Origin of the sequence: Hahella sp. CCB-MM4 (genome assembly GCF_002260525.1) — a bacterium.
Classification (GTDB): domain Bacteria; phylum Pseudomonadota; class Gammaproteobacteria; order Pseudomonadales; family Oleiphilaceae; genus Hahella.
In genome coordinates, this window is sequence record NZ_MRYI01000022.1 from 1 (window position 1) to 57,671 (window position 57,671).

At 48.6% G+C, this 57,671-nt stretch carries 45 protein-coding genes (1 of these 45 running past the window's edge); 21 read left to right on the forward strand and 24 right to left on the reverse strand.

The window, feature by feature from the left end:
• The first annotated feature begins 946 nt into the window (after nt 1–946).
• From BTA51_RS25875 to BTA51_RS25885, 3 genes are all read left to right on the forward strand, one after another.
• Nucleotides 947–1,429, forward strand: coding sequence for a hypothetical protein (locus tag BTA51_RS25875; RefSeq protein ID WP_094711986.1), 483 nt, complete (start codon nt 947–949; stop codon nt 1,427–1,429).
• 352 nt (nt 1,430–1,781) lie between these two features.
• Complete coding sequence (locus BTA51_RS25880) at nt 1,782–2,018, forward strand: type II toxin-antitoxin system ParD family antitoxin (RefSeq protein WP_094711987.1); 237 nt, start codon at nt 1,782–1,784, stop codon at nt 2,016–2,018.
• Between the two features lie 313 nt (nt 2,019–2,331).
• Nucleotides 2,332–3,624: a site-specific integrase gene (locus BTA51_RS25885; protein ID WP_094711988.1), complete on the forward strand. Its 1,293-nt coding sequence runs from the start codon at nt 2,332–2,334 to the stop codon at nt 3,622–3,624.
• 767 nt (nt 3,625–4,391) lie between these two features.
• On the opposite strand, the gene BTA51_RS25895 is transcribed toward BTA51_RS25885, so the two are convergent.
• A complete protein-coding gene (locus BTA51_RS25895; RefSeq protein ID WP_094711990.1) occupies nt 4,392–5,201 on the reverse strand; it encodes a site-specific integrase in 810 nt (269 codons plus the stop codon).
• A 1,721-nt stretch (nt 5,202–6,922) separates the two neighbouring features.
• Nucleotides 6,923–7,279, reverse strand: coding sequence for a helix-turn-helix domain-containing protein (locus tag BTA51_RS25900; RefSeq protein WP_094711991.1), 357 nt, complete (start codon nt 7,277–7,279; stop codon nt 6,923–6,925).
• A 234-nt stretch (nt 7,280–7,513) separates the two neighbouring features.
• Between BTA51_RS25900 and BTA51_RS25905 the strand changes: the two genes are divergently transcribed.
• From BTA51_RS25905 to BTA51_RS25940, 8 genes are all read left to right on the forward strand, one after another.
• Complete coding sequence (locus tag BTA51_RS25905) at nt 7,514–8,641, forward strand: replication initiation factor domain-containing protein (RefSeq protein WP_094711992.1); 1,128 nt, start codon at nt 7,514–7,516, stop codon at nt 8,639–8,641.
• A 6-nt stretch (nt 8,642–8,647) separates the two neighbouring features.
• Nucleotides 8,648–8,989, forward strand: a complete 342-nt coding sequence (locus BTA51_RS25910; RefSeq protein WP_094711993.1) for a DNA-binding protein — start codon at nt 8,648–8,650, stop codon at nt 8,987–8,989.
• Nucleotide 8,990: 1 nt separating this feature from the next.
• Nucleotides 8,991–9,221: a hypothetical protein gene (locus BTA51_RS25915; protein ID WP_094711994.1), complete on the forward strand. Its 231-nt coding sequence runs from the start codon at nt 8,991–8,993 to the stop codon at nt 9,219–9,221.
• Between the two features lie 2 nt (nt 9,222–9,223).
• Complete coding sequence (locus BTA51_RS25920; protein WP_094711995.1) at nt 9,224–9,460, forward strand: major capsid protein; 237 nt, start codon at nt 9,224–9,226, stop codon at nt 9,458–9,460.
• Nucleotides 9,461–9,564: 104 nt separating this feature from the next.
• Nucleotides 9,565–10,707, forward strand: coding sequence for a hypothetical protein (locus BTA51_RS30555; RefSeq protein WP_210404925.1), 1,143 nt, complete (start codon nt 9,565–9,567; stop codon nt 10,705–10,707).
• A gap of 4 nt (nt 10,708–10,711) precedes the next feature.
• Nucleotides 10,712–11,041: a DUF2523 family protein gene (locus BTA51_RS25930; protein WP_094711996.1), complete on the forward strand. Its 330-nt coding sequence runs from the start codon at nt 10,712–10,714 to the stop codon at nt 11,039–11,041.
• Nucleotides 11,038–11,988: a zonular occludens toxin domain-containing protein gene (locus BTA51_RS25935; RefSeq protein WP_094711997.1), complete on the forward strand. Its 951-nt coding sequence runs from the start codon at nt 11,038–11,040 to the stop codon at nt 11,986–11,988. Before BTA51_RS25930 ends, BTA51_RS25935 begins: the two co-directional genes overlap by 4 nt.
• Nucleotides 11,989–11,997: 9 nt before the next feature.
• Complete coding sequence (locus BTA51_RS25940; protein ID WP_094711998.1) at nt 11,998–12,246, forward strand: hypothetical protein; 249 nt, start codon at nt 11,998–12,000, stop codon at nt 12,244–12,246.
• A 509-nt stretch (nt 12,247–12,755) separates the two neighbouring features.
• Here BTA51_RS25940 and BTA51_RS25945 read toward each other — a convergent pair.
• A complete protein-coding gene (locus BTA51_RS25945) occupies nt 12,756–13,007 on the reverse strand; it encodes a hypothetical protein (protein WP_094711999.1) in 252 nt (83 codons plus the stop codon).
• A gap of 352 nt (nt 13,008–13,359) precedes the next feature.
• Between BTA51_RS25945 and BTA51_RS25950 the strand changes: the two genes are divergently transcribed.
• Together BTA51_RS25950 and BTA51_RS25955 are read left to right on the forward strand one after the other, a co-directional pair.
• Nucleotides 13,360–13,716, forward strand: a complete 357-nt coding sequence (locus BTA51_RS25950; RefSeq protein WP_094712000.1) for a hypothetical protein — start codon at nt 13,360–13,362, stop codon at nt 13,714–13,716.
• 211 nt (nt 13,717–13,927) lie between these two features.
• Entirely contained in the window at nt 13,928–14,134 is a 207-nt protein-coding gene (locus BTA51_RS25955) for a hypothetical protein (RefSeq protein ID WP_094712001.1), read from the forward strand.
• A 621-nt stretch (nt 14,135–14,755) separates the two neighbouring features.
• On the opposite strand, the gene BTA51_RS25960 is transcribed toward BTA51_RS25955, so the two are convergent.
• Nucleotides 14,756–15,112: a helix-turn-helix domain-containing protein gene (locus BTA51_RS25960; protein ID WP_094711991.1), complete on the reverse strand. Its 357-nt coding sequence runs from the start codon at nt 15,110–15,112 to the stop codon at nt 14,756–14,758.
• Nucleotides 15,113–15,346: 234 nt separating this feature from the next.
• Between BTA51_RS25960 and BTA51_RS25965 the strand changes: the two genes are divergently transcribed.
• From BTA51_RS25965 to BTA51_RS25995, 7 genes are all read left to right on the forward strand, one after another.
• Complete coding sequence (locus BTA51_RS25965; RefSeq protein WP_094711992.1) at nt 15,347–16,474, forward strand: replication initiation factor domain-containing protein; 1,128 nt, start codon at nt 15,347–15,349, stop codon at nt 16,472–16,474.
• Nucleotides 16,475–16,480: 6 nt separating this feature from the next.
• Nucleotides 16,481–16,822 carry a DNA-binding protein gene (locus tag BTA51_RS25970; RefSeq protein ID WP_094711993.1) on the forward strand — a complete coding sequence of 114 codons (342 nt, stop codon included), beginning with the start codon at nt 16,481–16,483 and terminating at the stop codon, nt 16,820–16,822.
• Between the two features lies 1 nt (nt 16,823).
• Nucleotides 16,824–17,054, forward strand: a complete 231-nt coding sequence (locus BTA51_RS25975) for a hypothetical protein (protein WP_094711994.1) — start codon at nt 16,824–16,826, stop codon at nt 17,052–17,054.
• A 2-nt stretch (nt 17,055–17,056) separates the two neighbouring features.
• Nucleotides 17,057–17,293 (forward strand): major capsid protein, encoded by a 237-nt coding sequence (locus BTA51_RS25980; protein WP_094711995.1) that lies wholly within the window; start codon nt 17,057–17,059, stop codon nt 17,291–17,293.
• A gap of 104 nt (nt 17,294–17,397) precedes the next feature.
• A complete protein-coding gene (locus BTA51_RS30560) occupies nt 17,398–18,540 on the forward strand; it encodes a hypothetical protein (RefSeq protein WP_210404925.1) in 1,143 nt (380 codons plus the stop codon).
• A 4-nt stretch (nt 18,541–18,544) separates the two neighbouring features.
• Nucleotides 18,545–18,874: a DUF2523 family protein gene (locus tag BTA51_RS25990; RefSeq protein ID WP_094711996.1), complete on the forward strand. Its 330-nt coding sequence runs from the start codon at nt 18,545–18,547 to the stop codon at nt 18,872–18,874.
• Nucleotides 18,871–20,079 (forward strand): zonular occludens toxin domain-containing protein, encoded by a 1,209-nt coding sequence (locus BTA51_RS25995; RefSeq protein ID WP_094712002.1) that lies wholly within the window; start codon nt 18,871–18,873, stop codon nt 20,077–20,079. The genes BTA51_RS25990 and BTA51_RS25995 overlap by 4 nt, the downstream gene beginning before the upstream one ends.
• A gap of 456 nt (nt 20,080–20,535) precedes the next feature.
• On the opposite strand, the gene nadE is transcribed toward BTA51_RS25995, so the two are convergent.
• From nadE to BTA51_RS26060, 13 genes are all read right to left on the reverse strand, one after another.
• Nucleotides 20,536–21,387 (reverse strand): ammonia-dependent NAD(+) synthetase, encoded by an 852-nt coding sequence (gene nadE / locus BTA51_RS26000; RefSeq protein ID WP_094712003.1) that lies wholly within the window; start codon nt 21,385–21,387, stop codon nt 20,536–20,538.
• A 193-nt stretch (nt 21,388–21,580) separates the two neighbouring features.
• Nucleotides 21,581–23,890, reverse strand: coding sequence for a penicillin acylase family protein (locus BTA51_RS26005; RefSeq protein WP_094712034.1), 2,310 nt, complete (start codon nt 23,888–23,890; stop codon nt 21,581–21,583).
• 20 nt (nt 23,891–23,910) lie between these two features.
• The gene (locus BTA51_RS26010) at nt 23,911–24,651 is read right to left on the reverse strand and encodes a thioesterase II family protein (protein ID WP_094712004.1); all 741 of its coding nucleotides are present in this window, start codon (nt 24,649–24,651) and stop codon (nt 23,911–23,913) included.
• The gene (locus BTA51_RS26015; protein WP_094712005.1) at nt 24,648–26,255 is read right to left on the reverse strand and encodes an AMP-binding protein; all 1,608 of its coding nucleotides are present in this window, start codon (nt 26,253–26,255) and stop codon (nt 24,648–24,650) included. Before BTA51_RS26015 ends, BTA51_RS26010 begins: the two co-directional genes overlap by 4 nt.
• A complete protein-coding gene (locus tag BTA51_RS26020; protein ID WP_141215680.1) occupies nt 26,255–26,770 on the reverse strand; it encodes a hypothetical protein in 516 nt (171 codons plus the stop codon). The genes BTA51_RS26015 and BTA51_RS26020 overlap by 1 nt, the downstream gene beginning before the upstream one ends.
• A 16-nt stretch (nt 26,771–26,786) precedes the next feature.
• Entirely contained in the window at nt 26,787–28,037 is a 1,251-nt protein-coding gene (locus BTA51_RS26025) for an MFS transporter (protein WP_094712007.1), read from the reverse strand.
• Nucleotides 28,034–28,888: a nucleotidyltransferase domain-containing protein gene (locus BTA51_RS26030; RefSeq protein ID WP_094712008.1), complete on the reverse strand. Its 855-nt coding sequence runs from the start codon at nt 28,886–28,888 to the stop codon at nt 28,034–28,036. Before BTA51_RS26030 ends, BTA51_RS26025 begins: the two co-directional genes overlap by 4 nt.
• On the reverse strand, nt 28,881–29,297 hold the full coding sequence (locus BTA51_RS26035; protein ID WP_094712009.1) for a carboxymuconolactone decarboxylase family protein: 417 nt from the start codon (nt 29,295–29,297) through the stop codon (nt 28,881–28,883). The genes BTA51_RS26030 and BTA51_RS26035 overlap by 8 nt, the downstream gene beginning before the upstream one ends.
• Nucleotides 29,290–35,751, reverse strand: a complete 6,462-nt coding sequence (locus BTA51_RS26040; protein ID WP_094712010.1) for a non-ribosomal peptide synthetase — start codon at nt 35,749–35,751, stop codon at nt 29,290–29,292. Before BTA51_RS26040 ends, BTA51_RS26035 begins: the two co-directional genes overlap by 8 nt.
• On the reverse strand, nt 35,748–40,727 hold the full coding sequence (locus BTA51_RS26045) for a non-ribosomal peptide synthetase (RefSeq protein WP_094712011.1): 4,980 nt from the start codon (nt 40,725–40,727) through the stop codon (nt 35,748–35,750). Before BTA51_RS26045 ends, BTA51_RS26040 begins: the two co-directional genes overlap by 4 nt.
• The gene (locus BTA51_RS26050; protein WP_094712012.1) at nt 40,717–42,018 is read right to left on the reverse strand and encodes a hypothetical protein; all 1,302 of its coding nucleotides are present in this window, start codon (nt 42,016–42,018) and stop codon (nt 40,717–40,719) included. The genes BTA51_RS26045 and BTA51_RS26050 overlap by 11 nt, the downstream gene beginning before the upstream one ends.
• A gap of 19 nt (nt 42,019–42,037) precedes the next feature.
• Nucleotides 42,038–43,192: a MupA/Atu3671 family FMN-dependent luciferase-like monooxygenase gene (locus tag BTA51_RS26055; protein WP_168188291.1), complete on the reverse strand. Its 1,155-nt coding sequence runs from the start codon at nt 43,190–43,192 to the stop codon at nt 42,038–42,040.
• Nucleotides 43,185–46,448, reverse strand: a complete 3,264-nt coding sequence (locus BTA51_RS26060) for a type I polyketide synthase (RefSeq protein WP_141215681.1) — start codon at nt 46,446–46,448, stop codon at nt 43,185–43,187. The genes BTA51_RS26055 and BTA51_RS26060 overlap by 8 nt, the downstream gene beginning before the upstream one ends.
• A gap of 532 nt (nt 46,449–46,980) precedes the next feature.
• Between BTA51_RS26060 and BTA51_RS26065 the strand changes: the two genes are divergently transcribed.
• A complete protein-coding gene (locus BTA51_RS26065) occupies nt 46,981–47,724 on the forward strand; it encodes a 4'-phosphopantetheinyl transferase (RefSeq protein WP_168188292.1) in 744 nt (247 codons plus the stop codon).
• Between the two features lie 33 nt (nt 47,725–47,757).
• Here the strand turns inward: BTA51_RS26065 and BTA51_RS26070 are convergent, their stop codons facing one another.
• The 7 genes from BTA51_RS26070 to BTA51_RS26100 all read right to left on the reverse strand — a co-directional run.
• Nucleotides 47,758–48,528, reverse strand: a complete 771-nt coding sequence (locus BTA51_RS26070) for an enoyl-CoA hydratase/isomerase (RefSeq protein WP_094712016.1) — start codon at nt 48,526–48,528, stop codon at nt 47,758–47,760.
• On the reverse strand, nt 48,521–49,657 hold the full coding sequence (gene fabD, locus BTA51_RS26075) for an ACP S-malonyltransferase (RefSeq protein WP_094712017.1): 1,137 nt from the start codon (nt 49,655–49,657) through the stop codon (nt 48,521–48,523). The genes BTA51_RS26070 and fabD overlap by 8 nt, the downstream gene beginning before the upstream one ends.
• 35 nt (nt 49,658–49,692) lie before the next feature.
• Nucleotides 49,693–50,976, reverse strand: a complete 1,284-nt coding sequence (locus BTA51_RS26080; protein WP_094712018.1) for a beta-ketoacyl synthase N-terminal-like domain-containing protein — start codon at nt 50,974–50,976, stop codon at nt 49,693–49,695.
• Nucleotides 50,977–50,984: 8 nt separating this feature from the next.
• A complete protein-coding gene (locus BTA51_RS26085; RefSeq protein ID WP_094712019.1) occupies nt 50,985–51,236 on the reverse strand; it encodes an acyl carrier protein in 252 nt (83 codons plus the stop codon).
• Nucleotides 51,237–51,281: 45 nt separating this feature from the next.
• Nucleotides 51,282–51,680 carry a thioesterase family protein gene (locus tag BTA51_RS26090; RefSeq protein ID WP_094712020.1) on the reverse strand — a complete coding sequence of 133 codons (399 nt, stop codon included), beginning with the start codon at nt 51,678–51,680 and terminating at the stop codon, nt 51,282–51,284.
• A gap of 24 nt (nt 51,681–51,704) precedes the next feature.
• Nucleotides 51,705–52,934 (reverse strand): hydroxymethylglutaryl-CoA synthase family protein, encoded by a 1,230-nt coding sequence (locus tag BTA51_RS26095; protein ID WP_094712021.1) that lies wholly within the window; start codon nt 52,932–52,934, stop codon nt 51,705–51,707.
• Between the two features lie 68 nt (nt 52,935–53,002).
• Nucleotides 53,003–57,671 carry the 3' portion of an alpha/beta fold hydrolase gene (locus BTA51_RS26100; protein ID WP_094712022.1) on the reverse strand. Its footprint extends 2,984 nt past the window's final position, so the window shows 4,669 of its 7,653 coding nt (coding positions 2,985–7,653); its start codon lies beyond the right edge, outside the window; it ends in the stop codon at nt 53,003–53,005.

Here is a 57,671-nt window from a genome sequence, read left to right on the forward strand (position 1 = left end):
GGTTGTCTGGTCAAAGCAATTGCTTCACGCTTGAACTCTGGACTATATTTTTTGCGTTTGCTCATAAACACTCCTTTGGCACATTGTGCCTCTTTTTAGAAGTGTCCGCAGTCACGGGGTAGAACCCGACTGAGAGAAGTACCATCCAGGATTGATGTTAGCTCCAGCAAAACGAAATTGGGTAGTCACTAGAAATGGTGCATCTAGAAAAGCGAGGTGGATCTGCGAAAGGTCACTTGGCAAGAATCTTCTGAGATGGAAGCGGTAAATTTCACCGTCGATCCAGTCACGAGAGTAAAACGTACTCATTGATCAGCTCCTACAGTAGGCACTGAGTTGCCGGGACTCGAAGAATAGAAGGAGAGCTATCTCCTCTATTTTACTATCAGATTCTGTGCTTCTATAAAATAGATGAAATTGCAGCTAAATCAAATAATTTGATGTTTCCCTTTGGTTCGTACAAGGATACTAATAATTGATTACTCCCGTTGCTTTGAAAGCTAATGCGTCAAGACTGATTAAATAATTGATCGATTGCCTGTAGTGGCACTTCAAAAATATCGCCGTTTTTGCTGCTTAGAAGTCTCCAGGCCAAGAAGTATTTCCGGATACCGGCTGATGTGTGCGGTGACAGTCTCGGGCATGAGTTAATCAAGGCCGGACCGGTGGAGTCCTATGATTGGGGTAAAAAAGGATAGGCGGTCAGCTACCTTGGATAAAATTAAACTGAAATGCTCTGCATTAATAACTACTCTATATATGGATACCCAGACTACAGTAATTTGTAGCACTTTAATTAAGTGGGTATTAAGAGGTCGCCTAATTTGGTGTCCGGAACCATTAGACCACCACGCGAAACATGCAGCCAAGGCTGATAGATTTGATGTTGCGATAAATTCAATACCGGGCGCGTGCGAGATCACAAAAGGAAAAAGGAGTTTACATTATGTTGACCATCATTGAGCAAACTGCTGATAATCTCCTGCAAGAGATTGACATGAACAACGATATTAGAAATTTAGGTGGGACAGAGAGAATTGTTGGAGATGCCTTTCACGTAATTGTCACTTCGCTCCAAGAAATTAGGAGTACGACTCGTGTTCCAAATTTTGGAAGGGACGATGCTCATGACCTAATCATCTCAATGCAAACACTTTCCGCAACCTGTGAACTCCTCAGTTACAATCTAGATTTTATTGCCGCTCGTAATGTTGCTTCACATAACCCTCAGCAAGCGGCAACTCAAACCATCACTTCTGTGAAGAATTGGATCTCAGCCAAGCTTATCCCTTTAATTAACGGTATTTGGCAGTCTGTTTGGGCCGTATTAGCAAAATATGTCACCCCCAAAGAGTGGACGGTTTCTGGCGAGCTTGGCACTCCTGTTCTTGGCCTTGCCAAGGCAACTGTTGGGATTACCTTCGGGTAGGGGCTACTTTAAGTCTTGGCTTTTCCCAGATGGCTTGACCACCTCATCGTGGATCATCTTGATCTGCAGAGCTATACCCTTACTGCGAAGTAATTCGTGGAAAGATAAGGAAGAATGGGGGGGAGCTAGAGATTAAGACTTAATAAGCTGCAGCCTGGTCAATAAATAATCCTTCCGTTCCTTTTAAGCCCGTTTTGTACGGATTCAATGGGAACCTCAAGACGACTCTTATGAGTTGCTACTGTTCTTATTCGTGACCTAAATGCAAATGGGATATCTCAACTTCGTCTTATGATCAACTAATCGCCTTCGGGTTGAAGATCTAAGCACTTATGCTTTCCTGGGAGTTCATATGACCATCAAAATAGTTTTCCATCCCACAGACGACCAAGACGAAACGATTAGAAACCTAATCGAAAGTGGGCTATATCGCGATGAAAGCGACGTTCTCAGTGAAGCATTGCAGCTTTTGAAAGACAAACATGCAACGCTACGTAATCTGATTATGGAAGGTGAAAATAGCGGAGAGCCTATAGATTGGTCTGCTGAGGTTTTTCTTCAGAAAGTTGGTTCTGGCAAAGACTCCTGATTGCAATACCTTTTAGCTAAGGGGGGGAGATAAAAAAGGAGGGGAGTCCTTGAACAGGATAGCAGTTGGCGCAGACAATTTCGGCAAAGCTAGCTTAAACCAGCAGAAATGATTTATTGAGCAATTGATACGTGGCAATAGTGTCAGCCGATGGTCATGACGGCCACTGCTGGCTTAAGGTTCGCCGGGCTAACCGCCATTTTTCCGACCATTGTGTAAATCCCCCGTGTACAATGGTCCTGTGTCGTTGCCGATTTTCAGAATCTGCAGCGACAAACAGATTTTTGACCTATCCCTAATTGGTAGGGCCACTATGGAAACGCTCCGACCTCTGATCGATATTTCGGGCGGTACTGCCCGCTACCTGGTGGAATTACCATGCTTTAAACCCGGGCATAACCTTTCTCCTCAGAACGGCTTGCATGCAAGCAACGATTGGGATGCTTTGCTTAAATTTCTGAACCTAGATGGGCATTCTGCGAGCACGCTCCGTTCTTATTCGACCGCATTGGAGCAGTTATCCCTGTGGATTATTCTGGTACGACAGGTGCCGTTATCCGGCTTAACAAGGGCCGACTTAGCGGCATACTACGAGTTCATCAGTTCACCCCCAGAGCATTGGGCGGGTCCCCCTAGAAAGAAATTCAATAAGGATGGATCTATTAATGCAGCATGGCGACCTTTCCAATTGCCTGCCACAGGTAAGATTGGCATGGCCTCTGGGACCATTAAACGTGTACAGAGAATTCTTAAGGCTTTCTATGCCTATATGGTTGATGAAGGTTATCTTCTGGGTAGTCCGTACGTAGCTCCCTCCATTAGGGGGATTCGTTCTCCGCCCCCCAAAAAGAAATCGAACGTTCGATTTCTGGGAGAGCGTGATACGCTCTTTATTGAAAAGACACTGCGTGATTCATTGTATGACGCTAAACGATTAAGAAACAAACGATCCTATTTTAAGGCCCTCAGGTGCTACTTTGTTTTTGAACTTTTTCTGCACACAGGGCTGCGTATATCCGAGGCTGTAACTTGCAGAATGGGTGATATTAATGTCAATAGGGTTGGCAAAAACCGGGTATTTTCCATGGAAGTATTCGAGAGAGGCCTTGTCTACGGGAACACACGTAAAGTATCGCTAAGTGAAAGTTTCATCCAAATTCTGAAAGAGTTCCGAGTTGGCCTGAACGAGGTTGTCTCGTCCTCTGATTGGCAACTGATGGCACCCATGCCCACCTATGGTGATCCGATGCCCCTAATACCCACCATCTCGGGGAGGAAGCCCGTTACTGCTCGCCAAATTAGTACGATATTCAACGAAATCCGGCAGACTTGTGTGGAAACTATTGATCGTCTTAACGAAGAGAGGCTCAGCGAAGATCAGCAGCACGAACTCAGGCAAATGCGTTCAACGCTTAGCCGTTTTACCTGCCACTGGGTGCGGCACACTTATGCCACAAGACTGTTGCTGCACACTGGAAACGTCCCATTCATTCAGGAGCAACTCGGCTATGCTATCCCCACGACAGTTCAAGTTATCTTCAATACGATGAAAAAACTAGGGGATGGGGATCAGGCTGACATGCGAACGACTCCCCGGGAAAAGTGAGCCAATGAAGTGGCCACTAAGTATGCGCAGAAAGATTTTGCATAGGGCTAAAAAAGCGCAATTGAATAAATTGTGACAAGCGTGAATGTAACTCCAGGAACTTTTCAAAATTCCAACTCGCGGGACATATCGACATAAGCCATGCCGAAATAATTCGAGGTAAAACAAATCTTGATCCAGATAGGAAGTTTAAGCAAAGGCTAGGAGAGAATGTTTACATTGGTGTGTTACGAGCTGCGAAATGTAAAAGCGAACGTGATAGCGCTTGGAGCAATCTTAGAACTATGATCTGTGGCGGTGGGTCTCGTTCGGCCTTTTACTATGAATTTATTCAAGGCATATCTGAACAGTCCTGCTTCAAGCTGCAGATTGAAGTACTTGAGAAGCCCAATAATCTTGATGCACCTGGTCTACCATCGGCCGAATATAATCGTCATTTTGTAGCCTATGGGCTTGCCCAGGGAACCCAATGGGACTGTAAGTGGCCGGAGAACTTGGACGAGATTTAAAATACCAAAAAAGATAATAATGTAGAAGGCTTTGTTTCGAAGGATATGGTGTAAACAGCATTGAGAGAATTTATCTATATCCAGTATTTTTTAGTTGTGGTCATTGAGTCTGGGACCAAATTTCCGACCTCATAAAATTAATATTCCTTGCCAAATCAGAGCTTGATCAGACGCTCAATTGCTTTTATGAAAATGGCTTTATTGGAATCGCAGATAAATATTATAAAAATTCTTTGTCGGACAGTTATGCTGCAATAGCTATTCAGGACTGTTTATCTTGTGGCGGGAGAGGTTTTTCAATGCTTCAGAAATAACCTCTTCCGGCGGCTCATCATAAATGACTGTCGTGGATGGGTTCTTATGACCGGCAATCTTCTGAGCGACCTTCAGAGACTTGCCCTGACTATGAATCACATCAGTAATGAGTGAGCGCCTTCCTGAATGGCTCGAGGCCTTCTCGATCCCGGTCCAACCACGCAGCATTAGGGCCATATGCTCCTGGAGAGTATTCGGCGAATAGGGGCCACCTTTCTGCGTGATGAAAAGGGGATCCGAAGGTTTCAGCGACGGATTCTTATCTAGACGGAGCTGCAGATAGACATTCAAGGCGCTCCTCAGGTCGGGATCCACCATGGGCAAGTCGCGTGAATGACCTGATCGCTTTTCAACGGGTGGATAGAAGTCCTCCGGATGGATCTCGGCACCGGCCTTTACCAAGGCTTCAATCTGACGCACTGTCTGGGCAAACTGGTCGACCGAGAAGCGGACACTACGGCGCTTGTATATAGATCTGGAGCGCCCAGTGGCATTTGCACCTTTGGTAATGGCAGCCGGCAGTGCCATGATGTCATACAACTGGAAAGTCTGATTGGCTTGACCAGGCGGGCCGGAAAGCTTGGCCACTTCCTTAATTTGCAACAGAGCAATCTCTTGAGCTCGCAAGCCCAACTTGAAACTGATCTGCATGATGGCGATGTTTTTTTCCGGGTGGCGGTGACTGCGGATGGCATCGAAAAGTTGTTGCATCTGGTCTGGGGACAGCACCCGAGCTTGTCCGACTTTGGCCATAGGGGAGCACTCTAAATAATCCGTAATAATGCCATTTTAACGGATTATTGAGGATTATCTAGCTTAGCATGTAACAACTCCCAACCAGTAAGCTCATATTGTAAATAATGTAGCTCCCAATCATGAATTCTCTGAGGCACCAGGTAGATAAGCAACGTTGAGAAATTCGAGAAACCATCTCCGCACTAAAATTTCTCCGACAGGATGAGCAAGTACTAGGTGCATCCTTAATCAGAAAGTAGTTCGAACTTTGTCACTATCACTACCGAGCATGCTGGGTAGGTTTAAGACGTCCGCCAAAAATATCAAATGAAGGAGGCAGAGCGAAGCAAATTTCATCCATATAGACGGTATTAATCGCGTGAGGCCGTCATAAAATGCCTAACCATGCGAGGTTATCGATTACACGAGTCCTTTGAAAACAGACTGGTCGGGGAATTAAGTACTTTAGTTGGAAATTAAGCACTTTAGTTGGCGAAAATTAAGTACTTTAGTTGGGCGTCCAGTAACGGTACCGGATTTCACGCACACTCACATAAGACTTCGCATAATGGACACGTTGATGTTCACCCAATGAAAGGCGGCAAAATTTTCAAGTGCCGCCTGAAATGTCGCGGCGACTGAAAGGAGATCCCGAGCCGGGATAATATCCCAGCCCGGCGAGGAATTTGCACATAACGTATATTATGCGGGCTTGACAGCGGAGCTGTCGAAGCCAGGAAGTTAGCCCTCCTTCAGGGGTGCGTTACCTCGTAACCCTTCGCTCCATTCCGGACGGGTTACGCCATAACCTTTTTTGATTCGACGATATTTCGTGACACTTCGCATAAAGATATTGCGATAGTTTTGCTTTGTGATAGGGTTATGTTGCTCAGTACGATTTATGAGCAAAAAAAACCCCACGCAAATGCGCAGGGTCTTCGCGGTCACTGACTGTTGAATCTTGGCGGATCTCAGTCAGTTGGCTATTCAAAAACCCAGGAGGGCTTTTGTGTATAGTTGCAACTAACTTAGTACAGCGAGATTTAAAAGTAAACAAAAGGTTGATAACCATAGGTTAACAACAAATAGTTGAAATTGATTGATAGCAGCTAATTGAAATTGATTGGTGGCAGTTAATTAAAATTTCCGTACAAGTCGGTAGCGATTTCTCAGACGCCCCCCCTGTCTTCTATAGGAGTTTATCTTATGAAGGCAGAAAATATTGAATTTGAATTAGTTTTTGTTCGTTCATATGCTCGCATTCGGTTTGGCAAGGAAGAGCATGTCCGAGAGCATTATCGGTCTTTTCCTGGAGACTAAAAGGGTGATTAAGTAATTTATTGGCGGCCCTTGGCCGCCTTTTTTGCGCGTAAATATAGCGACATGGCCGTTTAATCGGCCATCATAGGCGGCCTCGGGTTCCTGGGGCCGCTGTTGTTCGGTCCGCCGAAAGCAGAGCCCGCCAGGGCGACTCCCAACTGATGAGACCACCGAGGTGCGGACGCCCGTCCGCCTTATAGGCTTCCGCGTAGCGGGTCACCGCGGCGAAGCGCGGATCTTGGTTGGTCGCCCCGTTAGTAATACGGGGGGAAACTCTCGTTCCACTCCAAACCCAGCATACTCCACGAAACAAGATCGACTGACTCTCACGAAGTGCGGGGCAGTTGGTCTTTGCTGGGTCAAAAAAATCCGACCGAAGGGAGGTGAAACGACGTTTAGTGTCGCTCCAAAATGTATGATTAGATCTCTCTGAGGTACTTGGTCTGGCAGTACATTAGCCCAGATCTGAGCATCTCTTTTAGGAACTCTTTGTCATCGCTTGGAAGCTTCTTTATCTCAGATAACATGACTTTAAATTGGTCGTCTGCATCAATCTCGTTCTCGGCAAACAACAACTCATCAGCAGTACACCCCAGTGCAATAACCAGTCTCTTGATGGACACAGCTTTAGGATCGCTACCATGCTCAATCTTGGTGATAGCTCCCTCGGTTAGCCCGGCCTCATCGGCCAGCTTTTTACGTGACCAGCCTTTGGCTGCTCTTATCCGTTGTAAATTCTCTGCAAGCGTCATGTTCTGATCATCATCTTTAGTCATGGGAATTACTCACCTCAGTAAATGATAAGGGGTGTTTTTTTATACTGCAGTGTTGACATATACTGTAGTAGTAAACAAAAATATACCGCAGTAGTGTTGACAGGATTCTGGATAACGCTGCTAAAGGCAATAAAAAAGCCCCTCAGTTCGCACCTGAGAGGCTTTTAGGATGGGTAACAGAGTTCGCACCTCTGGCACCCGGTTGTCCGTCGCTAGGAATTGAAGGACCAATACATGGTAGTCGAAAACCATCCGGCTTGTCAGCCCGCTTGTGGCGAGACATTCATTGATACTCTGTCGATCACGTTCCCGTTGTCGTACGTGATGGAGTATGCAGAGTTCGGGCGTAACATCACGTTCGAAAACTATCAGGACCGTGATCTGTGGTTCCTTCGGGCCATGTCGATCATGCTCAAAACCATCTTTGGCAACCTGTTCCACCTGGAAAAGGGCGTTGCCCTGGGCCATCGCCGTAACAACTTCGCCAACTCCATCCCCTTTACCAAATCTGCCGGATTCATTGCCTTCGGTGGCAACAATATTGTCCGTGGCCGGGATGGCGAGGAAACCGGGCGCAGGGCAGAGCGGGCGCAGATCTATCTGACCGGGGAGGGCTGTGCCCTGGTGAACAAGTTCCCTGAAATCTGGGCCAAACTCCGCGAGTTCTGCGAGCAAAGGGAAGGGCGCATCACTCGCCTGGACGTGGCCCATGATGACCACAACGGGCGTTACTCCGTGCATGACGTGCGAAAGTGGTATGACGAAAAGTTGTTTAAATCCACTGCCGGCGGACGCCAGCCAGAAGGCCACTTTATCGATGACTGCGGCACCGACAAGGGTTGCACCCAGTACGTGGGCAATCGCAAATGGGGCGGCAAGTACTTCCGTTGCTATGAAAAAGGGAAGCAGCTGGGCGAGAAGGCCTCTCAATGGGTGCGTTATGAAGTGGAGTTCAGAAACCGGGATCGCGAACTCCCGTTCGAGATGCTGACCAACCCGAAACCCTTCTTAGCCGGGGCCTATCAGTGCCTTGCTTTTATCAGCGATGTGCGGGAGGTGGTGAAGACCATCTCAAAAAAGCAACGGATTATCTATCGACAGGCGGTAGATCACGCGAAAACCGCTGTCGGCAAGCTGCTTAGATACATGACGGAAAAAATGGGGTTAGCCCCTGAGCAGATTTATAGCGACCTGGTCCGGATGGAAGGCGAGGGCGATAAGCGTTACCCGTCCCGGCTTCAGCACTTCGCTGATCATGAGGAAGCGTCGGAGCCGTTCATTAAACCGATCGAGCAATCCCACCCGTGGTTGTTCGATCCGAACTACCAACCCAATCCCGCACAGCGGGCAATACCGAGGTAAACAACCATGAGTCAATTAGGACTGATGTTAAGAGGCCGTGTCGCTGGGACGCGGGAACAAAGAGGAACCAGTGGCGGCGGCAAGCCATACCACCGGATCGAGCTGGGCATTATTGAAGATGTAACCGATGGCTATGGCCGCATCAAAGAGGTCGTCCATGATCTGCGATTGCCTAAGGCTCTGGCCAACGATCCTGCCTTTATGCGGTCGGTCAGCGATCACCAGGATCAGATCGTGGAAGTGAAAGTCTGGGCGGAAGCCTGGGCCGGAAATAACGGGGCGCGGATCACCTATCACGTGCATCCGGAGGCCAAGTTGAATCCGATTGGCAAGCTGAAGGCGGCCTGAAATGAATCAATACGCTCTGGTGTGTACTGAGCTGGATACAGGCGGCGCCTGTATCTCGCAGCAGTGGCAGCAGGTGTACCTGATACCAGCCGAGTCTGGCACAGCGGCAGAGCTGTTCCTGACGGGCGGATTCTCAGCGGAAGCCATGGGAATCGGGTTCGGCGGCGCAATGACGTTGTTCGTCGCGGGCCTTGGTATTGGCTTCGCATTGAAAGCACTTAGGAGAATATAAGTATGTTGAAAGTAAAGGAAAAGTTGAATAACACCTACCTGAAAACAGGTATTGCTGTAGCAGGCTTCGCGGCGAATGCGCCAGTGTTCGCGGCAGATGGCCAGCTGGATACCACCTCAGTGCAGGCGGGTATCGATGCAGCCAAGGCAACCGGGCTCTCGGTCGGCGCCATGGTCGTGGCGGCGGTGGCTTCCATGGTGGTCGTTGGCATCGTGATTGGATTGGTTAAGAAAATTTGATCTGGTCAATGCTCTACGGCGGACTCCTGGCTTATTGCTTCCTGGTGGGCATTAAGCTTGGCAACACCTAGGGGTCTTCGGACCCCTTTTTTATGGAGAGAATCATGCAAAGGCTGATGATTGGCGTGTTCTTGTTGCTGATATCGGCGGGGACATTGGCTGATTGGGAAAGTGCTGGCGGATCGAATGGGCAAGCGAGGTGTCAGAAGGCTTATTCCACTTATACCGGTGCGGGCTGGAAGGTAAAGATGAATTATAACGATGCAAATCAGAATTGTTTATTTTATCTCTGGAAACCGATGGAAAGTGATCCGTGTGAGTCGCCAGAAACCTGGGATAACACGACTCAGCAATGTAAAGGACCCGATCCGGACCCTGACCCCGATCCGGATCCGGATCCGGATCCAGATGATGACGATGACGATGATTGCCAAGATAAGGCGGGTCAGCATGCGGGCTATATCTATGAAGAAAAAAGCAGCATTAGTAAGGGCGGTTGTCAGGCTTCCTGTGCTTCAACCGGTCAAGTGATCGAATATCAGGACGGCACCACGAAGCCCATCTATCAGTGTATTTATACCGGAGAGGAAGCCGGAAATGATGACGGCACCGACAATGATAATCCTGACGGGGGTGATGGAGGTGACGGCGGTAGCGGTGGTGGCGATGGAGGCGGAGATGGGGGAGGTGATGGAGGTGGCGATGATACTGGATCTGGTGGCGGTGATGGAGGTGGAGATGGTGACGACTCTGGTTCAGGGGATGGTGATGATACTGGTTCTGGCGGTGATGATACCGGCTCGGGGGGTGGTTCTGGTGGCACTGGCGCGGACCTCTGTCAGGGCAATGATCTGTGTGATGATATCGCCCACATTAAGGCAACTAACGAGTTGATCGCCGATAACACAGCCAGGATTCATGATGATCTAGGAGAAATCGGTGAACTCCTGGAGCTGAAAAACGATCATCAGGACAAAGAGCCGGGCAGCTTCAATAGTGATGGAGAGCAACGTATTGCGGAGGCGGAAGCCAAATTGCAGGGCGTGATTAATGGCATTAAATCAGAGTTCAGCAGCCTGTTTAATCTGTCGTTAAGCTCCGGGTCGATGGCGTGCAGCTTCACCATGGACTTTTACGGCGAGACGCTGAGCTTCTGCCCAAATCAATACCAGGAACAACTGGCGATCATCGGGCCGGTCGTGATGCTGATTGGCGGGTTGGTCTCATTAAATATACTGTTTAGGTGATGCAATGGACGCGATCTTCGAGTTTTTTAACACCATTACGGATTGGCTGACCACGGATCAATACAGCTTCTGGGAAGAGCTGGTGGCTTACGTGTTGGTCCAGGTCACGATCTGGAAAATTGAATTTATGATCTGGTCCATGCAGTTCTCCTGGGGTGTGGCTCATGCGATCCTGGATCAGCTTAATATCTCCGCCCAGATTAATCAGTTATGGGGTAACGCTGACGCCACGGTGGCCGGTTGGCTGACGTTCCTCCGGGTGCCGGACGCCATGAACATGGTTCTGAGCGCAGGCGTGACCAAGTTCGTGATGCGTATGGTGGGCTTTGCATGAGTATCGTGATTCGTCACGGCTCTAATGGAGCCTTTAAAACGGCTAACTCGGTAGGCGAATACCTGATCCCGGCGATCCAGCAAGGCCGCATTGTGGTCACCAATATCCGGGGCGTCTCCCGGCAACGCTGCTATGAAAAGTTCCCCGATCTGCCGGAATCCATGGACATCATCTATGTAGATACGCAGACCACGGAAGGCCGCCTCCATATGGCTAAGTGGTTCCACTGGGCGCCGCCCGGCGCGCTGTTGATCTTCGATGAGGCCAGCTCGGTGTTCCCGAAATCCTGGCGGCAGTCTGACCTGGACAAGCTTAATTATCCTGGCGGCACCGATAAAGCCAAGGAAGATGATCGGCCGGAAAACTGGCTGCAGGCGTTCGAAATGCACCGTCACTGGAACTGGGACATCGTACTAACCACGCCCAACATTAAGAACATCCGCGACGACATCCGCAACACCACAGAAATGGCGTACCGCCAGCGGAACCTGGGCAGCCTGTCGGAAAAGCTGGGCCGCTTCAAGGAAGTTCAGCACGATGCCGCGAAAAACGGCTTCAGTGCTTCTGATGCTATCTCAATGACTGTTAAAAAGGTGAATAAGGATGCCTTCGATCTCTACGACTCAACCACCACGGGCATCGTCAAAGGCAGCCAAGCCGGCCAGAGCCTACTTAAAAATCCTAAGGTTCTCCTGTTACTCGGCGTGCTTATGGCTTGCCTCGGCACTGTCGTATATCTGGGTGCCCCTGGCTTTACTGGTGAGCCAGATACGACAACGAACACCTCAAAATCGGCTGAAACCACTGGTCAGGTGGTTACTGCGACACATGTTCCAGGGCCTGAAATGGTTCCTCGGGTTCATCCTGGTAAGGTTGTTGGCGTTCCTCATGATCGTTTACCTAATGGCCTCCCTGTGGCGGGCGTTCCTGTAGTGGATTCGTTCTAGGATTATCAGTTGAGGATCACGGGAACGATCAACGATCTGGTTCAAATCGAGGCGACCAAGGGTGATGACACTATCTTCCTGGATCGTCGGCTGTTGTTCGAAATGGGTTATGTTTATTATGCCGTGAATGATTGCATCGGTCGGCTGGTCTGGGAGAACCAGGCGCGCTTGGTGATGTGCTCATCACGCGATGAGTTCCGCCAGGAACAGGACGGGAAATCTGAGGCCGATTGGAAATCGGTCCAGAGTTCCACTTAAGAGACGGAGCGCTGACAAGGAGCGCGGCGAGTAATCGCAGCAAGCGACGTTCGGCGAGCCGGAACGGATACTGAAGTTGAAAAAGGAAAGCAGATGGATCGGGAAGATTGGTTGATCGGGTTGTTCGTTATGGTCGTGTTCAATGGTGGGACGTGGTTGTTAACGCAAGATCCGTATATGACAGGGTTGACGTTGTTGAGTAGCTTCCTGGGCGCAATCCTGATCTGGGGATTGTTTAGCAGCAATCCAAGTCAGTAGTGAACCGGTCAGAATCCACGTAGGCACATCCATAACTTCGCATAATGGACACGTTGATGTTCACCCAATGGAAGGCGGCAAAATTTCAGATGCCGCCTGAAATGTCGCGGCGACCGAAGGGAGATTTCGAGCCGGGATAATATCCCAGCCCGGCGAGGAATTTACACATAACGTATATTATGCGGGCTTGACAGCAAAGCTGTCGAAGCCAGGAAGTTATCTCCTCTGGGTTTTTGGCAGCCCTTTCGGCATCAAAGAATCAGGTCCAGTAGTCCGTCTGTCACTTCAAGGATGTATTCAACAGCTATAGGAGGGGGGTCGGTGCCGTCATTTTTTGGCAAGTTTGTTGAGGAGTTGCAGGAGGTCAGCAGAGTTAAGATTATCAGCCAGACAAGTTTTTTGACTGTCAGCTTGATCAGCGCGCCCCTCATGAGCTTTAGTAGACTATCTTCTACAACTTTATGTTTTTTAAGGTTTTTGAAAAGTTCGTTCAGTTTTTTCATTGCCATCTCTCCGGTTGGGCTGCTCTTTTTTGCCTACATATTAACCATATCACCATCGAATTACATGGGCAATATATGTGTTATAAAAATGTACTGCAATAAACAGAAATCGAAATTAAATTTGATTAATGAGATTTTATTTTACTGAAATCTATGTGGCTAAGTGTTGGGTAGCGTTATTTGCAATATTCTATTAATTGCTATTGACACAAATTGATTTTGTGGTGCATATTTAAATTGGAAGATGGAAAAACAGAATGCGTACTCTGTTTTTTGTATGAATAAATTTACTACTGAGGTATGGGATCTTCTACTTCGAAGGTGATCATTAAAAATGTGTGAGGAGCAAAATATGAGCTCTGCTGTCGCGAATGGCGATATTTCTGTTAAACGAAAAAAAACATCGCAGAAGTCTAGCCAATCTGTTGAACAGGCCCTTGGCGAAGGGGCTGACGTTATAGGCTTTAACGATGAGAAGAAAGAAAAAGCTGTAACGGTAAACGTACGTTTGAGTGGAAAGAGTTTGAAAGTTTGGAATCGTTTAGCCGATTTGGAAAGCGAAAGAAAAGGCAAATTCTCTCCGAGCCAGACAATTAAAGAAGCAATCGCATTGAGGTATCTATATGAAACAGAAAGAAAGAATGGTAGGGAGGTGTATCTGCTGATCAATAATCAGTACATTTCGGCCAATGACCTCATGGGGTTTTAAAAGAGAGCCAAGCTAATTAGCTTGGCTTTTTTTTTACGGCTGATTTTATTCTTTGCAGACCGATAATCAACCGACTCCAATCAATCAAGTGATTGGATAGGCTGACAAGTTCAGGAAGAGGGTGATCTTATGAATAGCAAGCTTGGCATTCGGAGGGTGTGGGTGTGGTTATCCACGCAGTGTTCAACTCGAAATAGGTTGGGAGAAAGTAATGGGCAGTCAGTCCTTCTATGGTGGAGTTTTAGATGTAGTCATTAAGGGAATGAAAGGGCTCAAGGAATATGATGGCGAGAGCGTGGAGTGTAAAGAAGAGAGCAAGGATGTCTGTGATGTTTATGAGGTGATGGAAGAGTTGCGCGAAATGTTAGTGGAGGAAGGTGGAGTAGAGGTGGAAATAGTCGTGGAAATAGAAGATTAGGGTCGCAATGTCTTTCTATGGTGGTGGAAATGATGTTGTGTTTAAGTAGCCAGCGAGTGTGTGAGTAAAAATCTTCATGAACCAGGCATGAAGATTTTTACTATATAGTTCAGGGATTGATGCTGCGAGAGTTCTAAAAATAAAGCGAAAAAGCAAATATCAAAAGCGATCCTTGGGGGTCGTTTTTTTTGCTTCGCCGAAAATCGATTACGACGTAACTTGGATTGACGAACTAAAAAACGGTACGTTGTAACCTTTTGATGTTGTAGTCGCGATATTCGTCATTAAAGGCGGCCTCGGGTTCCTGGGGTCGCTGAAGTCCGATCCGCCGAAAGCAGAGCCCGAAGGGCGACTCCCAACTGATGAGACCACCGATGTGCGGACGCCCGTCCGCCTTATAGGCTTCCGCGTAGCGGGTCACCGCGGCGAAGCGCGGATGCAGGCTTGGTCGCCCCGTTAGTAATACGGGGGGAAACTCTCGTTCCACTCCAAACCCAGCATACTCCACGAAACAAGATCGACTGACTCTCACGAAGTGCGGGGCAGTTGGTCTTTGCTGGGTCAAAAAAATCCGACCGAAGGGAGGTGAAACGACGTTTAGTGTCGCTCCAAAATGTATGATTAGATCTCTCTGAGGTACTTGGTCTGGCAGTACATTAGCCCAGATCTGAGCATCTCTTTTAGGAACTCTTTGTCATCGCTTGGAAGCTTCTTTATCTCAGATAACATGACTTTAAATTGGTCGTCTGCATCAATCTCGTTCTCGGCAAACAACAACTCATCAGCAGTACACCCCAGTGCAATAACCAGTCTCTTGATGGACACAGCTTTAGGATCGCTACCATGCTCAATCTTGGTGATAGCTCCCTCGGTTAGCCCGGCCTCATCGGCCAGCTTTTTACGTGACCAGCCTTTGGCTGCTCTTATCCGTTGTAAATTCTCTGCAAGCGTCATGTTCTGATCATCATCTTTAGTCATGGGAATTACTCACCTCAGTAAATGATAAGGGGTGTTTTTTTATACTGCAGTGTTGACATATACTGTAGTAGTAAACAAAAATATACCGCAGTAGTGTTGACAGGATTCTGGATAACGCTGCTAAAGGCAATAAAAAAGCCCCTCAGTTCGCACCTGAGAGGCTTTTAGGATGGGTAACAGAGTTCGCACCTCTGGCACCCGGTTGTCCGTCGCTAGGAATTGAAGGACCAATACATGGTAGTCGAAAACCATCCGGCTTGTCAGCCCGCTTGTGGCGAGACATTCATTGATACTCTGTCGATCACGTTCCCGTTGTCGTACGTGATGGAGTATGCAGAGTTCGGGCGTAACATCACGTTCGAAAACTATCAGGACCGTGATCTGTGGTTCCTTCGGGCCATGTCGATCATGCTCAAAACCATCTTTGGCAACCTGTTCCACCTGGAAAAGGGCGTTGCCCTGGGCCATCGCCGTAACAACTTCGCCAACTCCATCCCCTTTACCAAATCTGCCGGATTCATTGCCTTCGGTGGCAACAATATTGTCCGTGGCCGGGATGGCGAGGAAACCGGGCGCAGGGCAGAGCGGGCGCAGATCTATCTGACCGGGGAGGGCTGTGCCCTGGTGAACAAGTTCCCTGAAATCTGGGCCAAACTCCGCGAGTTCTGCGAGCAAAGGGAAGGGCGCATCACTCGCCTGGACGTGGCCCATGATGACCACAACGGGCGTTACTCCGTGCATGACGTGCGAAAGTGGTATGACGAAAAGTTGTTTAAATCCACTGCCGGCGGACGCCAGCCAGAAGGCCACTTTATCGATGACTGCGGCACCGACAAGGGTTGCACCCAGTACGTGGGCAATCGCAAATGGGGCGGCAAGTACTTCCGTTGCTATGAAAAAGGGAAGCAGCTGGGCGAGAAGGCCTCTCAATGGGTGCGTTATGAAGTGGAGTTCAGAAACCGGGATCGCGAACTCCCGTTCGAGATGCTGACCAACCCGAAACCCTTCTTAGCCGGGGCCTATCAGTGCCTTGCTTTTATCAGCGATGTGCGGGAGGTGGTGAAGACCATCTCAAAAAAGCAACGGATTATCTATCGACAGGCGGTAGATCACGCGAAAACCGCTGTCGGCAAGCTGCTTAGATACATGACGGAAAAAATGGGGTTAGCCCCTGAGCAGATTTATAGCGACCTGGTCCGGATGGAAGGCGAGGGCGATAAGCGTTACCCGTCCCGGCTTCAGCACTTCGCTGATCATGAGGAAGCGTCGGAGCCGTTCATTAAACCGATCGAGCAATCCCACCCGTGGTTGTTCGATCCGAACTACCAACCCAATCCCGCACAGCGGGCAATACCGAGGTAAACAACCATGAGTCAATTAGGACTGATGTTAAGAGGCCGTGTCGCTGGGACGCGGGAACAAAGAGGAACCAGTGGCGGCGGCAAGCCATACCACCGGATCGAGCTGGGCATTATTGAAGATGTAACCGATGGCTATGGCCGCATCAAAGAGGTCGTCCATGATCTGCGATTGCCTAAGGCTCTGGCCAACGATCCTGCCTTTATGCGGTCGGTCAGCGATCACCAGGATCAGATCGTGGAAGTGAAAGTCTGGGCGGAAGCCTGGGCCGGAAATAACGGGGCGCGGATCACCTATCACGTGCATCCGGAGGCCAAGTTGAATCCGATTGGCAAGCTGAAGGCGGCCTGAAATGAATCAATACGCTCTGGTGTGTACTGAGCTGGATACAGGCGGCGCCTGTATCTCGCAGCAGTGGCAGCAGGTGTACCTGATACCAGCCGAGTCTGGCACAGCGGCAGAGCTGTTCCTGACGGGCGGATTCTCAGCGGAAGCCATGGGAATCGGGTTCGGCGGCGCAATGACGTTGTTCGTCGCGGGCCTTGGTATTGGCTTCGCATTGAAAGCACTTAGGAGAATATAAGTATGTTGAAAGTAAAGGAAAAGTTGAATAACACCTACCTGAAAACAGGTATTGCTGTAGCAGGCTTCGCGGCGAATGCGCCAGTGTTCGCGGCAGATGGCCAGCTGGATACCACCTCAGTGCAGGCGGGTATCGATGCAGCCAAGGCAACCGGGCTCTCGGTCGGCGCCATGGTCGTGGCGGCGGTGGCTTCCATGGTGGTCGTTGGCATCGTGATTGGATTGGTTAAGAAAATTTGATCTGGTCAATGCTCTACGGCGGACTCCTGGCTTATTGCTTCCTGGTGGGCATTAAGCTTGGCAACACCTAGGGGTCTTCGGACCCCTTTTTTATGGAGAGAATCATGCAAAGGCTGATGATTGGCGTGTTCTTGTTGCTGATATCGGCGGGGACATTGGCTGATTGGGAAAGTGCTGGCGGATCGAATGGGCAAGCGAGGTGTCAGAAGGCTTATTCCACTTATACCGGTGCGGGCTGGAAGGTAAAGATGAATTATAACGATGCAAATCAGAATTGTTTATTTTATCTCTGGAAACCGATGGAAAGTGATCCGTGTGAGTCGCCAGAAACCTGGGATAACACGACTCAGCAATGTAAAGGACCCGATCCGGACCCTGACCCCGATCCGGATCCGGATCCGGATCCAGATGATGACGATGACGATGATTGCCAAGATAAGGCGGGTCAGCATGCGGGCTATATCTATGAAGAAAAAAGCAGCATTAGTAAGGGCGGTTGTCAGGCTTCCTGTGCTTCAACCGGTCAAGTGATCGAATATCAGGACGGCACCACGAAGCCCATCTATCAGTGTATTTATACCGGAGAGGAAGCCGGAAATGATGACGGCACCGACAATGATAATCCTGACGGGGGTGATGGAGGTGACGGCGGTAGCGGTGGTGGCGATGGAGGCGGAGATGGGGGAGGTGATGGAGGTGGCGATGATACTGGATCTGGTGGCGGTGATGGAGGTGGAGATGGTGACGACTCTGGTTCAGGGGATGGTGATGATACTGGTTCTGGCGGTGATGATACCGGCTCGGGGGGTGGTTCTGGTGGCACTGGCGCGGACCTCTGTCAGGGCAATGATCTGTGTGATGATATCGCCCACATTAAGGCAACTAACGAGTTGATCGCCGATAACACAGCCAGGATTCATGATGATCTAGGAGAAATCGGTGAACTCCTGGAGCTGAAAAACGATCATCAGGACAAAGAGCCGGGCAGCTTCAATAGTGATGGAGAGCAACGTATTGCGGAGGCGGAAGCCAAATTGCAGGGCGTGATTAATGGCATTAAATCAGAGTTCAGCAGCCTGTTTAATCTGTCGTTAAGCTCCGGGTCGATGGCGTGCAGCTTCACCATGGACTTTTACGGCGAGACGCTGAGCTTCTGCCCAAATCAATACCAGGAACAACTGGCGATCATCGGGCCGGTCGTGATGCTGATTGGCGGGTTGGTCTCATTAAATATACTGTTTAGGTGATGCAATGGACGCGATCTTCGAGTTTTTTAACACCATTACGGATTGGCTGACCACGGATCAATACAGCTTCTGGGAAGAGCTGGTGGCTTACGTGTTGGTCCAGGTCACGATCTGGAAAATTGAATTTATGATCTGGTCCATGCAGTTCTCCTGGGGTGTGGCTCATGCGATCCTGGATCAGCTTAATATCTCCGCCCAGATTAATCAGTTATGGGGTAACGCTGACGCCACGGTGGCCGGTTGGCTGACGTTCCTCCGGGTGCCGGACGCCATGAACATGGTTCTGAGCGCAGGCGTGACCAAGTTCGTGATGCGTATGGTGGGCTTTGCATGAGTATCGTGATTCGTCACGGCTCTAATGGAGCCTTTAAAACGGCTAACTCGGTAGGCGAATACCTGATCCCGGCGATCCAGCAAGGCCGCATTGTGGTCACCAATATCCGGGGCGTCTCCCGGCAACGCTGCTATGAAAAGTTCCCCGATCTGCCGGAATCCATGGACATCATCTATGTAGATACGCAGACCACGGAAGGCCGCCTCCATATGGCTAAGTGGTTCCACTGGGCGCCGCCCGGCGCGCTGTTGATCTTCGATGAGGCCAGCTCGGTGTTCCCGAAATCCTGGCGGCAGTCTGACCTGGACAAGCTTAATTATCCTGGCGGCACCGATAAAGCCAAGGAAGATGATCGGCCGGAAAACTGGCTGCAGGCGTTCGAAATGCACCGTCACTGGAACTGGGACATCGTACTAACCACGCCCAACATTAAGAACATCCGCGACGACATCCGCAACACCACAGAAATGGCGTACCGCCAGCGGAACCTGGGCAGCCTGTCGGAAAAGCTGGGCCGCTTCAAGGAAGTTCAGCACGATGCCGCGAAAAACGGCTTCAGTGCTTCTGATGCTATCTCAATGACTGTTAAAAAGGTGAATAAGGATGCCTTCGATCTCTACGACTCAACCACCACGGGCATCGTCAAAGGCAGCCAAGCCGGCCAGAGCCTACTTAAAAATCCTAAGGTTCTCCTGTTACTCGGCGTGCTTATGGCTTGCCTCGGCACTGTCGTATATCTGGGTGCCCCTGGCTTTACTGGTGAGCCAGATACGACAACGAACACCTCAAAATCGGCTGAAACCACTGGTCAGGTGGTTACTGCGACACATGTTCCAGGGCCTGAAATGGTTCCTCGGGTTCATCCTGGTAAGGTTGTTGGCGTTCCTCATGATCGTTTACCTAATGGCCTCCCTGTGGCGGGCGTTCCTGTAGTGGATCAGTTCTTGGATTATCTGTTGGGGAACCCGGGAACGAACAACGGTCTGGTTCAAATCGAGGCGACCAAGGGTGATGACACTATCTTCCTGGATCGTCGGCTGTTGTTCGAAATGGGTTATGTTTATTATGCCGTGAATGATTGCATCGGTCGGCTGGTCTGGGAGAACCAGGCGCGCTTGGTGATGTGCTCATCACGCGATGAGTTCCGCCAGGAACAGGACGGGAAATCTGAGGCCGATTGGAAATCGGTCCAGAGTTCCACTTAAGAGACGGAGCGCTGACAAGGAGCGCGGCGAGTAATCGCAGCAAGCGACGTTCGGCGAGCCGGAACGGATACTGAAGTTGAAAAAGGAAAGCAGATGGATCGGGAAGATTGGTTGATCGGGTTGTTCGTTATGGTCGTGTTCAATGGTGGGACGTGGTTGTTAACGCAAGATCCGTATATGACAGGGTTGACGTTGTTGAGTAGCTTCCTGGGCGCAATCCTGATCTGGGGATTGTTTAGCAGCAATCCAAGTCAGTAGTGAACCGGTCAGAATCCACGTAGGCACATCCATAACTTCGCATAATATATATTATGTTAAATACACTGCAAACCAGAAACCTCAACTGTATATCGTTTTATGTCTCAACTAAGGTCTTGATTAGATAGATTAGCCTGAGCTGGCTACTACTTCTCTAAGGTTTAAGATCAGTTAGTCGGACCAGCTCTGAAGAATTTTCTATTTCAGTGTTATATCATGGTCATCATAAATCGTGGGGATTGGCTGGCGTTTGTGTTGTGTCGACAGGTATATACTTACCAGCCTCTTTGCGATGTCCCGGTTTGTATCTTTACCTTCCAGGAAGTCATCAATTTCATCATAAGACAACTTTAAAGCATCTTCGTCAGCTTTTTGAGGAGACAACTCTTCCAGGTCGGCAGTCGGAGTTTTACCAACTAATATTTCAGGAGCGCCCAAATAGCCGGCTAGCAGTCTTACCTGCCGCTTACTCAATCCAAAAAGTGGCGCAAGGTCGCACGCACCGTCGCCATACTTGGTATAGAAACCAGTGATATTTTCAGCTGAATGGTCGGTACCTAATACCAAGCCACCCACAATGCCAGCAATTTCATATTGAGCAACCATCCGCATTCGCGCCTTCACATTGCCTTTTACGAAATCGACTTTGTTTGGATCGGGCGCATCCCCTCCTATACTGTCCATAGCTAGCATAACATTGGAGTGCAAGCCATCCACGCCGTCTTTGATATTTACCGATACCGAGCGACTTGGCTTAATAAAGGATAATGCGAGTTGTGCTTCATCTTCATCCTTTTGGCTATCATATGGTAGACGAACAGCTATGAATTTGTAGTCATTCGATTTTGTTTCGTCATTAAGCTGTTCGACTGCCAGTTGAGCTAAACGCCCACAGGTAGTGGAATCAATGCCTCCGCTGATGCCCAGTACCAAACATTTGGCGTTCGCGTTTAGCAGCTTGCTTTTAACGAATTGAACTCTACGATTTACTTCAAATTCCGGCTCAATTGTTGGCAGGACACGCATTTCCTCTCGAATAACAGCTTCCAAAATTTTACTCCTCATGTATTTTTTGTGGTTGTGCTAATCACAAAAAGAGACTCATTAGTTGTTCTGAAAAATGACGTCAAGAACATTTCCCATGCTCATACCTCACAAGCTCAAGTGCTAAAATGTCGTAATGCCTGATTTTTGGGGTAGTTATTCCACCCTCTTCTCTTCTTGTCATATATATCGCTTAATATTAACGAGCCATCAATATTAATTCATGTGTCTTAAGTCCAGGCTGTAGCAATTGGGCTTTTCCTTCTACCCAATCCTCAAACCCATTCAGCCACCAATGGCTTAGAGGATGGCCGCTTTGGCCTGCAGGTAGGCTCAACAACGCGTTTTCCCCTTCACTTGGAGAAATGGCGAAACTTTCAGAAGCTCCAAAACGGGCTAGGTTAACATGGATCACATTGTTGTCTCCCGACAAGGGGCTGCTCGGAACCTTGAGCCAGTTGCCTACGACAGGTAAGGCATTGGCAAGTGGGTGTCCATAGTGGCTTTTGTTTATATCACCCCAGACCATCGAACCATTTCCGATCTCTTGCCATGAGCGCTTCAGGGTATCCAACGTGAATAAATGCCAATTTTCATAGCTTCCTGGCACCCACTTATTATTGAACATAAGCGCTTGTACTGTTGCATCCCAGCGGGGGTTCGCACGCCGATAGATGGCACCAGGCCATTGCTGACTTAGTTGTTCATCAATGCCACTAAACAGCTTTTCATACACATTTTTTCGCCATGTTGATAACAACGCATAAGCCACAGAGTCTTTATCTGCCTTCCCGTCCCATTCTTCAAGAAGTGTCTGCAGGTGTTCGATATCTAACTCACTATGAGTCTTTGTGTGTTCCAAACTGCGCATCAGCCATACTTTCCATGACTGCGCAAGCATGGCTGTATTATCAAGCTGTACCTGATACAGCGTGTCCGATGAGACATCTGTAAGTTGCTCGAGTTTAGAGGTGATCGCAGTAGCTCTGACCCCCATGTCTGCACCGCCGTCACCTAGATACTGCCCTTCCTGTTCAAACAACATCCGATTGTTAGCGGAAACAATCATTCCGCTAACAGGGTTGATTTGCGCCGGGTATTTTTCTTGAGCTAGCGGCGTGCTATTCCATCCGATATTTTGTTCAGTATCTATTGGAAAGGAGTCTTGTATACCTTTCAAAGTTCTATCCGGTAGCAGGCCTGCCAGCGTCCAGGCAATGTTGCCCTGACTGTCAGCCACCAATATATTTTGAGCGGGGATTCCAGAGTGATTGGCTGTCGCTACAACATCATAAACGCTAAGGGCTTTATCCAGGTCCAAAAAATTCAAATTAAGAGAATCTGGAAGCTGAATGGCCCACCTCATGGCCATGTCACCCAATGGCGTGTAAACAGCTGGGCCCCATTCGCTCTCTCTCACGGTCAGTTCTTCTGGCTTACCGTGGTTTACGAACAAGGTTTCGTTGTGTTCTTTAAATGAGTTCTGGGATGAGGGTAGTTTTATCCAATCAAAGGTATCAACATAGCTGTTGGTTAATCCCCAGGCAACGTGGCCATTATATCCGCTGACCATAAAAGGTACGCCAGGTAAGGTAACTCCTGTTAATTGTCGTTGTTCATTCTGTTCGCCGTACTCAAGCTTGGCCTTATACCAAATGCCAGGAAGAGATAAACCAAGGTGCATATCATTGGCGAGATAAGCTTTACCATCCCTCTGGATTAGCCATCCATTGCTCCCTTTCATGCCTTCGTCCATACCTGAAGCCGTTGCATGACTCCCCTGCTCTGATTGCGCCCACCATTCTGGTGCGGTTTCGGGGACGGAGGGTGGCACTGGTGTATAGCCGCTTAGTGGTTTATCCCAATCACTGGCGGTGGGAAACAGAAATTGTGTTTGTTCTGGATTACTATTTTCTTTAATCCACCCTCGCATGTATTCCCTTCCTGCCTGATGCCCTTGCAAATCGAAATACATGGCGGCAATCACCAACAGAGAGTCTTCCGTTTTCCATTTTTGCGGCTCTGTTCTTAAGATCCAATATTCAAATGGTCGGCTCTGTAGGCCTTCCAATCCGGCATTGACTCCAGAAGTGTATGAACTCATTAACTCTCGTTGTGTTGGAGGCAATTTATCAAGCTGACGCTTTGCTTGCTGTCTCAAAAGCCATAGACGTCTTTGGCGATCAATTTTCAATCCACTCTTGCCAATCAATTCCGAGAGCTCGCCGCTCGCGCTACGACGGAGTAAATCCATCTGAAAAAATCGTTCCTGACTATGAAGAAAGCCAAGCGCATAAAAGGCTGATGCTCTATCGGAAGACTGAATATCAGGAACCCCATTGTCGTCCCGATAGATTTTCACGTCATGGTTTAAATCCTCGACTTGAACACTGCCATCCAGCTTAGGCAAACTAAGTTTCAATGCCCCCCATCCTGTTGCCAGTATCAATAGCACTAATAAAACCGAAATACCCAGCAGTGGCTTTATAATCCTAGCGATCAACTTCATCCTTCCTTTGTATATGCCCACTATTGCGCTCTTGCATGAGAGCTCTGAAAACCATTTATAGACCCTTCGCGTTCCTGCGCGACTTCCGAGAGCCCATTGATAAGTTCTGCCGCTAAAATGTGCGGTGATTCATCAAGAAAGAAATGGCTTCCGGGAATCGATACGCTATGGAATGTAGAACTGGTACATGATGACCAATTGCCAACGGCGTCTCTGGTGGTCAATGGATCTGACTCACCTGTCAAAGCCAGAATAGGACTTTCAAGAACAGGGTTCGGATCATGTCGGTACGCGTCCATCAGACGGTAATCGGATTGAATAATTGGCGCATACCAGGCCAGAAACTCGGGAGATTCCAAGAGCTCGCCAGGTGTGCCCCCGAGTTTATTCAGATAACTGGCTAACGTCGCCATATCAAGCTGATGCACTTGATTCCTATAATCGCCACTTTGAGGGGCATTCATTGCACATACTACCAAGGCCATTGGCGCTTGCCCTTGTCTCTGCAAATATCTTGCAGCTTCATAAGCCACTAATGCCCCGAAGCTAAACCCCATTAATATGAATGGCTGTTTCGATGAAATGCTATCCCCCGCTTCTTGAGCAAGCTCCACAAGGGACGATGCAAAGTGTCGCTTGAAACGGCTACCGCGTCCCGGGTATACAAATTGACGCATCGATACTTCAGCGGGGAGCTCTGATGCCAGATTCCTGAACGTGTTATCGCTGCTGCCCGCATATCCGAATACAATCAAATTCATGCTGGCTGTACCTGTGTTGTCAGACTGGTGGCGAGGCGACGCCGTAACACCTTTCTCTGTATTTTTCCAATAGAGGTGCGAGGGATTTCATCCTGACGACAGCAGAAGACTTTATAGCGAAGTTTGCCCAAGCGAGGAGCCAAATACTCGTTGACCTGGGTCATGAGTGAGGGTGATTGGGCGCCATCTTCAGGTACAAAAAAGACACCAACAATGCCGGAAGCCTGGCATATCGCGGTTAGCCCGGCGCTTACGCCAGCGAACCCGTCGATATCGCCTTCAATCATATAGCCGGGAACTGAAAGACCTTCAATTGCGTCACCTTCACGATCTGTAAGGTACAACCGGCCTTCATGAATCAGCGCATTATCTCCAGTGTCAAACCATCCCTCATCAGACTGGTGTGGTTCATGATGCAGATAACCTTTCGTCACAGAGCCCCCCCTGACTTGCAGGCGGCCAATCTCTCCCTGTTCAACAATACCTCCATCATCCGAAATGACGCGCATGCCGGCTCCAGGAATAGGACTCCCCAAATCTACAAATCCTCTATATCTGTGTCGGTTGCCATCGGACCATGTAATACCGGAGCAGGTCTCAGACATGCCAAATGCAGGCCTCAGAGCATTTGGGTTTAAGCCGCATTCACTGAACTTGTCGGCACAGACTTCCATCTGATGACCAATACTTTCCCCCGCATTCACTAAAAAGCGTAAATGCCGGAGATTCCAGGTCGGATTTATATCCAGCTTCGACAATTGGCTGAATACATGATTGGGCACCCAGCCTGCCGTGACTTTGTACTCGGACAATAGTTCGGGAAAGCGTTGAATATCAGCTCTTACCCAAGAGTTATTAACATGAATCTGTGTCGCTTTGGCACAAATGGGAAGAATACATAGGTAAGCCAATGAACCGACATGATCCATTGGCATCCAGTTGAGAAATACATCTGAAGAGTCAAAGCGATTCATCTCGATACTGCCTGCGGCCATCGAGATCAGAGCTTTAACAGTTTGTGGCACTAGCTTGGGTGTACCGGTCGAACCGGACGTCGGGAAAATTAATGCGATTTCATCGCCGGTTAGTGCCCTTTGCAGTGAAATGTTTTTCGGGGGGATCGTGTGGAATGTTTCTGCATCCACCACTGTAATCCTCTCCTGGGGATAACGCTCTATTATCCCAGAGAAAGTATTAACATCCGCTCCTGTTGCAATGATTGCTTTAGGTTTGATGGCCGCCAGTGCATTTATCATATCCTGAGTGGAGGCAGGCTGTGCCGGCAACGGCTTACTGGCGGTAATTGGTATTGCAGTAGCACCGACCAGAATGCACCCCCACAGAGAAAGTAGAAATGCCGATGGCTCTTCTACCCTTAGGATGATGCGATCTCCTTTTTCTATACCAATGTCTAGTAGAACCTGGCCAATAGCTGCCGCTCTTCTGTAAAACTCCTGGTAATTCCAATGGCAACGCTCACCAAGAGCATCAATGAACCCAATGCCGGAATGACTTTTGCCAGCTTCGATTAAGGCCTGTTCAAGTGACTCCACTTTCCACAGCGGATGATTGGGTATATTCCCTTCTACAATCGCCAGACTCATCAGCTTAAATCCTCCAAGAGCAACACATGAAACGATAGAGGAGATGTTGCCTTTTTCACTAGCTGATCATAGGCCTCCTGGTCAGGCAAAATCAGGTTGCATGAGCCCGGATCAACCTGCAGTTTATCCTCGGCCAGCCTCCATTCTCTCTTCCAGGTGAAATCAACTCCCTGGTTTGGTATCAAATCCACATGGCGATAGCGCTCTGATAGCGGTAGTAGCTCTACCTCTTGCGGTGGCTGGTGGATTGTTTGCCTGGCACCTTTTTCATAAAGACCGTCTCTGTCAAACTGAAAGCCATAGGGGATAAAGTTAAGTCCCGCATTGCTGGCATTAATCAATAGCCGCGCTGACTGAATTAATGGCGTTTCTGTGAATGAAATACTGCGGCGATCCCCGCATATGTAAGGAGGTAACTCTCCGGGTATTGCGCCATGTTCAATGATTGCGTAAAGCTCAGAAACAGGATCACCATGCTGACTGGGCTTCATCCACCAGATCAACTTGTTGCTCAAGTCACTCCTTAACCAATTAAGCATTTTCTGCTCCCTCTACAGCTATTTCAGGTGTTTGATCCTTACTTCTTGATGCAATCCAACCCGCTAAATTAGTCACAACCAACGTTGAGACGAATATCAGGCAGAAGATCCATCCAGTGAGCTGAATGCCTACCCAGTCCGACAGCCCTCCCCCCAACAAAATGACAACGACCATGCCAAGCGTTGCTAATGACTGAGCGCTTGATGTGATCGCACCCATGGCGGATTCAGGGCATTGAACAATGAGGTTTTTTTGGCAGAAGGTGAAGGCGACTTCAAAGACAAATAGATATAGGGCATAACTGAGCAAGCTCGCCCAAATGATCGGAATCATTAGTGAGGCTTGCATAAACGCAATGCTGATCAGTGCAATCAGCCAGGGTAATCTTGTCCAGCGACTAGACTCACTTTGCATAAGGAATGTGACGAACAGAGCCCCCAGGAAGAAGCTGACGCTAGCCATCGCCTGCAGAATCATGACCCCTTGCTCGCCAAGTTGGAGTAACTCTATTGGTAATAAAGTCCGGGCAATATTATGGAAGCCTTGAAGCAAAGCAGTTGTGAGAATGACCCACACAAAGTGCTGACGAAGGTCTGGCGTGGTCTTGAGCAGCAAGAAAGCTGAGCGAAAAGCTCTTTCTGGTTTTGAGGGGGATGAAGTTTTTGAGTCGTTTGTTCTTTTCCACAATGTGTAGAAAAACAAGCCGGATATCACAAAAGTTAGTCCATCAATAACGGCTATCCATTGAAGGGAAAGCACCTCTATGAGAACTGCGCCCAATAAAGAACCTACGGCAATACCGACAAAAGTGCCTGTACCGAATAAAGATGCCGCCCGCCCCAGTAGATCCTCCGGAACCGACGTTTTCAGCGCAACGATTCGTGCAGACTTGCTGACACTTTCAATTAATCCACGAACTGCCAACAATCCGAAGACCAGCCATAACTGATCGACCACCAGGCCAATGGTGACAGAAACAACGACTCCCAACCATTCACTGTACGCTGCGAGTTTGGCAGCGGGAATTCGCTGTAACAAGAAGCTTACAAAAGGGGCAGAAAGAATAATGGCTCCCCATTGAACCGCAAATACCGCAGAGGCAAGGAAATTGCTCTCGGTTTCCCGCCAGATGTAAACAGAGAGAGAAAGCATTAACAGGAAATTGCCGATAGTACTGACAAATACCGCAGACCAAATGCTTTGTAGGTTTCTATTACGTATGGTTTCGATTAATAAACTCACTGAGCCAATTCTCCTTTTGGTGTGAGTTGATATTGAGAGGCATCAATGTGGTTTGCACTGAGAATGCGCTCCAGGTGCTGGGCAATCCATGGGCAAAAACTGGCCATCAATTTTTTATGTGATTCGACATCCTGATTTGGCGAAACAGCCCATACCATGGCCTGGTGACACTCATCTGCCTTTTCGGGATATTGTTCAGCGAATACTTTGTGGCACAGGGCAAGATCACGCGTATAGCAGTACTGTTTCTCCATGGTTAGTTCAAACGCAGCTCGTACGATCGCCTTCATAATCCATTCACACAGGAACGTTTTCTGTCCCTGCCAGTACGGATCAACCAACCTTCGTTCGTATTCTTCCCTTCTGTTGGGCAACCACATGGCTTCGCCCATTATCTCGCAACCCGGACGGTAAGGAGCTAATTTATCCTCATAGTTCACCCCCCAAATATTCAGGGACTGGGTTTTGATGAAAAATGGCCATACTCCCAAGTAGTCCCCGAGAACTTCATGCTCATGGCAATAGGTCCATTCCAGATTGGTCACGCCCGGCAGTTCTTCACGAATTTTAGCAACGACAGTTTCATTCGGGTCAGATTCAGGTATTGAGCAATGGTCATCCAGCACCGCAAAGGCGTCCAGATCTGAGACTCCTGATACAAATGTTCCTCTTGCCACCGAGCCTCGTACATACACAGCTTTTAGTGCGTCAGGGTCTGACACCTGTTCTCGGAATGCCTCTAATATCAAATCGCGTAAGCTCTTTGATACATGATCTGAGGAGGTGTCGTTAACAATATACCCCTCCTCATCTAGTGGGAAAAAACGGCCATGAGATTGAGCATTAGTCATTGCTTTGGCCTTCCTTCTCTAGAACATCTAACTTTTCAAATACGGATATGGCCACTTGCACGGCTCCTATTGCTGATGGCCAGCCATTAAACAGTGTTCCCACTTCAATCGTGCTGACCACCTGTTCACGGCTCCAACCTAGCTTCAGCGCTGCGCCGACAAAAAACTCTATCAGGTCGTCAGACTGACTTACCGAGGCCAAAGACAATGCCAAAAGCACTTTAACCTTGTCTTCCAAGGGATGATCAGCAGAAAAATGCCTTCCTAATGACTCAATCAGGTGTTGCTTGAATGCCGGTCCATGTATCCGCATTCCATGCAGTAAGCCGTGAGGGTTACCCATCGGTAGTTCCAACTGGGAGATAATGTGAAGTCCGTGTTCGAGACGTTCATTGTCTTTACTACTCATGTACCGATTTCCTTGTATTTGACACAGCTCTCTTTCTACGGGCTTCCGATAGGGCCTCCCGTCTTCGATTTCGATGGTTGCTTCGCTGTTGCGGGGCTTGAGTTTGTTGCTTGGGTTTCGTAGAGGTTTCAATAAACCTGCTTAAGGCCCTGATGTTCGGGTACTCAAATAGGTCTACGACAGCGATCGGAATGGGCAACAACTGAGAAAGTCGCTCACTTGCTTGTACCATCATCAATGAATTGGCTCCAAGCTCAAAAAAATTGGTGTCGCAGTCCGGCGGAATGGACAGTCCCAATAGCTGGCTCCAAAGATTAGACAGAGTTACCTCAAGCTCAGTGCTGGCGACTGTCTTAGTGGTAGGATCAACTTGTAGCGAATCCGGCAATCGTCGTCGATCTACTTTTCCACTCGCTGTAAGAGGAAGGACTTCCACAACAGAAAAGACTGCAGGAACCATATAACTTGGCAGCTTAATGGATAGAATTTGCTTCGCTGCGACGGGATCAAAGCTCCCTGGGCTGGATTCTTCAATCCACGCCACCAAAACGGGGTTGCCTTGATGCTCAACAACGCTGACAGCAGCGTTCTTAATTCCTGATAGCTGACCTAAATGGGCATCTATCTCACCCAGCTCGATTCGGTTGCCTCGTAACTTTACCTGAAAGTCCATTCTGCCCAAAAAGCTCAGCACCCCGTCACAACGCCAGCGGCCAAGATCTCCGGTGCGATAAAACCGAGTTCTGCGTCCATCAGGCATTAATTGCCAGGTAAATGCTTGAGACGATTGCCCCAGGTATCCATCTGACAGCCCGGGACCGGCAATACATATTTCTCCAATTGCCCCGGGCGGCAATATCTGCCCATTCTTATCCATGATCAGAATCAGGGTGTTAGGATTGGGGCGGCCCAAAGGTACGGTGGTTTCAGCTTCATCATTGGTCCCAACAACATGGGTGGCGCTAGTCATAGTCGCTTCTGTCGGACCATACTGATTAACGATTTTGACGTCATCGCCGAACAACTCTTTGGCCCCTCTTACGTCTTCCCCTCTTAACCGCTCGCCGTTTAGCATCAGCACGTTAAGATGCACATTGTCGGACTCTATGCTGTCAGACTCTACACTGTCAGATCCTTCGACCATTAGTGCACGAAGCATGGTGGGCACCATGGATAAAACATGAGTCACACGATGGGTTCGAAATGCGTTAAGAATCCGGGAAGGAGTTTTTGCGGCATCATCATCAATCAGAACGGCACAGGCACCACAACCCAAGGTGGCAAAGAGATCGCGAACAGATGGATCAAAGCTGAAAGAGGTTAACTGGATGATTCTATGCGTGGCACCTAATCCGAGCCACTGAATCAAATATGCCAGATCATGTGTTACGCCACCATGCTTTATAGGCACACCTTTGGGAGTTCCGGTAGAGCCTGAGGTAAACATAACATAGCAATTTTGTTCAGGGCTTACGCCGATCGGTAAAGGGTCGGTGGATTGTCCCTCGGTCAGGGAGTTTACATCCCGCTCCTGAATGCAGAGCTTAGGTTGAACCCGATCCAGAATTAATTGCTGCCTTTCTTCTGGCCACTGGGGATCAATTGGAACATATACTCCTCCAGCCTTTAGTACGCCGTAGAGTACAGCGATTCGGGCGGCACTGGCAGGCATTTGGATACATATTCTATCCCCCGGGTTGAGCCCTTTCTGAACCAATCCACAGGCCACTTGATTAGACCACTTATCAAGTTCGCGGTAGCTCATGTAGCCGGTATCCCACACTAATGCGGGCGCATCTGGCGTTTTCCTTGCCTGATGGACAAACAGGCCGTGCAACGTCTTATCGGTGTGATATTCCGGCGCATCATGCCCTGATAGAGCACGTATTGTCTGATAGTCGTTCTTCGATATGAGCGACATCTCTCCGATCAGGCAATCAGGTTTATCCAGCATCTCCTGAATAAGATTTTGCCAGCACTTCGCTATCCACTTAACGGTTTGGTTACCATATACCGTCTCTTTGAATGATATATAGCCCTGTAAATCCAGGCTGCCGGTCTGAAAGTGAATATTGAAGTCATACTTGGCCTGTTGAGCCATATGATCACATGGGACAACCGTCAGTCCATCCAATGCTAATGAACCTAAACTGCACGGGTCTTCTACAATTTGAATCTGAAACAGTGGTGGAATACTGGCGTTGCGAACAGGGTTTACTGCATCAACAATTTCTTCAAAGGGTAAATCCGCACCAATCTGCGCATTCCGAAATGCATTGCCCCCCCGAATAATGGCCTCTTTCACTTGGATGTCGCTGCTAATCCCCATTCTTACAGGTACGGTATTAAGCAAAGGCCCAATCACCCGAGCGCTGTCTGAGTCATCGCGCAAGGCTACGGGAACACCAAAGACCAAATCCTCTTCGTGAGAATAACGGTGAAGTAGAATGGCCCAGCTAGAGAGTAGGATTGAAAATGGTGTAAGCCCCAGTTGTTGAGCCAGGCGTTTAACTGCCCCCCAAGCCTCTGCAGGCAGCATCAATGGCTGATGACCGGCGATTTCCTGTTCTGCAGATGTGGTTGGAAGATTGTCTACGGGAAAGACCGACATCTGTGGAGCATCCGACAAGATATGCTGCCAATGCTGACGTAACTTCGGGTAATCGGCTTCTCTTTGTTGCGATATCTGTGCGAACTGAGGCGCTGGTTCCAGAGAGGATTCGTTGTTCCATGCAGATTTCAATTCGCTGATAAAAATGGGCAGTGACAAACCATCAGCGGCAATGTGGTGCAAGTTCACCACTAAATAATGGCAATGTGCATTGGTTTGAATCAAGGAAATACGGATGAACCTGTCTTTCCCTAAATCAATCGGTGTAGTGTAGAGACGTTGCTGTATAGATATAAAACTGGATTCATCAGCCTGATACTCTTCAAATTGCACCAAAGGCTCATCCTGATCCAATTGGTAGTAGACCCCCGAGTCCATTTCGACCAAACGACTGGAAAGAATGGGGTGTCGGGACACGACCCTTGTAAATGACGTTTTGAGCCTTTCTACGTCCAGTTCACCGTCAATTCTCCAGGTCGCACTCATCAGGTAATCGCTACTTGCACCGTCTTTGTGCCACAAGAACCAGAGCCGCTTTTGCATGGCAGACAGCTTGTTCAGCGCAAACATATCTGTTTGAGAAACTGAATCAAGTTCACTCTGCCCTCCCTGCTGAGCAATTAAAGCTGCAAAATCCTTCAATCGTGGGGCGGTAACCACTTGAGTGACGCGTGCTGGAATATTTAAGTCCTGGCGAATTTGCCTGACCATATCCATCGCCAGCAGAGAATGCCCGCCTAGGGCAAAAAAGTTATCGTCCCTCTGAGTGACCGGATGAGCTAAAAGCTCTTGCCAGATCTTGGCAATCGCACGTTCTGTTTCCGAGAACTCTTCGCTCAATCCCTTCTCGTTCTTATTATCTAACGACTGTATTAAAGGCAGTTCTACCGGTAATCTGTTGCGATCAACTTTTCCGCTTCGAGTTAATGGCATCTCTGAAAGAGAGATAAAGCGAGAGGGAACATAATAATGAGGCAAATGTGGCTTGATAGATTCGCGCAGCACGTCTTCATTCGTTTCCGAATGCTGACTGTTGTAATAGGCCACTAGAATCTTATTCTGTTGGGCATCCTGTCTGACAACCACCGCACAGCTATCCACGACGCCCGTATCCATTATAGCTGTTTCAACTTCACCAGCTTCGATACGGTAACCATTCAGTTTAATTTGAGTATCACGCCTGCCAAGATAGTAGATCAGCCCGTCATGACCTAATACGGCTCTGTCTCCTGTCAGGTAGCGTTTCCCGGTGAATCCAGATCCATCTTCGAGGAACGCCTTGGCCGTTAACTGGTCGTGACGAAGATAACCCAGTCCAACGCTGTCACCATCTATCATCAGTTCACCAGTCGCCCCTGCTGGCAGAGGCTGCCCATGGTGGTCGACCACCGTTAATCTGGTTCCAGGAATTGCCTGACCAATGGCCACAGGCTCTGACTGTTTAGATAAATCTGAATTCAAGCGGTGCCAGGCGACAACATCGGAGCACTCTGTGGGCCCATAGCTATTTATAAACTCACACTGAGTCGGTCTATGTTGCTGCCATTGCCGAAGTGGGTTAACCGAAATAGGCTCTCCACCTAACACAACATGTGACAAAAAATCCAACTCCTGATACCCGGAGTTCCTGGCTTCCTTTAGTAGTGCATTAAAAACTGTCGGTGTGCAGTTGACCAAGGTGGCGCGATGACGCTGAATTGCATCCAAAACCTCTCTGGTGTCGAATTGGGCCATCGCAGGAAAGACCACCCGCCCACCGGAAATCAGTGGTGTAAACAGGTTTTTTTGAGTTAAATCGAATGACGGATTGCTGATAACCAGGGTGATGGTTTCAGAATCAACACAGCTTTTCTGGTACCAGTCCAACAGCCTCGCCACACCACCGTGAGGAACAACGGCTGCCTTAGGTTTTCCTGTAGAACCGGAGGTGAAAATAAGCCATGCGGGATCTAAAGGTGTCAGCTCTTCAGGTGTCCAATTCTGGATACCTTCGCCGCGATCCGGAATTTCTTTGTCACTGTGCCGAATACCTTCACCGCTATTCTGAATACCTCCATCATTATCCTGAATACCTAGACCACCGTCCCGGCCACATTCACCAATGGGATAATTGTCTCTATCGAGGACCATATCCAGGCAGGCTTCTTGTATCATCATGGCTTTACGTGCCTGAGGCATGGTCTCGTCAATCGGCACGTAGGCAGCCCCTACCGACCAGATGGCCAGCGCGGATGCCAGCCAATCCAGCCCGGGTCCCATTGCTATGCCTACAATAGAACCCCGACTGACACCACGCTGTTTAAGCCAGTGATGGACTTGTCCCACGCTTTCCCATAATTGATTATAGGTCCAGTGGGTTTCTCCCTGAACGGCTGCAATAGCCAGGGGTTTGATCCTGACCTGTTCCTGGATTCTGCGTAGTGCAAGCTCAGGTCGAGCTGTTAACTCATCGCTCGAATCCTGCTCCGACAGTGCGATTTTTCCCAGGGCGAGATCCGGTTCTTGTACGACCAGTTGAATCACATGCTTAAAGCTCTGCTTGATGCGCTCGACCTCATCAAAATGGAGTGCATTTTTGTCGTATTCAAACAATGCTTTTGGGTTTATACCGGGGATCACCGTCAGCAATAGGTCAAACTTTGACTGACTCGGCATATACCGAATCAGGTCTATCGACACACCTTCCAGGCATAAGTGGTCTCCTGGCTCGCCTTCATAACTGAACATGACAGAGCTAACGCAATCGGAGTGCTGGCGAACCAGCTTCTCGTATGAAGCATGGCTGTGTTGTATGCCAATCTGCGATTGTTCGGACAAAGCTCGGGAAAGCTCACGAACAGTTGTGGAAGGTGTTAATTTTGCGCGACTGAACAGAGTGTTAGCCAGAAAACCGACTCGATAGAAATCATCGCTGCGATTACGGTTTGCGTAAGGTGTGAGCAATACAACATCGTCGCGTTGATACAATTTACCCAAGACAATGTTAAAACAAGCGTTTAGCCAATGTTGCAGACCAATGCCACTCTGCTCAGCCGTGCGGTTTAACTGATGCCACAAGGACGACTCGAATGATAATGTCGTTGATGCTGAGGGGCGGTTATAGAGATCTGATGGCTGAAATTCTAATGGTTCCGGCTCGTCAGTAAGTAGTTCGGACCACCATTTCTCCGCCTCGGGAGTGCTTACTTCGGGAATAATAAACGGGACATCCTTTCCGTGTATTTCGCCTCCCCGGTACCGCTGGCTTATGTTCTTCAACATAACACCAAGACTCCAGCCGTCAGCAGCCGTATGATGCACCACCAGAAGGATGATATGTTCAGCATCATTCATCCTGATGAATTTTGCCCTTATCGGAGCGTCGTTCGACAAATCAAAAGGCGTCTCAGACAACTCTCGTAACCACTCAGTCACTGAGCCTGATTTGGCTTCTTCCGCTATGATCTCGGGTGCGCTTTTCCCTATTTTTTGCGCGAGTCCATCATCGGTTTCTATCAAGCGTGTTCTAAGGGCTGGGTGTGATCCTATTTCCTGATTAATAGCGTCGCACAGTCTTTGGGTATCCAAATGACCGGTCAGCTTAAGTCCGAAAGCTATGTGGTAAGCATCACTGGCGTTGTATTGTTGGAGTAGCCATAAGCGTTTTTGCCCTTCACTAGCCGGGTAGGATTCCAACTTACCAGAGATAAAAGCGATCAAATCTGACTTGTAGTGACGCAGCTGCTCCTTTAGATGCTCGTCAACGACACCTTTGGAGGCTTTGATTCGTAAATTGCCGTCTTCTACCTGCAGCCTGACACCTAGCTTCAATAGCTGGTGATAAAAGTCTACGACTCCATTCATATAGAGATTTCCTCTAACTCTTCCTGAAGCGGTTGTTTGTCCAAGTATTCGATCAGTGCGTCAGCTTGCTCTCCGAGCACTCGGTGCGTAAGCAATAACGTTAGTGGGATGTCTGCTCCAAAGTGCTGATTGAGCTTTTCTCGAAGCTGTAGAGCGAGTAGCGAATTGCCGCCGAGGTTTATGAAATGCGAGTCTCTATCTTGAGGTGGATTTCCAAGTACCGATGCCCAAATGTCCGCCAACTGCTTTTCGTCCTCCCGCAACTGAGTACCGGATACAGTCTCCTCCATTGCGGGCAACTGTAATGCTGCCCTGTCTATTTTCCCATTGGGTGTTTGTGGGAAAGCCTCACAAGGGGACCAAATACCTGGAATCATCCATTCCGGCACTTTAGATGCGAGGGCTTTTCGAAGAACCTGGCTGTCAGGAGAACGCTCATCTGTTGCGTACCAGGCAGCTAAAACATCATTCCCTTGAGAATTGGGAACGACTTTGACCACGGCTTTTTCAACACCGGGGCAACTCATAATTTGGCGCTCGACTTCACTCAATTCGATTCTATAGCCGCGTAGCTTTACTTGATGATCCAGTCTTCCCAGATAGAGAAGTCGTCCATCCTGCAGACGTCTTACGCGATCACCAGTTCTGTAAGCCTTGTCTTCCAGATGTTCCAAAACCGCCGGAACTTGAAATGCGGCCTGGTTTAATGAAGGGCGATTTAAGTAGCCTGCTGAAACCTTGTCGCCGGATAGCCATAGTTCCCCCGCCACCCCGTCAGCAACAGGCTGTTGATGTCGGTCAAGTATATAGCCGCGTGTGCAAGGCAGTATTTTGCCAATAGTGGCGATGTCACCAATGCGCCGCTCTCCACAAGTGGAGTAAACGGTGTCTTCCGTCGGGCCGTATAAATCAAACAACCTGGGCAATCTAACCGTATCCAGCAATCGCTCAACCAAGGACTGGTGGAAGGGTTCGCCCGCAATCAAGGCAGCTTGAGCTGTTTTGGGGAATGCGTCATGCGCCAATAAAACCTCAACAGCCGACGGCACCGTGTTGACGAGAGATACATCCACAGGTGAGCTGAGAAGATCGAGGATCGCGTCAACCATGACGCATGTTGTCCCAAGACAGAGTGGCACGAATAGCTCAAAGACCGATAAATCAAAACAGATGGAAGTTGAGGCCAGAACCCTGTGCCGCTCTCTCTCTGTGAACTGGCTCTCAGCCCAGCTTAGCAAAGCCGAAATATTTGCGTGGGTGACCTGAACCCCTTTGGGTTTTCCTGTCGAGCCTGATGTGTAAAGCACATATGCAATGGCTTCGGCTGACACCGGGGTCAGTCGTTGTACGATGTGAGATTGCGCTTGTACTGGCTCAAGACAATTCAGGTGAGGAAATTGATTTGGCCTATGGGTGATCACCAATCGACATTCACTATCCTCAGTAATCAATGACAGCCGATCTTGCGGATACTCAAAATCCAGAGGTACATAGATAGCGCCGATGGCATGCACAGCGAGAATGGCCGCGGGTAAATGCCTGTCTCGTGGTAACGCAATCGCTACTCGATCGCCATTGTCGATACTTTGTTTACGCAAAGCCCGAACGTAGGATGAAACAAGGTTGTATAACTCTAGATAAGTACACTGCCCGTCTGCATCCTCCACAGCTATAGCTTCAGGACTATGATCGGTCTGTCGCTGGAAACGAGTGATAACATCCTCAAATGGCACTGTTTCATTCTGAGGTTGCCTGAAAAGTAGTCCAAGTTCAGCCATCTCGTCATTAGACAAGAAGTTTATTTGCCGCAGTGGTCTATCGGGATTCTGTATTCCTGCGATCAAAAGATTTACTAAATGATCGAGCATCCGTCTCGCATCCCGATGTGCGATGAGCACAGGATCAAACTCCAGGTCAAATACCACCTCATCCGGAGAAGGGAACACCATCAGCGAAAACGTGCTTTGTGACGCTACCATCGGAATGTCAGCAGGGGGTAACTGCCCTTCGGGCTGGCATGAAAACAGCGCGTGATACAGTTGATTGCGACCTGGCTGAATCTGGCGAACTTTGTCGAGGAAAGTGACATAGGGAATATTTCGGTTCTGCAACACAAGCTTGGTTTGTTCTACTGTCTGGCAGACAAGCGCACGCAAGCTGACACTGTCATCAATCGATACCGGCATCGGCACAACATTCACTGCGTTGTTTACCCAATGATGCTGGTCGTGACGACGAATAGAGGTCGGTATGCCCAGGGAAATCACATTTCCTTCACTATAGCGTGCAAGCAGTCCGGCAAACGCTGCAGACGTCAGCGAATGCATTGTTGTCCCGGTTTCGCTGACAAAATGATATAACGCTGTGCTCATTCCGTGACTGAGCCGATACCGGACGCTGGCAATTTTTTCGGGAATACCAGGTTTTGGCAGATTGAAGTCGATATGCTCCGGGGCATCAAGTAACGCTTCAATCAGCTTGGGCTGGACTTTGGCTTCTACGTTGGCGACTTGTGATAAAGCTCCCAACATTTCCGGCAGCGTAACACTATTGGACTTCACCTCTTTCCCAAGCAGGCTGCTGGAAAGGTCGCGGATAAGAGTTTGTGCGGCGGTGGCATCCAATGCAATATGATGAACTGAGATGGCAATTCGCGTACATCGACCATCCTCACACAGCAGCGCACAGCGCCATGGAGCTTGATTGTTCAAGTTAAAAGGAATGGTTCTAAATTCGGTAAGCCAAGAGATTCGACGAGAATCGCTCCAGTTATCGATAGGCAGCTCAGTTATGTCAATCCGGGTGTCCGCCACCCACTCATTACCACGAAGGACTGCGCTGAGTTGGGGGTGGAGTTCGGCAATATTTTGAAGCAACCTCTTTACCGCCCGAGCCTCCATGGGATGGTCGAGCTGTAGCTCGGTCGCGAGGTTAAAGCACGAGCTTTCAGGAAAACGCTGTTGGTGTAACCAAATCGCCTGTTGCCAGGGAGTCAAGGCCGTCGATTTTTGATATGAAACAGCATCGACTTCCATTGTGCGTGCAGGAAGTTGCTCTAAGTTCAGTTCTATCTGTGAAATCGTAAGCTCATCCAGAAACCACTCCAAAGGAATGTCTATTTTTAGCTGATCCTGTATCAGTGCGTGCAGCTCCAGCCTCAGTAGTGAATCAATTCCCAGGGATGATAAAGTCTGATGAGGGAGAGCTTTAATTCCCTTTGAGACTAATACCCTGCCCAGCTCCGAGGTAGGTTTATCCAGTTTGTTTTCAGAGACGCTTCTTTCCTGTCCTATCGATACAAGGCATCCCGATTGCCAGAGTTCAGACATATGTCGACGTCGAAGTTTGCCGCTGGAGGTTTTTAATACCCCTCCGGGTTTGAGTGCTACAAAGTGCGCGAGCATGAGGCCGTGTTTTTCCGAGACTGCTTGTCTTACAGCCTCAAGGGCGGCATGGTGATCGAAGCGACGAATCGCTGTACGTTGCAATTCCTGAACGACGACTAACTCATCATCAGCCAGAAAAGCGGCGCCGTTTCCGACAGTTAGACCGGGATAAGCTTGCTGTACGGTGTGTTCTATATCTTGAGGGTAATGGTTTCTACCTCGGATAATCAGTACTTCTTTCAGCCGCCCGGTGACAAATAACTGGCCATTGCGTATGAACCCCAAATCGCCTGTACGTAACCAAACCTGATTACCTTCATTCGTTATTTGGCTCAGGAGATTCTGATTATGTTCAGGAGCGTTCCAATATCCTCGACTGACACTGTCCCCTTTTAGCCAGATCTCCCCCACCTGGTTTTCAGCGCGGCGTTGGTGACTGTTCGGCTCCACAATGGCCAAGTCCACGCCATCCCATAACTGACCGCTGCTGACTAACGAAAGCACCGGGTGGTCAGTATCGGTGTCTGCAATACCTTCACTCAGTTTCTTGCTGCAGACTTCCAGGCGCTCAGCCCCCCTGGCAGCACCGCTACCAGTAACAAACAAGGTCGCTTCAGCCAGGCCATAGCATAGGAAAATAGCCTGCTTTTTGAGGCCGTGAGGTTTGTAAGTGTCTTGAAAGCGCTGTATCGTATCGCTTCTGATGGGCTCTGCGCCGTTGTATGCGACTTCCCATTTTGATAAATCCAGACTGGTCCGATCTTCCTCGCTGACACGGCTGACACAGAGCTCGTAGGAAAAGTTGGGGCCGCCCGTGCAAGTGACCCCGGCATTTGAAATCAGTCTCAACCATCGAATCGGCTTCTGCAAAAATGCCATCGGAGGCATTAGCCAGCAGGTGACGCCGAGATAAATGGGTTGCATGACATTACCCACCAACCCCATGTCATGGAATAGGGGCAGCCAGCTCGCGAAAACGGTGTGGTCCCCATTCCCCATTCCTTTTTTGATTGCCTTTTGATTAGACATCAGGTTCTGGTGTGTGATTACGACACCTTTCGGATCCCCTGTAGAGCCGGAAGAATATTGAAGAAACGCAATGTCCTGTTCGTTTAGCTCCGGGGATGTCCATGCTGCAGGATCAAGGCTTACTGTATCGTCGAGATAAAGCAGCGACAGTCCAATATCCCCGCTCTCTCGAATGACATCCGATGACGTCTCCAAATTGGTGAGGATTATGGAAGCCTGACAGCTAGCGATCAGCTTCTCCAGCCGGTCCGTTTTAGAGCGGTTATTTCCCGGGGGATAGGCTGATACTGCAATTGCTCCCGCATATAAACAGCCAAAAAAAGCCACAATGAAATCTATCCCAGGGCGAAATTGAAGTAACACCGGCTGCTTGTGCAATTCCTTTTGCTGCAAAAATATGGCTACTTGACGAGCCCTTTTATCCAATTCGCTAAAACTTAAGGAATCACTGACCTCTTCACCATCCGCTAAGAAATTGAATGCGGCTGTATCAGGCCGATGTTCGGCCCAGTATTGAATAACATGATGAAAACAGGGAAGCCTTTCTATTTCAGATGCCATTGCTATCCACCCTGTTCGAGCCGTACTTCTTTCTGAACTCAACGATTTGTGATGGTGGAGTTCGCCATGAGCCACAGTGTAGGTTTGAAGCCTGATAGCCGCGCTCCAGTAGCGCTTCGTAGTGAACTACAGCATGATTCGGGTCGACCAAGCCGAGAGTAGACGGATAGTTAAATTTGCCCGAAAGCAAACTGGAGAGAATACAGCCTGTGATGTGGTGAGCATTGTCATCATCTACTGGATACTGCAGCGCCCATTCCAGTTTTTTGGGCACATAAATCCTGTGTTGAATTTCACTTGGTGCTCGCAACGCGCCGCCTTCTGTGAAAAGGATATCGCCTTCATTATTGAATCGTTCGATGGCTTTTTCCGCGTCGAAGCAATGGGGGTCTGAATCATCCACAATAAGCGTACCTGGCCTCAGGCGTTCGACATCAACAACATTCGGCACATTGGTAGCTCCAATTAGCGTGGTCGACTCGTAGATTTCGTCGGGGCAAACGCGTTCCGAGGGAATAAACCGCAGCTTTCCTTCGTAATGCAGTTCTTCTCGGATATGCTGCATGAGAGCTTCTATCTCATCTTTTTTAGCGTACAGATCACAGAGAGTAAGGCTGCGCGGATGAGGTAACACTTTAAGCATCAGCGATAGTGTCGCCGTGCCCACTGATCCCATACCAATAAAACTGACATCCTCTTGATCAAGCTTGCGATTCGCCTCGCTCAATATCTTTTTGACGGAGAGAACCACGGCTGAAGTGGTTGTCGCATGTCCTGTGGTGATGATCGGTAAGTCGTCGTTGTAATTAATTGCCTTACCATAGGAGGTTGCGGAAGGAATTAATCCTGTCAATGAGACCGCCTTAGCCCCTATGGACTTAGAGATTTTCAGACTTTGTTCAACCAGTCTGACAATATCGTTGCTCTGGGAATAAATTTGCCCATAGGTACGTGGCAGAGTCAGTGTGGCAATACGTCCCTCCGGTAGCTGACGAATGTTGCTTAGTAAAGGCAAGTCACCACAAATGCCATGGGTAATATCCCTGAGACTGAATCCGTTACCCACAACACGGTCGTTTAGGCACGTAATCGATACTGCATCCACTTTTGGCTCTTCACCTGCAGCAAATAGGGTTAGTAGTGGTCTTTGATCCAGTGTCAGCCAAGAAGCCGGAGAGGTTTCCAGGACCTCCTGCTCTGCATTCACTTGTTTAGCCTTCTGCGAAAGCTGTTGCAGTAATCTGGCTTTGATTTCGGGAGAGAGTTTGGACAAAGTAGCAGTGTTGGTCATGTCAAGTTCCCTTAGACGTCTAGACTGATTGAGGTGAAGAAAGTGTGGCGACCAATTCGCCCAAATTAGCTAAGCTGGATAGGGTTTTGTCGAGAGGAACACCAAAATCGACCAGGCAGGCGATCTCATTGACACCGATGGAACTCAATTTATCAATCAGCTTTTGGCATTTGCTTTTTGGTCCGAATAAGGCGGCTTGCCCGAAATATTTTTCGAATGCAAATTCAAGCAATTGCTGCTTGTTGGTATCCACATCCTTACGAGTGTTCTCGTTCACCAAATTGTCAAATTGCTTTATGTATCCTGACAGGTACTGCATCATTGGTTCTCGTACCTGTTCTTTGGCTCTTTCCAGATCATCATCGACATAAGTATGCAGCATGACGGTTATGGTGCCGCCGTTAGGATCAAAGCCAGCCTGCTCCCTCGCCTGCCGATAGTTCTCAATATTCTGTGCGAGGAGATTGATGGAATTGCCAAGCATACAAAGCACATTGGAACCTCGCTCTCCAGCTCTTTTCCATCCCTCTGGAGAACTACAGGTCAACCAATACTTCAATTCAGGCTGAATCGGCCTTGGGTAGGTTCTTACCGAGATTTTTTCGCCATCAACCCCTTCTACTTCTAAAGATTCCCCCTGCCAGAGACTTTGCATCTGGTCCATTCCTAAAGCGACCAGTTCACGCCTTTCATGCCATGCTTCCGGACGCATTGCAAAATCTTCTTTGTTCCAGCCACTGGCCAGGGCCAGTGACACTCTGCCGTTAGACAGATTATCAACCACTGACCATTCTTCAACGATACGCATTGGGTTATGTAGTGGCACGACCACACTACCAGCTCGCAGCTCGATTTTTTCCGTTTTCACCGCAATCGCAGCGGCTAAGACTGATGGGTTAGGATAAAGCCCGCCAAAGTGTGTGAAGTGCCGCTCAGGTAACCAAATGGCCTTGAAGCCATTCTGATCTCCGAATTCAGCACATTTCAGAAGGAAAGAGTACTTGTCGTTTGAGCATTCTTCACCCGTGGCTGAAAAGAAGAAAAGACTAAAGTCCATATCGTTCGATTTGGCCGTATAGACTTCTTCCTTGCCAAGTTGCTTGGACCGTTTACGCAATAATTCTCGCTGTTCAGGAGATAATGCAGCGAGCTTTTCTTTTAGAAGCTCACTCATGTTCTTTCCCTTCCACTTCCAGCAATAAGGCGTTGATTTCGGACTCGGACAGGTCGTGCATATTGGCCAGCAACGCATTTAGTTCTGAATCATCGAGACCGCTTATCAACTTGGTCTCGACCAGGTGGGTCAGATCATTGATGGTGGCAGCACTCAACAATTCGGTGAGTTGCACCTCGCATCCAAATTCAGCATTGACTTTGCTAACAATCTGTAAAGCCCAAAGAGAGTTGCCCCCCAGGTCAAAGAAACTTTCATCGGGATTTATTGAAGGGACAGCCAACACTTCCTGCCATATTTGTGTGATTTTTTGCTGTATGTCTGCCTGATCATTCGCTGGGTTGTCTTGCTGTAGATCCATCTTTCCATCCTTTAGTAAACCTTTGCCGTTTTCCTCATTAACTGTTGAAGTTAAATTCTGAATGAGGGTCTGAATATCCTTTGAGGAACTGTACTCCTCTCCATTTTTCAACAATGAAATGCTATTACTCGTAATCAACTCAACGATGGCATCGGCGTTAAAGCGTGTCGTATCAATATTCCGCTCTACCCAATAATATTTTCTGTCGAAGCTGTAACCTGGAAGGCCGAACTTATCCAGATCTATTTCATTGGGTGCCAGTGATTTCCAATCTATATCCAAGCCGCAAGCCCAGGCCTCACCTGCGGCCGCAATTAATGCCGAATATGAGCTTCCCGGCTGGGAAATATGAGGCTGGCTCGAAATGAAAGTCGCATTTTCTTGTCTTCCTTGGGTCAAAGTCGTCAATACATTGCCGGGCCCACACTCAACGACGACATTAGCTCCCTCTGCAAGTGCGAACCCCATCCCATCAGAAAACTGGACGGTACTTTTGATCTGGTCAGCCCAGTATGTACCGGATGTCGCCTGTTCGGCTGTTAGCGGCTTGCCTGTGACGTTGGATATTATTGATATCGAAGGCGACCTCTTGTGAACCAGATTGACCGCTGATTCAAATTTTTGTGCTGCTTCCGACATTGAGGATGTGTGAAAAGCATGAGACGTATGCAAATAAGAAAACGCAATGTTCAGACTGCTTAACGTCTCTGTCAGAGATTCAAGTTGTTGCCTTTCACCTCCAACCACACAATTTTCAGGTTGGTTAATAACGGCTATTTCCACACCGTGAGGAAGATGTTCCCTTAGTTCAATCGCACTCATGAAGACCGAAAGCATTTGACCGGGGGTAGCCTCTTGCATCAGTTTTCCCCGCATACAGACCAGGCGCATCGCATCGTCGAGCTCAAATACACCAGCCAGACAAGCCGCAACCCATTCCCCGATACTGTGCCCAACCATCACATCCGGTCGTACGCCCATTTGCTCCCACCACTTCGCTAAGGCCCAGCTAGTGGCGAATATCGCAGGTTGCGCATATTCAGTACGTTTTAAGGTTTCTTCGTCATGTGAGAGCAGGTTTAAGAGCTCTCCGCCTCCGTGCTTGCGCATCGAATCTGCTGCAATATCGAGATATTGTCGATATATGGCATTTTCGCGATATAGCGAAAGCGTCATGTTAAGATGCTGAACGCCCTGCCCTGGAAAGGTGAATAGAATCCGACTCTCAGCATGACTTACCTTTGGTGAACTGCATTGCCCCAATCTTTGTTGGGCCTGATGAATGTTTTGAGCGCAGACTGAAAAACGAAAAGGGAAATGCAGTCGTGTATGCGCAAGCGTTGCAGATATCCCCGGTAAATCAGCATCTTTGGCTTTTGACAGATAACCAGATAGTTGCCTGCACTGATTTACCAACGCTCCAGGTGTCTTGGCAGAAAGCATTAGCAGCGAGGATTGCGAGTTAGCTCTGAGAGGTGCGTCTTGAAGGTCGGGTTTCAAGGGTGGCTGTTCGACAACGAGATGAACATTCGTCCCCCCAATACCGAAGCTGCTGACAGCAGCCATCCTTGAGTTGGAGTTGTGCTGCCAATGTTCGGTCTTTTGTGGAATTCGAAAAGGCGTTTGCTCGAGATCAAATGCAGGGTTTGGTGTATCGCAATGGGCCAAAGGAGGAATGACCCCATCTCGCACGACACAACAGGCTTTAATCAGTCCCGTCACCCCCGCGGCAGTCCCCAGATGCCCCACATTGGCTTTTATAGAGCCCAACGCGCAGAACGCCTTTTTGTCCGTACGCCCTTCCCATGACTGAACAAGTGCCCTGATCTCAATTGAGTCGCCAAGGGCCGTACCTGTCCCATGGGTTTCAATGTAACCGATATCTTCTACATCAACTTCAGCGACATCCAAAGCATCGTTGATCACCCTGGTTTGACCGCTCACGCTTGGTGCGGAGTAACCAACCTTGTCATTTCCATCGTTGTTTATCGCACTTCCGCGAATAACTCCATGTATTTTGCTACCATCTCGAATGGCATCTTCAAGCCTCTTCAAGGCAACAACCGCCACACCGGAACCATCTATGGTGCCATTTGCGGCATGGGAAAACGGACGACACAAGCCGTCTGGAGAAAGAAAACCTCCAGGGATGGCTTTCTGGGACTCAGGCTCAAAGGCGGGAATAGCGGCTGAGCCGGCCAAGGCAACATCACACTCCCATGTCAGCAAACTGTTACACGCCAGATGTACTGCCAGTAGAGAGGTTGAGCATGCCGTATTGAGGCTGATGGCTGGCCCGCCTAACCCAAGCTGATAAGCTAGAAACGTGGCTGCGCTATCTTTGCGGTTAATCATTTGCAAGTAGTCACCACCTAACGATTGTTGATGGCGGCGGCTGTGTTGTAAATGCTCATCCAGATAGCGTGAGTGTCGTAGTCCCGCGAAAATTCCCGTACGTAGCCTTGCATCTTCATGGCAGGCATTAGCTTGCTCAAGCGCCAACCAGCACTGTTCCAGCAGGATGCGGATCTGCGGATCTAATGCCTCAGCCTCAATCTCGCTAAGCCGGAAAAAACCTGCATCGAAATATTCGGGGTTGGATATAAGTGGTCTACGATGAATCCATAGTTCGCCGGCACTAATATCCTGTACTGTTGGAGAATGCTCCGGTATCGAAACAATCCCTTTTTTCAAATTCTCCCATAAAGTTTCTACACTAGTAGCTTCAGGGAAAACTCCTTGCATTGAGACTACTGCTACATCCATTGTGAACCCAACTTCCTTCTCATTGTCGAGATTAAGGTCATCCAAATACCTAAGTGCAGGTAAATTGACCAGCAGACCACTGCTGTAACCTTCCTGTTTGATCAGGAGGGCTTCAATCCTGCTACGCAAGCCTTTTAAAACCGCTCGAAAGGTTCTCGACCGGCCATAGGTCAACGCAATTACGTACCACTCCAAAGTACCGAAAGTACTCAATGGCTATAAAGATTTTATTCATTAGGAATGACTACAATTGCCGGCTGGCATTTGGCCTTTTCTTCACTCGGGATAAAAGGCGAAAGCTGTAGTTTAGATTTGACAGTGAGTGGTTTTCAGGAGGAGGTCGTTTACTTCTGTGTCCCGATTATTCCTTCCCGATACACTGCCCTTCATTCCCTGAATAATGTAACAATATCTTAACAAACATCTGATCGTCTATATTTTTCTTTCAGTTTTTTTACAATTTTTTGTGCACTGAAAAGGTGCAGAGCATTGCTTTCAATGGTCGGTTAGTGCAATCGTTAGTCTATAGTCTGCAGATACCAAAACAGCGCATGCCGAACCAAAAAAAGTCGCCCATTTTACTGGGAATTTTACAAAAGGTTGTTTAGATTATATGGTCTGCCAAGAATATCGACACGAAGCATGGAAAGGCTTTAGCAGTATGTATCGTTTGACGGAAACAAGAAGCTCCCGGTCATTTATTCGCCCCCTCGATATTAAAAACCTACCCAGCTGTCGAAGTACGATCTGCGTTGTCTGTGAGTTCGAACCGGATCAATATACTACTGGGCTTTACCAGCATTACGGGATCAATTTCCCTCCTCGTATACAATCTAGTGTCCTTAAACGGCAAGCTGAATTCCTGGCCGGCAGAGTCTGTGCACAAAGCGCATTGCAGGAGTTTGGATATTCACGCTTCGATGTCATCCAAGGGAAAACCAATGACCCCATATGGCCGGTTGGACTGTCCGGTAGCATCACTCATAGCAACAATTATGCAGCTGCACTGGTTTGTAAGAGTCATGCCTATGCTGGTGTGGGTATTGATATTGAGGACAATATTGAAGGATCTACCCGGGAAGCAATGACACAGCTCGTCGTAAATAAGGATGAGCTCTGTTATCTAAGGTCTGTAACCACTTCAATCGTTTCGCTTGACCGTCTGCTCACTTTGGTTTTTTCAAGTAAAGAAAGCTTTTTTAAAGCAGCTTTTAGCTTGGTGGGACGCTACTTTGATTTTTCGGCTGTTCACATTACAGAAGTCGATTTGATAGAGAGGACCATTACACTACAAATCCAGGAAGCTCTTTGTGAAGAGCTTCCCGTTGGAAGTCTAGTGAAGGCGCACTACCAGCTTTTAAACTCATCCACATTAATGACCTTCGCTTTTCTGGAGCACAACTAGCCTGATGGGCTCCAGGTTAGAACACGCCTTTGGTTATTCCCATGGAAACTGCCCGGTTTGCAGGTAACGTCTGATATTTTCAATATTGTCCTGATCACTAAAAACCTCCCTATTGGCTTTTAAAGCCAGGGGTTTAGCTGACTGAATGTTGTCAGCCAGAGCGCTGATATACTGTTTGTAACGACTGATGGCAATCTTATTCATCCTCTTCAAACGAGAAAGATATTGTTGTAACACCCGCTGGCTATTCTGTTCGCACTCATCTACCAGGCCCCACTGCTTAGCCAGCTCCGCTGAAATTGGTTTCGTCATCAGAGTAAGTTGATGGGCTTTTTGGAAAGAAGTTCGTCGTACCAGAAATGGGAGAACGCAGGCAGGCATCAATCCGAATAAAAGCTCGGAAAGACTGAACTGAGCCCCGATATCGGAAATCACAATATCACAACACGCAACGAAGCCGACTCCTCCTGCGTTTACTCTGCCGCATACATGGGCCAGGGTAATAAAGGGGCCTGTTGCCATCAATGTCCATAATTCATAAAGCTGCTCTGGCATTGATTCATGAGGAATACCTCCTTCGTCCGAAGCGGTCATGGACTCCAGGTCGCCGCCGAGACAAAATATCTCAGGCAATCCCTCAAGAACAATGATGGTGATATAGCGTTCACGGCATAGCTCTAACACCTCGTGACACTCATTTATCATCTCATGGTTAATGGTGTTGTCAGCGTCAGGACGATACAGCTGCAGAAAGCATACAGCCCCTTCAAATCGCACTCTTATTGTCTGATACACTTCAGACATTGGTGACCTCCGGCGTAACCTCCGTTAAGGAAAAATATCCTTTGTAGCCTTCCATGTAGACAACAGCCCTGATTCCGAACAGCAGTTTGGCAATGCTGCGGGTGACAAATAGTTCGTCATAGCCAGTAACGTGTACTCTGGTTCCTACCGGGGCTCGACTATTCCATTCTTCGACAGTCCTTTGTGGTGATAAAATCTCTTGGCTTGTAGCGTCTGACTCTGTCCTCCGATTCTGTGTCGTACCAGGTGTGACTCTGTTACGTCTCCGCCTGGGCCTCGGGCTTTCTTCGCCAGACTGTATCGCTTTAACCATTTTGGTCAAAATATCCCCGCCGCCAATTTCTACAAAGTCAGTTTCTCTCTGACCGAGAAGGTAGCGAATGCTCTGTGTCCATCGTACTGAATGGGTTATCTGATCTGCCAACGCCTGGCGTATATTTTCCGGGTCATGTGGTTGTGCCGAAACATTGGAAACGACCGGGATTCCAGGAACGGAGAACTTGAATTGGTTTAGAAACTCAGCAAACTCTGTTCTGGCATTTTCCATATAGCGCGAGTGAAAAGCGCCACTGGTGTTGAGGGGGATGAACATTGCCCCGGCCTTTTCAAATATCGGTTGTGCGTCTTCCAGATCTTTCTCCAAGCCTGACAGCACCGTCTGCGTAGGGCTGTTATAGTTCGCGATATCGATATCGATCAGATTGTTTTCAGTCAGACATCGCTCAACATCTACCTCTCCCACCCGCACGATGGCTGCCATTGCCCCGCCAACGGCTTTACTCATCAACTCTCCCCTTTTCTTTACCAGGGAAAGCCCATCCGCAAAGCTCATGACTCCGGCGGCCTGTAGGGCGTTATACTCTCCCAGGCTGTGTCCGGCCAGGAAATCCGGCGCCGTTCCTCCCCGTTGCAGGTGCTGGAGGTATAGTAAGGCATTCGCCACATATAGGGCCGGTTGAGTATATTGGGTTTTGTTCAGTTGATTGTCCGGGTCTTCAAGACAGAGTTTCTTTATGGAATAACCGAGAATCTCATCGGCCTGTGCAACCAGATCCGGGTAATCATCAAAAGCAGTTTGCCCCATTCCTTTACTTTGCGAGCCCTGACCGGGAAATAAGTATGTGGTCATAGTCCTATTCCTTCTATTCCTTTTCCTATTGTCGGTTATAGAGTTCCGTTAACTCCAGCTCCGGCAAAAATTACAGATGTGTTGATACCACCGAATCCAAAAGAGTTGCTCAATGAATAACGGATTTGAGCTGGTTTTGCCTGGGAGCCCACCAACATGCAGTCGTCATCCACTGGGTTGACTAAGTTAAGATTCGGATGAATAAACCCGTTCTGCATTTGCAGGATTGTGGTGACGGCCTCAACAACACCGGCGCTGTACAGGCAGTGCCCCGTCAATCCTTTGGTGGAATTAATCCATGGGCCTGTTTTTCCTGATCCGAAAATGGCCTGGATTGAACGTAACTCCGTTTCGTCACCAAGGGGGGTGGAAGTGCCGTGGGCATTAATATAGTTAATTTTCCCAGCATCTATTTCTGCTCCACGGAGGGCTTCTTTCATAACACGGATTTGGCCTTCCATAGCGGGATTTGCCTGTCGGTTTGCGTCAAGGCAACTTTTGCCCGACAGCATTGCAGCCAGAGGTGCCACTCCCCGAGCCTGGGCGCTCAGTCGGCTTTCGAGTATAAGGCAAGCACTGCTTTGACCTGGAATAAAGCCCTCATGTCCGCTATCGAAAGGCCGGCAGGCGAGTGCCGGATTTTCTATGAAGCCAGTTCCACCCAGTGCACTGATTTTATCGAACCCCTGAAAAATCATTGGGGATAGTTCCGATATTGGGCCGACCACCAGAGCGATATCCGACTCCCCTGCCTTGATTAACTGAAATGCCTTAATAAGTGCCACGTTACCACTGGCCGAAGCACCACCTGTCGTCAAACCTTCTCCTCTGATTGAGAAAATTTCACTTAAAGTTCCTACCTGATCTGTATCCATCGAATGGAGAATGAAGCGAGGCGGCAAATATTCTGGACGATCCCCATAGGTCCGATGCATCTGAGCAATGTAGTCGTTGGTCAGGTTGTTCCCGGCAACGATGACACTAACACTGTCTTCTGCTGCAACATGTTCTGACAGCCTAGCCTGTATCCAGGCTTCCATTGCTGCCAGAATGGAGGCCTGGATAGCAGTTGGAGCACGACGGCCGGCATTTAGAGCCTTCTCTTTCAGCACCGCTGGAATCGATTGCCGGGAGTTAAGTTGCTCTTTGAAATCAAAAGCCTCCAAAAAAGAACCTACGACCGGCATTTCTTCGGAGCCGTAGGTCACCATTTTTATCGAATAGTTTGCTCTACCTGATTTCAGCGCATCCAGGAAATCTGTAAGGTTGGGGGCAATGCTGGAAAATATGCCCATTCCTGTTACCACGACAGACATCATTCACCGCCTTAGGCTGATTCGTGTAAGTGCTTGTGAAACAGATCCACCAAGCCGGCAAGATTGTCGACCTTCGCTAATGATTGAAGAGGAACCTTGATTCCAAGATCCTCCATTGAAAAGGTGACAACCTCCATCCGATCGATGGAGTTGGCACCTAGATCCACCAGGCTTCCATCCATGCGAATCTGTTCACGGGTGACTCGTGGCAGAACCTCTTCGATATTGTCTCTGATGACATCAAAAACTTCGCTTTTATCCATGTTATTTCCCTTTTCCTTTTCTACTTTTATTTGTTAAATCCGTGGTTATTCCGTCGGTACGATATGTTCTTCGAGTTTCTGACGAATGGTTTCTGGTATTGGTCCGGGTTTCTTGTTCTCGTAGTCAAAATGAACAATGGTGGTCTGCCCGACGGCACAGAGCTTATCGTTCTGCATCAGTTGTTGCACAACCGTGAGAGAAGAGTTACCAAGCTTTTTTATCCCCGTCGATATCTGGACATCGTGTTCATAGCGTATCTCGTTGCTGAACTCGATCTCATACTTCACAGTAATTAAATTAGCCTTGGATAAATCACGTCCCGGCATAAACAATTCAAATATCGGGTCCCTGGCCTTCTCAAACCACACAGGTAGAACCGTATTGTTGATATGCCCCATGGCATCAGTTTCTGAGTATCTCGGGGATAGTTCGTAGTAGTACATCAGTGATAATCCTTCAAAATGGGTTCAGGTCCATTGGTATTTGCGATGGTAGTCTTCGATCCCGGCAAGGGCCAGGAGTCCTTTTCCGGCCATCGTTTTCTCATAGATGTTCTTAAACGGTGCAATATCAACCGGCCGGTCTTTTATGCCAAAGGTCCACTCAGCATTCAGTTTAAGCAACGACTCATATTCTTCCGTATTTAGAGCGTATCGCTGTTCAAGGCGATCCTTTATTTTCATTTCAGCGAGTTTTTCTTTGGCTGAATGTGGGACAACCCCGCTAAAAAACTCCGAAGAGCAGCCCGAGCCGTACGAAAACATGCCGACACGTTTCTCATCGTCAAAGTCTGCATTGTCGATAATTCCGCACAGGGCGAAATATAGGGTGGCGGAATAGACATTGCCTACATCCTGACAATAACTCAGTGAGGGTTTGACCCGCTTGGAAAAATCGATGTCTATTACGTCCGGTTTGGTACGATAGAGTGAACGCATCACTTTCCGGTGGGCGCCTTTTACCATACCGCAAAAGGGTGTGTGAAAAGCCAGGTAGTCAAAGGTGTGGCGAAAATCAGAGTCTTCCACTTTCTCTTCATATCGCTTGTAACAGTTTTCCAGACAATCCAGGTAGGAAAGCAATGACAAGTCAGGATTTCCTGTTTCCAGTTCCGTCTCCGGTCGGCATGTATCCATGACTTCATAGCTGTGCTGGCCTATCGCACCAAAATCCATTTCCAGTATTTGCGGATTATCGCTGACCAGCATGGCGACAGCGCCGATTGATTGCGTGGGCTCTGCGTAGTTAAGGTTCGCATGACGCGCGATATCGGTTGCAATCACCAACACCTTACCACCGGGAGAAACTCCAGAGGCCACATAATTAACGGCTTGTTGTAAAGCAGCCGTGCCACCAAAACAGGCCTGTTTGACTTCGAACACCCTGCATGCGCTATTGAGTTTCAGATAGTCATGAATATAGGTGCTGATTGACTTCCCAAAGTCCACGCCGGATTCAGTGGAGGTAATCACCATTTCGATCCGGTCTTTCTCATCCGGATCCATATTGTTAATCAATTTTACAGCGGCGTTAACGGCACAGGTGACCGCATCTTCATTTGGCAAGCCAACGGACTTCTTGTTCATCATGAGATTGTCAAACCGATCGATTTGCAGCTCTCTATGCTTAAATATTGTTAAAACATCCATGCAGGCGACACCGGCATAAAGATTAATTGCCTCAATACCTACTCTCATTCCTTTTTCCTTTTCTTTTTGGCCTTGTTTTATTCAGGTTTGCTATAGCAGTAATGCGAAAATGCAGATCAATCCACACTTGCATATGTCATTTTCCCTGACGCTTTCTCTTGGTGGCGACTTATAAACTGGTTAACTATTTCATTAAATTCCCGGTGATGAGTAACGCAGGCAAAATGTCCAGCTCCTTCAATGCAGTGAAACCGGCTGCCCAACAATGATTCGTGCAGGGTGCTGTTTACATCCCGGTTACTCAACCGGTCCTCTGACCCGCTAATAATCAGCGTGGGGGCTTTAATGTCTTTCAACATTTCCCGGGTTGAGGTTCTGGTAAAACCGTCGATATAGGTCAAGGCATTGGCTGAATCCAGGCCGATACTGCCTTTAATCATCAGGTAGTCTTTGTGAAGTGTCGCATTGTCTTGTAAGGACTGGTCATTGAATTCCTGCCACAAATCCCCCCCGACCGATACGATGCTGCCAGCCAATGGATCTGTCGGGCTGAATCTGTCCTTGAGCTCATAAAAGCTGTTTGCGATTGTCAGGGTTTTTACCATCGAGCCGTGAACGGCCGCCAGGCATTGAGCAATCTGACCTCCAAAGGAGGTCCCTACCACATCGACAGGCTCATGGATTTTCAGAGCTTTCAGTACCTTTACAAGGTAGTGGGCAATTGTTGATGGAGAGACATCATCAGCGGCGTCGCTTTCACCGTGGGCAGGAGGATGAACGATAACGATGCGGTGGTGTTCAGCGAAGTATTCCAATTGGCGAAACCATAATTTGGCCGTCATACCAAACCCGGGTATAAACAACAATGGACTGCCCTGCCCCAGACTGATGGTTTCCAGTTTGACCTCTGGGGATACTGGAATTTGCTGGATTTGACTCTCTACCGGGAGATTTTGCAACAGCGTAGATATCGAGGTCAGTCCTTCTTCGCCCGATGGCAAGGTATTCAAGATCTGTTTGGAAGGTTCTTTTGATCGCCGGTTCATTAAGGAATCGAGTTTCCCCTGGTGCTTTTCACACAAATAACCTGCCACGGCATCGATCGTGGGATGTTCAAAAAACAGCGTCCCCGGAATGTCACTGAAGTCATTCTCCAATGAACGGGTCAGTTCCATCACCATCATAGAGTCCATACCATAGGAGGATAAGTGCTTCGTCGCATCTATGGACTCTGCAGGGATCCCCGACTTTTTACTGAACAGCTGTAAAACCGTTTCGCGGACAAAATCAAAGGTGTCAGGAACCTGATTCTCACTCTCCGATATTGACCCTTCCAGGGCTTGTTCCGGCGCCCATAGATTGAACTGATTAATTAATAGAGGCTTATGTCCATAGAGAACCACGAGACGACTGAGACCGTTTAACAATCCATAGTCCAATGCTTTTAAGCCTTCGGAGGTAGGCATCGGTAACAGTCCAAGATTCTGTTCAAGCCATTCAAGTTGGGCTGTCGCCAGTGTCATACCGCCGTCTTGCCAAAGGGGCCAGTTAATAGACAAAGTGAGACCTGAACGCTTACCTGCTTCGACTTGTGAATTTCTATATGCGGCAAAGCTATCCAGAAATCCATTGGCATAGGCATAGTCGGTTTGTCCTGCATTTCCCGCCACGCTGGTAAGCGAAGAGGCCATAACAAAGAAATCCAATGAATGATCTCCGGTAAGCTCATCAAGTAACATCGCACCTTGAGCTTTGGGGTTCACTACACTGGCAGTGGACATAAGCCGCTTATTGATCAGGTAATCATCGTCGGTGCGGCCTGCACAATGAAATATCCCAGTGAGACTGCCGAAGCACTCTTGTGCTGCTGACAACATTTCGCTGACGCTGGACCGGTTGCTGAAATCGGTTCTGAAATATCTGACGCCGGCCCCCTGGCTCTCGAGTTCACGAATCACTTTGAGCTTGCCTTCATCCATCGGTGAGCTACCCGCCAGAACCAGACGAACATCCCCGTGGGCAGCGAGATGACGGGCAAATATAACGCCCAATTTGCCCATGCCTCCGGTAATGAGATACACGCCACCATGCTTGAAGGGTGAGATGCGGTACGAATCTGACTGGAGAGGATCAACAACCAATGTTGATACGTCTAATGCCCTCAGACATTCATACCGGCGGACGCTCCCTTCTGTACATATATCAGCTTCTATATTTGTATCATCTGTGTCAGCCTCGAAGAATTCAGCCAGAATTGCTTCTATAGGAGGAAATTTGTCGGTCACTCCTTGAAAATGGACATATCGGCATTTCAGTTGGGGAGATTCCTTGGATAGAGACTTCAGAAAAGATGATGTTGCTTTATTCCAAGGATTAACAGTTTGGTTAGTGTCAATGCAGATTAGCCGGGTTTCATTTTTGACCCTGGAAACCAAACTCTTGAGTAGCGTAAATACTCTTTCAAATATCCATCTGCCCGGATCTTCTGCTATAGCGGGCATCGTTAACAATATATTGGAAGGTAAAGCTTTCCCGGCCAGTAATTCCTCAATACACCGGCAAATGTCATCGTCGCTTTTAAAGCTCAATTGTGCAGATGTTATGCAGTCCTGGATTTTTCCTTCCGCCAGTGACCAATGAACAAAATGAGGGTGAGGTTTGTATTTGGCAGGTAGTCTGTCCGACACCACACTGTTCTGACCAATATCAATGGCCAGGAGAGAGCATTCGCAATCAAAGAAATCTGCTATCGGCCGTACCTTGTGATTATTTGTCGGCTTGCTGTCAACTCTGGCGAGCATCAACTCTGGCGTCGTCAGCCCGAAGCCCTTCCGATCCTCATGCTCAGGTGACTCTTTCCATAGACGCACACAAAACTCAGTCAGTTCGGCCAGAACTCGTCCATCGCCTGCTATAAGCGTGATATTGAAGTGCAGAAGGCTATTGTCCTGATTACTTTGATTCTGAAGCCGCCGACTAAGAGCGTAGCATGGCTCGTTAACTGGCGCATAAACGCAGATCTTACCGAGCGAAAATGGGAGATAAAGGCGATTGGACAATTCACCCGACACTAGCGCAGTAATTGTCTGCAAAGCACCATCCATAATTGACGGGTGAAGGTAAAAGTCTTTGGATGAAGAACTGATTTCAGTGGGAATCTCCAGTTGTCCGAGTGCCTGTTCACTATTAAACCAGAGTTTACGTAGTGGTCTGAAGGCCGGCCCCAGATGTAGCCCCCGAAGACCAAATTGATCGTATATGGCATTGTGTTCCAATATTCGATCGAAACTCTTCATTAGAGCTTCTACCCTGAGTTGATTCGGAGTGGAAATTGAATGGTCAGTATTAAGAATCGTCCCTTTGCAATAGAGTTTCTCTCCGGAATGTAACTCAAAATGATGGGATTGAGTTGCTTCGTCTTTGACCCGAATTGAGCAGGCGACTTCCAGGCTTTGATCACGAATGATAATTGGCTGCCCCCACATGATATTTTTCATGACGACAACATTCAGCCCGGTATCTTCGCCAGTAGAGCGAACCATCTCAAGATGAGCCACTCCAGGCAGAATCTTGTCCTCCCCTACCCGGTGATCGGCAAAGAAGAATTCGTTACCGGTGAATTTAATCCTGTATTGAGGCTGCGCTGTCGTGGAGCAGTTATGGCCAAGCATGGGATTGGTGGATGCGCCTGAACACCCTTCGATATTCCCTGCCCAATAGAATGCCTTATCGAAGCCGGGACATGGCAGCGGGGTGCGACGACCATCTCGGTGTAGTTGATAACGTTGCCAGTCGATAATATTTCCGGCGCGCCAGAACTCTGCCAATGCGAGGAGCCTCTCATCCCTGGACAAACCATCCAGCATGGGGTGTCCACCCTGGCTGACCGGAATCGATTTCACGTCAATCGATATTGGATCAATGGAAGTACTGGCTCCTAGGGCCTTCTCCCCGCTCAAATAATGTCCGATCCCATCAATAAGCTCGGCCATCGAAGACACGATAAAGTGTACGCGAGTAGATAACTGAGGGCGGCCATGAAGTAAGGTGAATGCAATATCGTTGAGAGTCGGCTCGGCGTTATAAATGGCAGACCCAGGGTTTGTCAGATAATCCCTGATACTGTTCAGATACTGTCTGAGTTGGCTTTGGCTCGCAGCCGAAAACGCTATCAGGCAGGGCTCTGATCGATGAGTCAAAGGTGGCGTCGGCCGACGATAATCCTGAAGTACCAGATGCACATTGACACCTCCGTAACCAAAATTATGCAGGCTCGCTATAACTGGGTTATCAGTAGACGACTTCCAATGGCGGGCATTGGAAGGAAAGAAAAACGGCCCCTTATCCATTGCAAAATATGACTGGCATTCATCAGCGTGCAACATGGGTGGCATCTGTTGATTCTTCATCGCCAGCAGAAGCTTAATCAAAGCAACGACACCAGAGGCTGTCTCCAGGTGTCCAATATTGCCTTTGATGCTTCCTACACCAATGGATTGTGCTGCGGTCTCGTCCGTGTCAAACACATCGTGATAAGCACTTAACTCTGCAGAGTCCCCCATGACATTTCCGGCGCCCTGGGCTTCAATATACGTGGCCTTTGAAGGTGGTATGCCAGCGTCAGCGTAGGCATCGCGAATCACCTGAGCCTGCATTTTGGGATTTGGGGTTGTCAGTGAGGCGCCGTGTCCACAGTGTCGGACAGCACTGCCTTTGATCACGGCGTAAACAAAGTCGCCGTCTGCCAGCGCTCGTGAAAGTGGCTTTAAAAGAACTGCTCCGGCA

Excerpts from the sequence above, each read along its gene's own strand:
- BTA51_RS25875 (WP_094711986.1), top strand. The coding sequence starts at position 947 with ATGTTGACCATCATTGAGCAAACTGCTGATAATCTCCTGCAAGAGATT.
- BTA51_RS25880 (WP_094711987.1), top strand. The coding sequence starts at position 1,782 with ATGACCATCAAAATAGTTTTCCATCCCACAGACGACCAAGACGAAACG.
- BTA51_RS25885 (WP_094711988.1), top strand. The coding sequence starts at position 2,332 with ATGGAAACGCTCCGACCTCTGATCGATATTTCGGGCGGTACTGCCCGC.
- BTA51_RS25895 (WP_094711990.1), bottom strand. The coding sequence starts at position 5,201 with ATGGCCAAAGTCGGACAAGCTCGGGTGCTGTCCCCAGACCAGATGCAA.
- BTA51_RS25900 (WP_094711991.1), bottom strand. The coding sequence starts at position 7,279 with ATGACTAAAGATGATGATCAGAACATGACGCTTGCAGAGAATTTACAA.
- BTA51_RS25905 (WP_094711992.1), top strand. The coding sequence starts at position 7,514 with ATGGTAGTCGAAAACCATCCGGCTTGTCAGCCCGCTTGTGGCGAGACA.
- BTA51_RS25910 (WP_094711993.1), top strand. The coding sequence starts at position 8,648 with ATGAGTCAATTAGGACTGATGTTAAGAGGCCGTGTCGCTGGGACGCGG.
- BTA51_RS25915 (WP_094711994.1), top strand. The coding sequence starts at position 8,991 with ATGAATCAATACGCTCTGGTGTGTACTGAGCTGGATACAGGCGGCGCC.
- BTA51_RS25920 (WP_094711995.1), top strand. The coding sequence starts at position 9,224 with ATGTTGAAAGTAAAGGAAAAGTTGAATAACACCTACCTGAAAACAGGT.
- BTA51_RS30555 (WP_210404925.1), top strand. The coding sequence starts at position 9,565 with ATGCAAAGGCTGATGATTGGCGTGTTCTTGTTGCTGATATCGGCGGGG.
- BTA51_RS25930 (WP_094711996.1), top strand. The coding sequence starts at position 10,712 with ATGGACGCGATCTTCGAGTTTTTTAACACCATTACGGATTGGCTGACC.
- BTA51_RS25935 (WP_094711997.1), top strand. The coding sequence starts at position 11,038 with ATGAGTATCGTGATTCGTCACGGCTCTAATGGAGCCTTTAAAACGGCT.
- BTA51_RS25945 (WP_094711999.1), bottom strand. The coding sequence starts at position 13,007 with ATGAAAAAACTGAACGAACTTTTCAAAAACCTTAAAAAACATAAAGTT.
- BTA51_RS25950 (WP_094712000.1), top strand. The coding sequence starts at position 13,360 with ATGAGCTCTGCTGTCGCGAATGGCGATATTTCTGTTAAACGAAAAAAA.
- BTA51_RS25955 (WP_094712001.1), top strand. The coding sequence starts at position 13,928 with ATGGGCAGTCAGTCCTTCTATGGTGGAGTTTTAGATGTAGTCATTAAG.
- BTA51_RS25960 (WP_094711991.1), bottom strand. The coding sequence starts at position 15,112 with ATGACTAAAGATGATGATCAGAACATGACGCTTGCAGAGAATTTACAA.
- BTA51_RS25965 (WP_094711992.1), top strand. The coding sequence starts at position 15,347 with ATGGTAGTCGAAAACCATCCGGCTTGTCAGCCCGCTTGTGGCGAGACA.
- BTA51_RS25970 (WP_094711993.1), top strand. The coding sequence starts at position 16,481 with ATGAGTCAATTAGGACTGATGTTAAGAGGCCGTGTCGCTGGGACGCGG.
- BTA51_RS25975 (WP_094711994.1), top strand. The coding sequence starts at position 16,824 with ATGAATCAATACGCTCTGGTGTGTACTGAGCTGGATACAGGCGGCGCC.
- BTA51_RS25980 (WP_094711995.1), top strand. The coding sequence starts at position 17,057 with ATGTTGAAAGTAAAGGAAAAGTTGAATAACACCTACCTGAAAACAGGT.
- BTA51_RS30560 (WP_210404925.1), top strand. The coding sequence starts at position 17,398 with ATGCAAAGGCTGATGATTGGCGTGTTCTTGTTGCTGATATCGGCGGGG.
- BTA51_RS25990 (WP_094711996.1), top strand. The coding sequence starts at position 18,545 with ATGGACGCGATCTTCGAGTTTTTTAACACCATTACGGATTGGCTGACC.
- BTA51_RS25995 (WP_094712002.1), top strand. The coding sequence starts at position 18,871 with ATGAGTATCGTGATTCGTCACGGCTCTAATGGAGCCTTTAAAACGGCT.
- BTA51_RS26005 (WP_094712034.1), bottom strand. The coding sequence starts at position 23,890 with ATGAAGTTGATCGCTAGGATTATAAAGCCACTGCTGGGTATTTCGGTT.
- BTA51_RS26010 (WP_094712004.1), bottom strand. The coding sequence starts at position 24,651 with ATGAATTTGATTGTATTCGGATATGCGGGCAGCAGCGATAACACGTTC.
- BTA51_RS26015 (WP_094712005.1), bottom strand. The coding sequence starts at position 26,255 with ATGAGTCTGGCGATTGTAGAAGGGAATATACCCAATCATCCGCTGTGG.
- BTA51_RS26030 (WP_094712008.1), bottom strand. The coding sequence starts at position 28,888 with ATGACTAATGCTCAATCTCATGGCCGTTTTTTCCCACTAGATGAGGAG.
- BTA51_RS26035 (WP_094712009.1), bottom strand. The coding sequence starts at position 29,297 with ATGAGTAGTAAAGACAATGAACGTCTCGAACACGGACTTCACATTATC.
- BTA51_RS26040 (WP_094712010.1), bottom strand. The coding sequence starts at position 35,751 with ATGAATGGAGTCGTAGACTTTTATCACCAGCTATTGAAGCTAGGTGTC.
- BTA51_RS26045 (WP_094712011.1), bottom strand. The coding sequence starts at position 40,727 with ATGGCATCTGAAATAGAAAGGCTTCCCTGTTTTCATCATGTTATTCAA.
- BTA51_RS26050 (WP_094712012.1), bottom strand. The coding sequence starts at position 42,018 with ATGACCAACACTGCTACTTTGTCCAAACTCTCTCCCGAAATCAAAGCC.
- BTA51_RS26055 (WP_168188291.1), bottom strand. The coding sequence starts at position 43,192 with ATGAGTGAGCTTCTAAAAGAAAAGCTCGCTGCATTATCTCCTGAACAG.
- BTA51_RS26065 (WP_168188292.1), top strand. The coding sequence starts at position 46,981 with ATGTATCGTTTGACGGAAACAAGAAGCTCCCGGTCATTTATTCGCCCC.
- BTA51_RS26070 (WP_094712016.1), bottom strand. The coding sequence starts at position 48,528 with ATGTCTGAAGTGTATCAGACAATAAGAGTGCGATTTGAAGGGGCTGTA.
- fabD (WP_094712017.1), bottom strand. The coding sequence starts at position 49,657 with ATGACCACATACTTATTTCCCGGTCAGGGCTCGCAAAGTAAAGGAATG.
- BTA51_RS26080 (WP_094712018.1), bottom strand. The coding sequence starts at position 50,976 with ATGATGTCTGTCGTGGTAACAGGAATGGGCATATTTTCCAGCATTGCC.
- BTA51_RS26085 (WP_094712019.1), bottom strand. The coding sequence starts at position 51,236 with ATGGATAAAAGCGAAGTTTTTGATGTCATCAGAGACAATATCGAAGAG.
- BTA51_RS26090 (WP_094712020.1), bottom strand. The coding sequence starts at position 51,680 with ATGTACTACTACGAACTATCCCCGAGATACTCAGAAACTGATGCCATG.
- BTA51_RS26095 (WP_094712021.1), bottom strand. The coding sequence starts at position 52,934 with ATGAGAGTAGGTATTGAGGCAATTAATCTTTATGCCGGTGTCGCCTGC.